General features: G+C 67.4%; 58 protein-coding genes, 2 tRNA genes and 1 pseudogene (2 of these 61 cut by a window edge). 43 read left to right on the top strand and 18 right to left on the bottom strand.

Annotated elements, in window-relative coordinates; translation table 11 throughout:
- The 4 genes in view from GCU42_RS03780 to GCU42_RS03765 are tightly spaced (at most 53 nt apart) and all read left to right on the top strand, a layout consistent with a single transcriptional unit that may run on beyond the window.
- On the top strand, positions 1–290 hold the final stretch of the coding sequence (locus GCU42_RS03780) for a Tim44/TimA family putative adaptor protein (RefSeq protein WP_114228965.1). It extends 367 nt beyond the left edge of the window; only the last 290 of its 657 coding nucleotides appear in the window; the start codon falls outside the window, past its left edge; it ends in the stop codon at positions 288–290.
- Positions 290–1,516, top strand: coding sequence for a murein transglycosylase A (mltA, locus tag GCU42_RS03775; protein WP_425505005.1), 1,227 nt, complete (start codon positions 290–292; stop codon positions 1,514–1,516). The genes GCU42_RS03780 and mltA overlap by 1 nt, the downstream gene beginning before the upstream one ends.
- Positions 1,497–2,039: a Smr/MutS family protein gene (locus GCU42_RS03770; protein WP_114228967.1), complete on the top strand. Its 543-nt coding sequence runs from the start codon at positions 1,497–1,499 to the stop codon at positions 2,037–2,039. The genes mltA and GCU42_RS03770 overlap by 20 nt, the downstream gene beginning before the upstream one ends.
- Before the next feature lie 53 nt (positions 2,040–2,092).
- The gene (locus GCU42_RS03765; RefSeq protein WP_114228968.1) at positions 2,093–3,781 is read left to right on the top strand and encodes a putative bifunctional diguanylate cyclase/phosphodiesterase; all 1,689 of its coding nucleotides are present in this window, start codon (positions 2,093–2,095) and stop codon (positions 3,779–3,781) included.
- On the opposite strand, the gene dapE is transcribed toward GCU42_RS03765, so the two are convergent.
- Positions 3,778–4,908, bottom strand: a complete 1,131-nt coding sequence (gene dapE / locus GCU42_RS03760) for a succinyl-diaminopimelate desuccinylase (protein WP_114228969.1) — start codon at positions 4,906–4,908, stop codon at positions 3,778–3,780. The genes GCU42_RS03765 and dapE overlap by 4 nt on opposite strands.
- Before the next feature lie 28 nt (positions 4,909–4,936).
- On the opposite strand from dapE, the gene GCU42_RS03755 reads away from it, so the two are divergent.
- The gene (locus tag GCU42_RS03755) at positions 4,937–5,407 is read left to right on the top strand and encodes a cupin domain-containing protein (protein ID WP_114228970.1); all 471 of its coding nucleotides are present in this window, start codon (positions 4,937–4,939) and stop codon (positions 5,405–5,407) included.
- Between the two features lie 3 nt (positions 5,408–5,410).
- Here the strand turns inward: GCU42_RS03755 and GCU42_RS03750 are convergent, their stop codons facing one another.
- The 7 genes from GCU42_RS03750 to GCU42_RS15325 form a co-directional block, all read right to left on the bottom strand.
- The gene (locus GCU42_RS03750; protein ID WP_114228971.1) at positions 5,411–6,079 is read right to left on the bottom strand and encodes a glutathione S-transferase family protein; all 669 of its coding nucleotides are present in this window, start codon (positions 6,077–6,079) and stop codon (positions 5,411–5,413) included.
- A 1-nt stretch (position 6,080) separates the two neighbouring features.
- Positions 6,081–6,719 (bottom strand): ribosome biogenesis GTP-binding protein YihA/YsxC, encoded by a 639-nt coding sequence (gene yihA / locus GCU42_RS03745; RefSeq protein ID WP_114228972.1) that lies wholly within the window; start codon positions 6,717–6,719, stop codon positions 6,081–6,083.
- Positions 6,719–8,446: a membrane protein insertase YidC gene (gene yidC / locus GCU42_RS03740; RefSeq protein ID WP_114228973.1), complete on the bottom strand. Its 1,728-nt coding sequence runs from the start codon at positions 8,444–8,446 to the stop codon at positions 6,719–6,721. The genes yihA and yidC overlap by 1 nt, the downstream gene beginning before the upstream one ends.
- Positions 8,447–8,465: 19 nt before the next feature.
- A complete protein-coding gene (gene yidD / locus GCU42_RS03735; RefSeq protein ID WP_114228974.1) occupies positions 8,466–8,678 on the bottom strand; it encodes a membrane protein insertion efficiency factor YidD in 213 nt (70 codons plus the stop codon).
- Positions 8,675–8,941, bottom strand: coding sequence for a ribonuclease P protein component (gene rnpA, locus GCU42_RS03730; RefSeq protein WP_240309569.1), 267 nt, complete (start codon positions 8,939–8,941; stop codon positions 8,675–8,677). The genes yidD and rnpA overlap by 4 nt, the downstream gene beginning before the upstream one ends.
- 56 nt (positions 8,942–8,997) lie before the next feature.
- Entirely contained in the window at positions 8,998–9,132 is a 135-nt protein-coding gene (rpmH, locus tag GCU42_RS03725; RefSeq protein WP_029942004.1) for a 50S ribosomal protein L34, read from the bottom strand.
- Positions 9,133–9,240: 108 nt separating this feature from the next.
- Positions 9,241–9,675, bottom strand: a complete 435-nt coding sequence (locus GCU42_RS15325; protein ID WP_240309570.1) for a hypothetical protein — start codon at positions 9,673–9,675, stop codon at positions 9,241–9,243.
- Between the two features lie 146 nt (positions 9,676–9,821).
- On the opposite strand from GCU42_RS15325, the gene GCU42_RS03715 reads away from it, so the two are divergent.
- The 4 genes from GCU42_RS03715 to GCU42_RS03700 all read left to right on the top strand — a co-directional run bounded on the left by GCU42_RS03715 (position 9,822) and on the right by GCU42_RS03700 (position 12,397).
- Positions 9,822–11,330: a YifB family Mg chelatase-like AAA ATPase gene (locus tag GCU42_RS03715; protein WP_114228975.1), complete on the top strand. Its 1,509-nt coding sequence runs from the start codon at positions 9,822–9,824 to the stop codon at positions 11,328–11,330.
- Between the two features lie 46 nt (positions 11,331–11,376).
- Positions 11,377–11,460 (top strand) — tRNA-Leu (locus GCU42_RS03710).
- A 103-nt stretch (positions 11,461–11,563) separates the two neighbouring features.
- The gene (locus GCU42_RS03705; RefSeq protein ID WP_114228976.1) at positions 11,564–12,025 is read left to right on the top strand and encodes a DUF805 domain-containing protein; all 462 of its coding nucleotides are present in this window, start codon (positions 11,564–11,566) and stop codon (positions 12,023–12,025) included.
- Positions 12,026–12,061: 36 nt separating this feature from the next.
- The gene (locus GCU42_RS03700; RefSeq protein WP_114228977.1) at positions 12,062–12,397 is read left to right on the top strand and encodes an Mpo1-like protein; all 336 of its coding nucleotides are present in this window, start codon (positions 12,062–12,064) and stop codon (positions 12,395–12,397) included.
- A gap of 5 nt (positions 12,398–12,402) precedes the next feature.
- Here GCU42_RS03700 and GCU42_RS03695 read toward each other — a convergent pair whose 3' ends face one another.
- The gene (locus GCU42_RS03695) at positions 12,403–13,293 is read right to left on the bottom strand and encodes an MBL fold metallo-hydrolase (protein ID WP_114228978.1); all 891 of its coding nucleotides are present in this window, start codon (positions 13,291–13,293) and stop codon (positions 12,403–12,405) included.
- A gap of 124 nt (positions 13,294–13,417) precedes the next feature.
- Between GCU42_RS03695 and GCU42_RS03690 the strand changes: the two genes are divergently transcribed.
- Positions 13,418–14,626 (top strand): AI-2E family transporter, encoded by a 1,209-nt coding sequence (locus GCU42_RS03690; RefSeq protein ID WP_168713095.1) that lies wholly within the window; start codon positions 13,418–13,420, stop codon positions 14,624–14,626.
- A 68-nt stretch (positions 14,627–14,694) separates the two neighbouring features.
- Positions 14,695–14,771 (top strand) — tRNA-Asp (locus tag GCU42_RS03685).
- Between the two features lie 56 nt (positions 14,772–14,827).
- On the opposite strand, the gene GCU42_RS03680 is transcribed toward GCU42_RS03685, so the two are convergent.
- The 5 genes from GCU42_RS03680 to GCU42_RS14965 form a co-directional block, all read right to left on the bottom strand.
- Positions 14,828–16,018 carry a cell wall hydrolase gene (locus tag GCU42_RS03680; protein WP_114228979.1) on the bottom strand — a complete coding sequence of 397 codons (1,191 nt, stop codon included), beginning with the start codon at positions 16,016–16,018 and terminating at the stop codon, positions 14,828–14,830.
- A gap of 36 nt (positions 16,019–16,054) precedes the next feature.
- A complete protein-coding gene (locus tag GCU42_RS03675) occupies positions 16,055–16,291 on the bottom strand; it encodes a DUF2842 domain-containing protein (RefSeq protein WP_114228980.1) in 237 nt (78 codons plus the stop codon).
- Positions 16,288–16,878, bottom strand: a complete 591-nt coding sequence (locus GCU42_RS03670; protein WP_114228981.1) for a 5-formyltetrahydrofolate cyclo-ligase — start codon at positions 16,876–16,878, stop codon at positions 16,288–16,290. The genes GCU42_RS03675 and GCU42_RS03670 overlap by 4 nt, the downstream gene beginning before the upstream one ends.
- Before the next feature lie 154 nt (positions 16,879–17,032).
- Positions 17,033–17,356, bottom strand: a complete 324-nt coding sequence (locus GCU42_RS03665) for a cell division protein ZapA (protein WP_114228982.1) — start codon at positions 17,354–17,356, stop codon at positions 17,033–17,035.
- 3 nt (positions 17,357–17,359) lie between these two features.
- Positions 17,360–17,533 carry a hypothetical protein gene (locus GCU42_RS14965; RefSeq protein WP_162789357.1) on the bottom strand — a complete coding sequence of 58 codons (174 nt, stop codon included), beginning with the start codon at positions 17,531–17,533 and terminating at the stop codon, positions 17,360–17,362.
- 134 nt (positions 17,534–17,667) lie between these two features.
- On the opposite strand from GCU42_RS14965, the gene tkt reads away from it, so the two are divergent.
- The 6 genes from tkt (at position 17,668) to thiE (ending at position 24,015) form a co-directional block, all read left to right on the top strand.
- On the top strand, positions 17,668–19,656 hold the full coding sequence (gene tkt, locus GCU42_RS03660) for a transketolase (protein WP_114229046.1): 1,989 nt from the start codon (positions 17,668–17,670) through the stop codon (positions 19,654–19,656).
- Positions 19,653–20,660, top strand: coding sequence for a type I glyceraldehyde-3-phosphate dehydrogenase (gene gap / locus GCU42_RS03655; protein WP_114228983.1), 1,008 nt, complete (start codon positions 19,653–19,655; stop codon positions 20,658–20,660). Before tkt ends, gap begins: the two co-directional genes overlap by 4 nt.
- A 110-nt stretch (positions 20,661–20,770) precedes the next feature.
- The gene (locus GCU42_RS03650) at positions 20,771–21,973 is read left to right on the top strand and encodes a phosphoglycerate kinase (RefSeq protein ID WP_240309571.1); all 1,203 of its coding nucleotides are present in this window, start codon (positions 20,771–20,773) and stop codon (positions 21,971–21,973) included.
- Between the two features lie 13 nt (positions 21,974–21,986).
- Positions 21,987–22,886, top strand: coding sequence for a fructose bisphosphate aldolase (locus tag GCU42_RS03645; protein ID WP_114228985.1), 900 nt, complete (start codon positions 21,987–21,989; stop codon positions 22,884–22,886).
- Between the two features lie 38 nt (positions 22,887–22,924).
- Positions 22,925–23,338: a hypothetical protein gene (locus tag GCU42_RS03640; RefSeq protein WP_152569437.1), complete on the top strand. Its 414-nt coding sequence runs from the start codon at positions 22,925–22,927 to the stop codon at positions 23,336–23,338.
- Positions 23,335–24,015, top strand: a complete 681-nt coding sequence (thiE, locus tag GCU42_RS03635; RefSeq protein WP_114228987.1) for a thiamine phosphate synthase — start codon at positions 23,335–23,337, stop codon at positions 24,013–24,015. Before GCU42_RS03640 ends, thiE begins: the two co-directional genes overlap by 4 nt.
- Here thiE and GCU42_RS03630 read toward each other — a convergent pair.
- Positions 23,990–24,661 (bottom strand): HAD family hydrolase, encoded by a 672-nt coding sequence (locus GCU42_RS03630; RefSeq protein WP_114228988.1) that lies wholly within the window; start codon positions 24,659–24,661, stop codon positions 23,990–23,992. The genes thiE and GCU42_RS03630 overlap by 26 nt on opposite strands.
- A 120-nt stretch (positions 24,662–24,781) precedes the next feature.
- Here GCU42_RS03630 and GCU42_RS03625 point away from each other — a divergent pair, with 120 nt between their 5' ends.
- The 23 genes and pseudogenes from GCU42_RS03625 (at position 24,782) to GCU42_RS03515 (ending at position 47,438) form a co-directional block, all read left to right on the top strand.
- Positions 24,782–25,921, top strand: coding sequence for a L,D-transpeptidase family protein (locus tag GCU42_RS03625; RefSeq protein WP_240309572.1), 1,140 nt, complete (start codon positions 24,782–24,784; stop codon positions 25,919–25,921).
- 13 nt (positions 25,922–25,934) lie between these two features.
- Positions 25,935–26,618 (top strand): M23 family metallopeptidase, encoded by a 684-nt coding sequence (locus GCU42_RS03620; RefSeq protein WP_240309573.1) that lies wholly within the window; start codon positions 25,935–25,937, stop codon positions 26,616–26,618.
- Positions 26,619–26,664: 46 nt separating this feature from the next.
- Positions 26,665–27,228, top strand: a complete 564-nt coding sequence (gene efp, locus GCU42_RS03615) for an elongation factor P (protein ID WP_114228990.1) — start codon at positions 26,665–26,667, stop codon at positions 27,226–27,228.
- 104 nt (positions 27,229–27,332) lie between these two features.
- The gene (locus tag GCU42_RS03610) at positions 27,333–28,151 is read left to right on the top strand and encodes an inositol monophosphatase family protein (RefSeq protein ID WP_114229048.1); all 819 of its coding nucleotides are present in this window, start codon (positions 27,333–27,335) and stop codon (positions 28,149–28,151) included.
- A 90-nt stretch (positions 28,152–28,241) separates the two neighbouring features.
- Positions 28,242–28,619, top strand: a complete 378-nt coding sequence (ndhC, locus tag GCU42_RS03605) for an NADH-quinone oxidoreductase subunit A (RefSeq protein ID WP_114228991.1) — start codon at positions 28,242–28,244, stop codon at positions 28,617–28,619.
- 98 nt (positions 28,620–28,717) lie between these two features.
- On the top strand, positions 28,718–29,191 hold the full coding sequence (locus tag GCU42_RS03600; RefSeq protein WP_114229049.1) for a NuoB/complex I 20 kDa subunit family protein: 474 nt from the start codon (positions 28,718–28,720) through the stop codon (positions 29,189–29,191).
- A gap of 1 nt (position 29,192) precedes the next feature.
- A complete protein-coding gene (locus tag GCU42_RS03595) occupies positions 29,193–30,074 on the top strand; it encodes an NADH-quinone oxidoreductase subunit C (RefSeq protein ID WP_114228992.1) in 882 nt (293 codons plus the stop codon).
- Positions 30,075–30,151: 77 nt separating this feature from the next.
- Positions 30,152–31,354, top strand: a complete 1,203-nt coding sequence (locus GCU42_RS03590) for an NADH-quinone oxidoreductase subunit D (protein ID WP_114229050.1) — start codon at positions 30,152–30,154, stop codon at positions 31,352–31,354.
- Positions 31,354–32,055, top strand: coding sequence for a complex I 24 kDa subunit family protein (locus tag GCU42_RS03585; protein ID WP_114228993.1), 702 nt, complete (start codon positions 31,354–31,356; stop codon positions 32,053–32,055). Before GCU42_RS03590 ends, GCU42_RS03585 begins: the two co-directional genes overlap by 1 nt.
- A 2-nt stretch (positions 32,056–32,057) precedes the next feature.
- On the top strand, positions 32,058–33,365 hold the full coding sequence (gene nuoF / locus GCU42_RS03580; RefSeq protein ID WP_114228994.1) for an NADH-quinone oxidoreductase subunit NuoF: 1,308 nt from the start codon (positions 32,058–32,060) through the stop codon (positions 33,363–33,365).
- A gap of 20 nt (positions 33,366–33,385) precedes the next feature.
- Entirely contained in the window at positions 33,386–34,057 is a 672-nt protein-coding gene (locus GCU42_RS03575) for a hypothetical protein (protein WP_114228995.1), read from the top strand.
- Positions 34,058–34,066: 9 nt separating this feature from the next.
- Positions 34,067–36,079: an NADH-quinone oxidoreductase subunit NuoG gene (nuoG, locus tag GCU42_RS03570; RefSeq protein WP_114228996.1), complete on the top strand. Its 2,013-nt coding sequence runs from the start codon at positions 34,067–34,069 to the stop codon at positions 36,077–36,079.
- A pseudogene (gene nuoH, locus GCU42_RS03565) lies at positions 36,076–37,119 on the top strand (NADH-quinone oxidoreductase subunit NuoH); the annotation flags it as partial. The gene nuoG and the pseudogene nuoH, both read left to right, overlap by 4 nt.
- 397 nt (positions 37,120–37,516) lie before the next feature.
- A complete protein-coding gene (gene nuoI, locus GCU42_RS03560; protein ID WP_114228997.1) occupies positions 37,517–38,002 on the top strand; it encodes an NADH-quinone oxidoreductase subunit NuoI in 486 nt (161 codons plus the stop codon).
- A gap of 18 nt (positions 38,003–38,020) precedes the next feature.
- Entirely contained in the window at positions 38,021–38,632 is a 612-nt protein-coding gene (locus GCU42_RS03555) for an NADH-quinone oxidoreductase subunit J (protein ID WP_114228998.1), read from the top strand.
- Positions 38,629–38,934 (top strand): NADH-quinone oxidoreductase subunit NuoK, encoded by a 306-nt coding sequence (nuoK, locus tag GCU42_RS03550; protein WP_114228999.1) that lies wholly within the window; start codon positions 38,629–38,631, stop codon positions 38,932–38,934. Before GCU42_RS03555 ends, nuoK begins: the two co-directional genes overlap by 4 nt.
- Before the next feature lie 3 nt (positions 38,935–38,937).
- Positions 38,938–40,989, top strand: coding sequence for an NADH-quinone oxidoreductase subunit L (gene nuoL, locus GCU42_RS03545; RefSeq protein ID WP_114229000.1), 2,052 nt, complete (start codon positions 38,938–38,940; stop codon positions 40,987–40,989).
- Positions 40,986–42,524 carry an NADH-quinone oxidoreductase subunit M gene (locus tag GCU42_RS03540; RefSeq protein ID WP_114229001.1) on the top strand — a complete coding sequence of 513 codons (1,539 nt, stop codon included), beginning with the start codon at positions 40,986–40,988 and terminating at the stop codon, positions 42,522–42,524. The genes nuoL and GCU42_RS03540 overlap by 4 nt, the downstream gene beginning before the upstream one ends.
- On the top strand, positions 42,524–43,951 hold the full coding sequence (nuoN, locus tag GCU42_RS03535) for an NADH-quinone oxidoreductase subunit NuoN (RefSeq protein ID WP_114229002.1): 1,428 nt from the start codon (positions 42,524–42,526) through the stop codon (positions 43,949–43,951). Before GCU42_RS03540 ends, nuoN begins: the two co-directional genes overlap by 1 nt.
- Positions 43,952–43,998: 47 nt before the next feature.
- A complete protein-coding gene (locus GCU42_RS03530) occupies positions 43,999–44,643 on the top strand; it encodes a biotin--[acetyl-CoA-carboxylase] ligase (RefSeq protein WP_240309574.1) in 645 nt (214 codons plus the stop codon).
- A 3-nt stretch (positions 44,644–44,646) separates the two neighbouring features.
- Positions 44,647–45,432, top strand: a complete 786-nt coding sequence (locus tag GCU42_RS03525; RefSeq protein WP_114229003.1) for a type III pantothenate kinase — start codon at positions 44,647–44,649, stop codon at positions 45,430–45,432.
- A gap of 108 nt (positions 45,433–45,540) precedes the next feature.
- Positions 45,541–47,175, top strand: a complete 1,635-nt coding sequence (locus tag GCU42_RS03520; protein WP_114229004.1) for a ribonuclease J — start codon at positions 45,541–45,543, stop codon at positions 47,173–47,175.
- Complete coding sequence (locus GCU42_RS03515) at positions 47,172–47,438, top strand: DUF1467 family protein (protein WP_114229005.1); 267 nt, start codon at positions 47,172–47,174, stop codon at positions 47,436–47,438. The genes GCU42_RS03520 and GCU42_RS03515 overlap by 4 nt, the downstream gene beginning before the upstream one ends.
- Here the strand turns inward: GCU42_RS03515 and GCU42_RS03510 are convergent.
- Positions 47,435–49,645: a hypothetical protein gene (locus GCU42_RS03510; RefSeq protein WP_152569436.1), complete on the bottom strand. Its 2,211-nt coding sequence runs from the start codon at positions 49,643–49,645 to the stop codon at positions 47,435–47,437. The two genes, GCU42_RS03515 and GCU42_RS03510, sit on opposite strands and share 4 nt — an antisense overlap.
- Positions 49,646–49,820: 175 nt before the next feature.
- Here GCU42_RS03510 and GCU42_RS03505 point away from each other — a divergent pair, with 175 nt between their 5' ends.
- The 3 genes from GCU42_RS03505 (at position 49,821) to GCU42_RS03495 (ending at position 53,342) form a co-directional block, all read left to right on the top strand.
- Complete coding sequence (locus tag GCU42_RS03505) at positions 49,821–51,005, top strand: hypothetical protein (protein WP_114229007.1); 1,185 nt, start codon at positions 49,821–49,823, stop codon at positions 51,003–51,005.
- An 89-nt stretch (positions 51,006–51,094) separates the two neighbouring features.
- On the top strand, positions 51,095–52,054 hold the full coding sequence (locus GCU42_RS03500; RefSeq protein ID WP_168713094.1) for a DUF2336 domain-containing protein: 960 nt from the start codon (positions 51,095–51,097) through the stop codon (positions 52,052–52,054).
- On the top strand, positions 52,035–53,342 hold the full coding sequence (locus GCU42_RS03495; RefSeq protein ID WP_114229009.1) for a sensor histidine kinase: 1,308 nt from the start codon (positions 52,035–52,037) through the stop codon (positions 53,340–53,342). The genes GCU42_RS03500 and GCU42_RS03495 overlap by 20 nt, the downstream gene beginning before the upstream one ends.
- On the opposite strand, the gene GCU42_RS03490 is transcribed toward GCU42_RS03495, so the two are convergent.
- Together GCU42_RS03490 and gltX are read right to left on the bottom strand one after the other, a co-directional pair.
- Entirely contained in the window at positions 53,339–54,625 is a 1,287-nt protein-coding gene (locus GCU42_RS03490) for a citrate synthase (RefSeq protein WP_114229010.1), read from the bottom strand. The two genes, GCU42_RS03495 and GCU42_RS03490, sit on opposite strands and share 4 nt — an antisense overlap.
- Positions 54,625–55,207, bottom strand: partial view of a glutamate--tRNA ligase gene (gltX, locus tag GCU42_RS03485; RefSeq protein ID WP_114229011.1) — the end only. The gene runs 836 nt beyond the window's last position; the window shows 583 of its 1,419 coding nt (coding positions 837–1,419); the start codon falls outside the window, past its right edge; it ends in the stop codon at positions 54,625–54,627. Before gltX ends, GCU42_RS03490 begins: the two co-directional genes overlap by 1 nt.

Below are 55,207 nucleotides of genomic sequence, written 5' to 3'. Positions count from 1 at the left end.
CCTTCGCCCATGCCGTCGCCGAGCGCGAGAGCGCGGGCCATCGGCTCGACAACCGGCTGGTGGCGATCGAGCAGTCGGTGATCGCGTCCGCGGCGCTCGACAAGACAGTGGCGACCGTGGCGGTGCGGTTCGAAGCCGACATCGCTGCTGTCACCCGCGACAGCGCGGGCGAGGTGATCGCCGGATCGCTGTCGGATGCGGTGCAGACCCGCGATAAGTGGACCTTCCGCCGCGACCTCGCGAACCGCGATCCGAGCTGGATCCTGGTCGAGACCGACGACGAAGAGTGATCTTCCGTCCCCGACTGCTGGTCGCCCTCGGCGCCGCGCTGCTGAGCGCGGCCTGCGCCACCCGGCCGCCGCTTCCGCCCGTCACCAGCCCGCCGGTCGTGACTCCGGCCCCGCCGCCGGTGGTCGTTCCGCCCAAGCCGGCGCGGGCCGCCGCCGCGACCGTGAGCCTGGCCGACCCGCGCCCGCTCGATCCGGCGCAGACCGAGCGAGCGCTGGCAGCGTTCCGGCTCAGCTGCCCGAAGCTCGTCCGCCGCGTCGACACCTCGGGGCTGACCGCAGGCACGGACTGGCAGCCGCTCTGCGCTGAGGCCGCGCTGGTCGCGCCGGGCGGGGCCAAGGCGTTCTTCGAGGGACGGTTCGAATGGGCGCGGATCGGCGCCGATCCCGCCTTCGCCACCGGCTATTACGAGCCCGAGATCCTCGGCAGCCGAGTGCCGGGTCCCGGCTTTGCGGTGCCGATCTATCGCACTCCGACCGACCTCGTCCGCTGCACCCGTGTGGACGGGCAGACCGGGCGGGGGCGGATCGATCCGCTGACCGGGCAGTGCGTGCTCTATTTCACCCGCGCCGAGGTCGAGGACGGGGCGCTGGCGGGCAAGGGGCTCGAGCTCGCTTATGCCGCTGACCCGATCGAATTGTTCTTTGTCGAGATTCAGGGCTCGGGGCGGTTGCGGCTGCCCGACGGCTCGGTGATGCGGATCGGCTATGACGGCCAGAACGGGCGTGATTATGTGGCGATCGGACGCTTGCTGCGCGAGCGCGGGCTGCTTCCGCCCGGCGGCGCCAACACCGACGCGATCAAGGCGTGGATGCGCAGCCAGCCCGATGGCGGCAAGGCGCTGATGCGCGAGAATACGAGCTACATCTTCTTCAAGGAGCTGACCGGGCCGGGGCCGCTCGGGGCGCTGGGCGTGCCGGTGACCCCGCGGTCGACGGTGGCGGCGGACCCGTTGTTCATCCCGCTCGGCGCGCCGGTCTGGCTCGGCCTCGACCGGCCCGAACCCGGCGGGCTGTGGATCGCGCAGGATACCGGCGGGGCGATCAAGGGCGCCAACCGGGTCGACACCTTCTGGGGCGCCGGCGACGAGGCGCACGCGCTCGCCGGGGGCATGGCCGCCAAGGGCGAGGCGCTGTTGCTGTTGCCGCGCGGAACGGTGGCAAGAGTGCAGGCGGCGCAGGCCGCCGCGGCTGCGGGGGCGGTCGTCAGTGCGCCAGCTCGACCCTGAGGAAGCCGAACTCTGGTCGCGAGTGACCGCGACGATCCGGCCGCTGAGCCGCGAGCCGTTGCCGCCGACCAAACCTGCGGCGGCGACACCTCCGACGCCATTGCCACCCGTCGCTGCCCTGCCGCGCGTAAAGGGTCGTGTTCCACCCGCCCGGCCGACTTCGCCGGTTAGCCGCGGACGGCCGACCGTCCACGGCAACCTCGACGGCCATTGGGAACGGCGCTTGAAGGGCGGGACGGTCGCGGTCGACCGCACGCTCGACCTCCATGGCTATTCGCTCGACGCGGCGTGGGAGGCGATCGACCGGGTGATCGAGCAGGCGATCGCGGCCGGCGACCGGGTGGTCTTGCTGGTGACGGGGCATCATCGGCCGGGCGAGCCGCCGATCCAGCGTGGCAAGATTCGCGCCGCGGTCCACGACTGGCTGGCGGTGTCGCGCCATGCCGAACGAATCTCCGCGGTCAGGAGCGCGCATAGACGCCACGGCGGGGGCGGGAGCCTCTACCTCATCCTTCGCCGCTGAGTCGCCGGGCTCTCACGGTTTCTTAACGCTGCCCGTTTACGCCGCATGGTTCGATGGGCATGCAAGACGGCACCAAGCAAAAACTGAGCAACGTGGTTCTGTCCGCGGGGGCAGGGCTGGCGTCGTTCCTGTTTACGCTGTGCGCCTTCATGTTCCTCGGCCAGGTCAACGAGCAGATCGTCGCCAGCCTGGTCGCCGGCATGTTCTGCCTGCTGGTCAGCTATATCGCCTCCGAACGTCCCAACAGCGAGAGTGCGCGCGCGCTGGCGTCGCTGCGCGACCGATTGCTCGCGGTGGAGGAGGGCGACCTCACCAGCCCGGCGCCGGCGGTGGTCGGGCAGGTCCATCCCAAGCTCGCCTCGGCGGTCGACCGCCTGTTCGCCGAAGTCCGCGCGTCGATCGAGAATGCGCATGCGCTGGGCATGTACGATCCGGTCACCTCGCTGCCGAATCGCCTCAATTTCCGCGCCGAGGCCGAGCGGGTGATGCGCGAGCTGCCCGCGACCGGCACCGCCGCGCTGCTGTTCGTCGACCTCGACCGCTTCAAGATGGTCAACGACAGCCTCGGCCACGCCCGCGGCGATCAGCTGCTGGTGATGGTCGCCAACCGGCTTCGAGTGGTGGTGAACGGCGAATCGAAGACGGGCGCGTCGCGCGCGCTGGTCGCCCGGTTGGCCGGGGACGAATTCACTCTCCTTTTCCCCGACGTCGCCAGTCCCGAGGAGGCCGAACGGCTGGCGCGGCGAGTGGTGCTGGCCATCGGCGAACCGTTCGAGATGCACGGCCACAGCGTCGACATCGGCGCGTCGGTCGGGGTCGCGATGTCGCCCGAGCATGGAGTCGGGATCGAGGCGCTGATGCGTTCGGCCGACATTGCGATGTACCGGGCCAAGCATTTGGGCGGTAATCAGCACTGCTTGTTCAGCGACGAACTAGCGAACGAATACAGCAGCAAGATCGAGACTGAGAAGGCGCTGACCGAAGCGGTTCAGCGCGGTGAGTTCCTCCTCGCGCTGCAGCCGCAATTGAGCCTGATGACCGGCGAGATCACCGGCGCCGAGGCGCTGCTGCGGTGGAATCACCCGCGCGACGGGATGCGCGCGCCCGGCACCTTCATCGACATTGCCGAGCAGACCGGGATCATCGGCGAGATCGGCGACTGGGTGGTCGCCGAAGTGGCGGCGCTGGTCGCCTCGTGGAACGAGAGCGGGGCGCGCAAGAAGCGGCTGGCGTTCAACGTCAGCCCGCGCCAGCTCGACCGGACGGACTTTATCACCCGGCTGCGGCAGACCTTTGCCAATGCCGGCGTGCCGCTGTCGCAAATCGAACTCGAGTTCACCGAGAGCGCCGCGATGGATTGCTCGGACGCGGTGATGAAGGAAATCGCCGCGCTGCGGGCCGATGGCGCAACCATCGCGCTCGACGATTTCGGCACCGGCTATTCGAACATCGCGCGGCTTCGCAATTTGCCGATCGACCGGGTCAAGCTCGACCCGTCGTTGATCGACGAGATCACCACCAGTGAAAAGGCGCGGGTGATCGTCCAGGCGGTGATCCACCTGGTCAAGGGCGTCGGCTGCGAGGTCGTCGCCGAGGCGGTCGAAACGGTCGAGCAGGCCGACATCCTGCGCGCGATGGGCTGCCAGACGGTGCAGGGCTTCGTCTTCGCCCAGCCGATGTTCGAGACCGAATTCGTCGCCTGGGCGCGCGGCGGCGAGCGGGGCCTGCGCGGCGCGGCTTAGCCGACCACGCGCGCGACGATCCGCGCGTAGATGCGGGCCAAGGCCCGGATGTCCTCGACCCCGGCGCTTTCGTCGAGCTTGTGCATGGTCGCATTGGGCAGGCCGAAATCGACCACCGGACAGAGCTGGATGAGGAAACGGCCGTCCGACGTGCCGCCGCTGGTCGAAAGGGTAGGCGTGAGCCCGGTCTCCGCCTCGATTGCGCCGACCACCAATTCGTAGAGTTCGCCCGGCGGGGTGAGAAATGCCTCGCCCGAGATGCGCGCCCTGACCGTCGCCTCGTGAGCGATCTCCTGTGCGATGACGGTGACCTGTTCAACCAGCGCCTGACCGCGCTGGAGGCTATTGAAGCGGATGTTGAGCTGGGCGGTGGCCTCGCCGGGGATGACGTTGCTTGCCTGCGTCGGGGTCGCGAGGCCGGTAAATTCGAGGTTCGAGGGCGGGAACTGGTCGGTGCCGTCGTCGAGGTGGAGCGCGTCGAGCGCGGCGACGATCCGCGCCAGACGCCCGACCGGATTGTCGGCCTTGTGCGGGTAGGCGACATGGCCCTGCGTGCCGGGCACGGTCAGCCACATGTTGGCCGAGCCGCGGCGACCGATCTTGACGGTGTCGCCGAGGCGCTGCTCGCTGGTCGGCTCGCCGATCAGGATCATGTCGGGACGGATACCGCGCTCGTTCAGCCAGTCGATGATCCGCGGGGTGCCGTAGGTGGCGTAGCCTTCCTCGTCGCCGGTGATCAGGAGAGAGAGGGTACCGCGCTGCTGCTCGACCGCGGCGACCGCGGCGACGAAAGCAGCGATCGCGCTCTTCATGTCGTTGGCGCCGCGGCCGATCAGGCGGCTGTCCTCGATCCTTGCGACGAAGGGATCGCCGCTCCAGCCGTCACCGGCGGGGACGACGTCGAGGTGACCGGCGAAGCCAAAGTGCGGGCCAGGTCCGCATTCGCGGATGGCGACCATATTCTCGGTCGGGCCGTCGGGCGCTTCGCCGAGCGTGAAGCGGTGGACGGTGAAGCCCAGCGGCGCGAGCATCGCTTCGAGCGCGTCGAACACTGGGCCGCTGGCGGGCGTCACCGAGGGGATGGAAATCAGCTTGGCGGCGAGGTCGACCGGGTCGATAGTGAGCATGGACGCGAGCGCTAGCACGGAGCCAAGGATGCCGAAACTCGACCTGGAGGCGATCGAGCAGGTCAACCGCACGGGCTACCCGCCACCGCACGACGCGGCGGTGGCCGGGCGGTGGTATCGGCGGCTCGCGCCACCGAGTGGGCTGACAGATTTTGCGGTCAGCCACGTCGTGCTCAAGCCGGGCGCCTGGTCGAGCCAACGGCACTGGCATGACGAGGAGGACGAGTTCCTCGTCATGCTCGAGGGCGAGGCGGTGCTGGTTGAGGACGATGGCACGACCATCATGCGGCCCGGAGATTGCGCGTCTTGGCCGAAGGGCACGGGGGTGGGGCACCATCTGCGCAACGACAGCGACCAGAATTGCGCTTTCGTGGTGATCGGCGGCGGTGGCGGCGGTGGCGGCGGCTACAGCGACATCGACATGCTGTTCACGCCGGATGGACGCTATACCCGCAAGGACGGCACTGCGTTCGAGACTGCGCCGCGGCGCCTCGCCTGACGGTCAGTCCTTCGCGGCCGGCTCGAACTGCTCGATGATCCACGGCTCGTCCTGCGCCTGCTCGATCCAGCTGACGACGTGCGGATGCTCGAGCACCGCTTCCATGTAGCGCGCGGCGAAGGGCGGGACGGGCACCGAGTAGGTAACGAACCGCGTCACCACCGGCGCGTACATCATGTCCACCGCGCTCCAGCGCCCGAACAGGAAGTCGCCCGTGCCGCCGTGGCGGGCGCGTGCTTGTGCCCAGAGGGTGAGGATGCGGTTGATCTCGGTCCGGACGGAGTCGGCGAGTGGCTGGGCGCCGACAATCCGGCGGACGTTCATCGGCAATTCGCGGCGCAGGTTGGCGAAGCCCGAGTGCATTTCGGCGGCCATCGAGCGCGCCATGCCGCGTGCGCCGGCGTCGTCCGGCCAGAATAGGTCGCGGCTTGAGAGGTCGGCGCAATATTCGATGATCGCCAGGCTGTCCCACACAACGGTGTCGCCGTCCCACAGCACCGGCACCTTGCCGAGCGAGGGCGCGAATTCGTCGCCTTCGCGGCGTTGCTCCCAGCTCTGGTCGTAGAGGGGGACGACCAGTTCCTCGAACTCGAGGCCCGACGCCTTGAGCGCCAGCCAGCCGCGCATCGACCAGCTCGAGTAGGCACGGTTGCCGATGATCAGCTTGAGCATGTCAGATCAGCGCCGCGGCGAGGATAGCCGTACGCAGATCGTCGACCCCGCGGCCCGTCTCGCTGCTGGTGGCGATGAGGCCGGGGTGGGCGGCGGGGCGCTTACGCGCGGCCTCGGCGGTGGCGGCGAAGGTCGCCTCGAGGTCGGTCGCCTTGATCTTGTCGATCTTGGTCAGGACGAGCTGGTAGCTGACCGCCGCCGCGTCGAGCATGTCCATGATGTCGTTGTCGACCGGCTTCACCCCGTGGCGGCTGTCGATCAGGACGAAGGTGCGCTTGAGCACCTGCCGCCCGCGCAAATAGTCGTTGATCAGGAAGCGCCAGCGCTTGACCATGTCCTTGGGTGCTTCGGCGAAGCCATAGCCGGGCATGTCGCACAGGCGTAGCCGCAAGGGCTGGCCGACGTCGAAGAAGTTCAGCTCCTGCGTCCGCCCCGGCGTGTTCGAGGTGCGCGCCAGCGCCTTGCGGTTGCACACCGCGTTGATCAGCGAGGACTTGCCGACGTTGGAGCGACCGGCGAGCGCGATTTCGGGCACCGTGGGATCGGGCAGGAACTCGAGCCCCGGGGCCGACTTCAGGAACTCGATCGGGCCCGAGAAAAGCTTGCGCGCATCCTCGGCGAGGGCGGTATCCTCGTCCATCAACCGCCCGCCGCCGCTTTGGCCGCCAGCCGCTCGGTGTCATACTTGCGGTAGAGATACTTCTGCTGCGCGATGCCGAGGATGTTGGAGACGATCCAGTAGAGCTGGAGGCCCACCGCGAAGGGCGCCATCACGAAGGTCATGACGATCGGCATGAAGCCGAACACCTGCTTCTGGACCGGGTCCATCGGCGCCGGGTTGAGGCGGAACTGGAGCCACATGGTAAGCCCGAGGACGATCGGGAAAATGCCGAGATGGAGCGGCCCGGGTGGGTCGAACGGCAGCAGGCCGAACAGGTTGACCGGGGTCAGCGGATCGGGCGCGGAAAGGTCCTTGATCCAGCCGATGAAGGGCTGGTGCCGCATCTCCACGCTGACGGTCAGCACCTTGTAGAGCGCGTAGAACACCGGGATCTGGAGGAACATCGGCAGGCAGCCGGCGGCGGGATTGATCTTCTCGCGCTTGTAGAGGTCCATCATCTCCTGTTGGAGACGGGGCTTATCGTCCTTGTGACGCTCCTGCAGCTCCTTCAGCTTGGGCTGGATCGAGCGCATGCTCGCCATCGAGCGGAACTGCTTGTCGAAGATCGGGTACATGATCGCGCGGACGATCAGCACCAGCGCGATGATCGCGAGGCCGAAGTTGCCGAGCTGGTGGAACAGCCACAGCAGCAGGTTGAAGATCGGCCGCATGAACCATTCGAACCAGCCCCAGTCGATCGACTTGGAGAGCTTGGTGAAGCCGGCATTCTCGTAGCGGTCGAGCCAGGCCTTTTCCTTGGCGCCGGCGAACAGGCGCGTCTCGTTGCTCATCACCTGGCCCGGCGCGAGCGTCGTCGGATTGAGCGCGTAATCGGCCTGATAGGCGCCGGTCGGAGCCTTGCGCAGGCTGGCGTTCAAGGGGCTGTCGCCGATCGGGGCGAGCGCGGTCAGCCAATATTTATCGGTGAAGCCGAGCCAGCCGCCATTCGAGCTGTACGATTCGCCCGCCGCGCCGGCTTCGTCGAGCGTCTTGTAGTTGACCGAATAATTGGCCGCGCCGTTGAGGAAGGACATCGGCCCGACATGGTGGGTCCAGGCGTCGGGATCAGCCGACTTGTCGGCGCGGCTGATGAGGCCATAGGGGCGCAGCGCGACCGGCGCGCCGCCGCCGTTGGCGACCTTCTGCGCGACGGTGAACAGATAACCGTCGTCGACCGCGACCACGAGTTCGAAGCGCTGGCCGGTCGGGTTGCTCCAGCTCAGCGTCACCGGCTTGCCGGGCGTGACGGCGGGGGCGCTGGCCTGCCAGACGGTGTTGCCGTCGGGGAGCTGGATGCCTTGGCCGAGCCAGCCGAAGCTGGCGAAATAGGCGCCCGGCGCGCCGGCCGGCGAGAGCAGGCGGGTCGCGCTCGAATCGCGGGTCTGCGTGCCGGCGTGGCGGACCAGCCGGAGATCGTCAAAGCGCGCGCCCTTCAGGCTGATCGAGCCCTCGAGGCTGGGGGTGGCGATGCGGACGCGCGGGGTCGCGGCGAGCGCCTGCGCCGCACTCATCGCCGGAGCAGCGGTGGCGGCGGGCGCGGCGCCGGTGGGCGCGGCCGGCGTGCCCGGTGCGGAAGCGGTTTTGGGCGCGGTCTGGGTCGCGGCCGGCTTGGGCTGCGGGAAGAAGCGCTCGCTGAGCGTCGTCCAGCCGATCAGCACCAGGGCCGACAGCACGACGGCGAGGATCATGTTCTTGGAATCGTTCACGGGTGTAGTGATCCTCTCGTCAGGGCACGGGGTCGTGGCCCTGCCCTCCCCAGGGGTGACAGCGCAGGATGCGCCTCAGCGCCAGCCAGCTGCCCTTGGCGGCGCCATAGCGCGTCCAGGCGGTGATGGCATAGGCCGAACAGCTCGGTTGATAGCGGCACGACGGCGGCAGGATCGCCGAGGGACCCTTCTGCCAGCCGCGGGCAATCAAGATCAGCGCCCGGGCGATCACCGCGCGACTTTCGCCAGTGCCCGGCCGAATTCCTCGCGGAGCTGGGCGAACGGCCGTTCGATCCCGCTGGGACGGCCGATCAGCACATGGTCGGCGCCGACGATGCCCGCTTGCGGCAGGATTTCGCGGGCGAGCGCGCGCAGCCGGCGTTTCATCCGGTTGCGGACGACCGAATTGCCGACCTTCTTGCTGACGGTGTAGCCGACCCGCTTGGTGGCCGAGCCATCGGCGCGGTCGCGGACCAGGAGGACGAAGCCGGGCATGGGCGCGCGACGGCCGGAGTTGGCCGCGAGGAAATCGGCGCGCTTGGCTAAGGTGACTAGGCGCTCAGCTTCTTGCGGCCGCGCGCCCGGCGCGCCGCGAGGACCTTGCGCCCGCCGACCGTCGCCGACCGCGACCGGAACCCGTGACGCCGCTTGCGAACCAGGTTGCTCGGTTGAAAGGTGCGCTTCATCGCTCATTGCCCTAGACTTGCAGATATTCTGCGTACTGAAATGAAAAGGGCCGCCGGTAAGGGCAGCCGCTTGGGTTGCCGGGCCGTTACGGCAAGCGGGGGCCCAAGTCAACGCTGCGGCTCGCCGCCGGCCGGGGTCGCGGGGGTGAGTTCGCCCGGCGTCGGATCGACCGGGGCGAGGTCGAAACCCGCCGAGGGGAGCGGGTCGTCGGTCCGTTCGACCTCATGCGGCGGTGGCAGCTCGGCACGCTCGGCGGCCTTGCGGCGCGCTTCGCGCCGCAAGTGCGAGCCGCGGCGGAGGCCCCAGTCGGCCCAGTGGCCGGCGCGCGGCTGCCAGCGCTTGAACTGGACGTAACGCCGCTTGGCCCATTCGCTGTTGCGCAGGGTGAGCGCGAGGCCGGCGGCGAAGACGAAGATCCCGCCCGGCCCGGGCAGGACCGCGACGAACGGGGTCAGGGCCATCAGCAGAAGGCCGAACACGAATAGGGCCATCCGCGCCGGGCGGCTGGCGAAGAAGTCGCGCATGGCGTCGCGGCGGATCATCGAGGGTGATGTAGGCGGGTAAGACAGCCGCGCAAGGTCCTTCATCGCAGACGGGGTTGAGCAAGCCGTTGCGGGCGCGTAACCTCGCCTGGCCGAGCTAGGGGGATTGTGCGTTCTTGCAAGTCTGGCCGTCAGGGCCGCCGCTGATGGTCGCGGTGGTGTCCACGGTCGCTTATCTCGGGCTCGAGGCGCGCGCCGTTGAGGTCCAGGTCCAGCTGTCGACCAATGTGCCGGCGTTCATCATCGTCGGCCTGCCCGACAAGGCGGTCGCCGAAAGTCGTGAGCGGGTTCGCGCGGCGTTGTCGGCGATCGGGCTGGCGCTGCCGCCCAAGCGGATCACGGTCAATCTGTCGCCCGCGGACCTGCCCAAGGAGGGCAGTCATTTCGATCTGCCGATCGCGCTCGGGCTGCTGGCGGCGCTGGGCGCGGCCGATGCCGAGAGCTTGTCGCATTATGTCGCGGTCGGCGAGCTCGGCCTCGACGGGCGAATCGCGCCCAGCCCAGGAGTGCTCCTCGCCGCGCTTCATGCCAGCGCGGAGGGGAGGGGGCTGATTTGCCCGGCCGCGCAGGGGCCCGAGGCAGCCTGGGCCGGACAGGTCGAAGTGGTTTCGGCCCCTGACTTGCTAGCGCTGCTGGCGCATCTCAAGGGCACCAGCCTGATCGCGCCGCCGCAGCCGGGGCTCGCCGAAATCGTCGGCGGCGGGCCCGATCTCAAGCAGGTCAAAGGGCAGGAAACCGCCAAGCGCGCACTCGAGATCGCGGCGGCGGGCGGTCACAACCTGCTGATGAGTGGGCCGCCGGGTGCGGGCAAGTCGCTGCTGGCCGCTTGCCTGCCGGGCATCCTGCCACCGCTGACGCCGGCCGAGGCGCTCGAAGTGTCGATGGTCCAGTCGGTCGCGGGCGAGCTCGACGGCGGCAAGATGACGCGCAGCCGGCCGTTCCGCGCCCCGCACCATAGCGCCTCAATGCCGGCGCTGGTCGGCGGCGGGCTCAAGGTGCGACCGGGCGAAATCAGCCTGGCGCACCTCGGCGTGCTCTTCCTCGACGAACTGCCCGAGTTCCAGCGCACCGTGCTCGACAGCCTGCGCCAGCCGCTCGAGACCGGCAGCGTCAGCGTGGCGCGGGCCAATACCCACGTCACCTTTCCAGCGCGGGTGCAGCTGGTGGCGGCGATGAACCCCTGCCGCTGCGGTCATCTTGGCGAGCCGGGGCTGGCCTGCGCCCGCGCGCCGCGCTGCGCCGCCGACTATCAGACGCGGGTGTCGGGGCCGTTGCTCGATCGCATCGACCTCCATGTCGACGTCCAGGCGGTCAGCGCCGCCGACCTGACGTTGCCGCCGCCATGCGAGGGCAGCGCCGAGGTCGCGGTGCGGATTGCGCGGGCGCGGGCTTTGCAAACCGAGCGCTTCAACGGCAGCGGACCGCGCACCAACGCCGAGGCCGACGGCGAACTGCTCGACGCGGTGGCCACGCCCGACGAGCCCGGCCGCAAGCTGCTCGCCGACGCGGCGGCGGCGATGCGGCTGTCGGCGCGCGGCTATCATCGCGTGCTGCGGGTGGCGCGGACGGTCGCGGACCTTGCCGGCTGCGCGACGGTTGGGCGGATCCACGTCGCCGAAGCGCTGAGCTATCGGCGGCGCCCGCCGGTCAACTAAGCGGGCGACTTGTCCCCGCCGCCGGCTGCGGCTAGCAGGGCGCCGGGCCCCCGTGGCGGAATGGTAGACGCGATCGACTCAAAATCGATTGCCGAGAGGCGTGTCCGTTCGAGTCGGACCGGGGGCACCATCCTTCATCAGCGAAGACCAGTCCGGCTTTGCGGATGCTATTGAACTATTTACTTTGTGCAGGTTAATCTGCGTCCCGCCGATTGTTACGGAGGGGGCGGCACATGCAGTATTTCGCGTCGGTCAAACATACGCTTGGCCGTTATGCCGACTTTTCCGGGCGGGCCTCGCGCGCCGAGTTCTGGACCTTCTTCGGCTTCGTCCTGCTGGCAGGTGCCGTCGCGCGGCTGATAGACGCGATCTTCTTTCGCTGGAGCCCGTTCGGCGGACCGTGCTCCGGTCTCACGTCGCTGCTGCTGTTCCTGCCGCAAGTGGCGGTCGCCGTTCGGCGACTGCACGATGTCGGACGTAGCGGGCGCGACCTGGTGGCGCCGATCGTCATGCTCTTCGTCTCGCCGCTGGTGCTGGTCTTCGGGCGTGGGTTCCTGCCGCAGATCGTCGCATTGGGGCTGGCAGGAATGACGCTGCTGCTGTTCGCCAATCTGCTCCGCTACCTGACGCGTCGTGGCGGGACCGTCCCCAACCGCTATGGGGCAAGCCCGAGCGCGTTCAGCTTCGCCGGCTGACTTGCCGCACCGCGGGCGCGGTGACATGTTTCGCCGATGGCTCGTGAATACCGCACCTTCGCCGAATTCTGGCCGCACTATCTGCGTGAGCACAGCAGTTCGCGGACGCGCGCGCTGCATTATGTCGGGACCTCGCTGGTCATCCTGATCGCGCTGGCCCTGCTGTGGACTGGCGACTGGCGGTGGTGGGTGGCGCTGCCGCTGGCCGGCTATGGCTTCGCCTGGGCGGCGCATTTCCTGGTCGAGAAGAACCGGCCGGCGACCTTCACTTATCCCATGTGGTCGCTGTTTAGCGATTTCCGCATGTTCTTCCTCGCGCTCACCGGCCGGCTCGGCCCGCACCTCGCGGCGGCGGGAGTCAGGCGCGGCTGACCCAGCTACCGCGTGGCTGGCACCCAGGCATAGCCGGACCCACGCGGGACCACCCGGCCGAACCCTGAGTAGGGAAAATGCGGTGCGAAGATCAGCTGGCGGCTGGCGGCGAGCTGCCGCAACTCGCGGATGCGGGTCTGCCTCCCGGCGGTCTTGTCGTTGTCGAATTGGATATTCCAATCGGGCCGGGCGAGCGAGACGACCGAGCTGTGGGAGATGTCGCCGACGTCGAGCAGGCTGACGCCCCGCGACACGATCCGATAACCCGAATGGCCGGGCGTGTGTCCTGGCAGCGCGACCGCGGTGATCCCCGGGATGACCGCGGCACCCGGTGCGAAGGTCTTCAACTGACCCTGCACCGCCGCGGCAATCGGCTTGGTCTGCGCCTGCGATTGCATGAAGGCCCATTCGGGCGCGCTCATGCGAATCGTGGCGTTGGGGAAAGCGGGCTTGCCGTCGGCGCCGACCAATCCGCCGACATGGTCACCGTGGCTGTGGGTGATGAGGACATCGGTCACCTGCGCTGGTTTCACGCCGGCCGCTGCGAGGCTGCCGGCGAGGACGCCCCCCTTCTTGGCGCCATTGCCGGTGTCGATCAGCACGATGTGGCCGGGCAGGCCGCGGACGAGCAGTCCGTCGACGCTGAGCGGGATGCTGCCAGTGGGCAGGCCGCGCGACTTGAGCAGGCTGGCGATCGCGGCCGGGCCGCCCGGCGCCTGGAATACCGAACCGTCATTGGGTGCCTGGAAGGCGGCGTCGCGGAGGCCGCTCAACCGCAACGCGCCGAGGCGCAGATCGCTCGCGGCGGGCGCAACTGGCGGTCCTTTCTGCGCGGCGACAACGGTTCCGGTGGCGAGGGCGGCGACGGCAACAACGGCGAAGAGCGTGGGGCGCATGCGATCTGGTCCTGTGCAGGGGCGGCTCTGGCCAAGACGCACGATGACCGCGGTTGTTGCGTGCGTTCCTGCAAGTGGCCGGCAGCGCTAGGCGGCGCTGGCGGGTTCGGTTAACGACGAGGGCATGGAAGTCCCCGAGCCCGTCGTCGAGCCGACCCCGCCACCGCCGCCGCAACCGATGGTGCCGCCCAATCCCGACGCGGTCGAGCTGGTCGAGGGGCTGACGATCAAGCGCGACCGGTTGCTCGCCTCGCTAACGTTGGTCGCCAGCATTGGGCTGATCGTCGCGCTGCCCTTCGCGTTGCGCGAGGGCGCCGAATTCTTCCTGCCGACGACGGCGGCGCTGGTGATCGCGATCGCGCTGGTGCCGCTGCTCGAATGGTTCGAGCGGCGCGGGCTGCCGTCGGCGCTATCCGCGTTGCTGTGCGTGCTGATGTTCCTGGCGGCGGCGGCCTTCGCCGTCCTCTCGATCGTCATCCCGGCGATCGACTGGGTGGCGATGGTGCCCGAGCGGATCGGACGCGTGCGCGACGCGCTGGCGCCGCTGCTCAACCTCTACAAGAGCCTCAACCACTTCATCGACCGGATCTTCAAGCAGCTTCCGACCGCGACCCCGGCGAACAGCGGCCGTGTGGTCAGGCTGGAGACGCCCAATTCGATGCTCGACCTGTTCACCCAGTCGGCACCGCACGCGCTCATCCAGCTCTTCTTCGCGCTGCTGGTGATCTATTTCTTCCTTTCGTCATGGACGGGCATGCGCAAGCAGACGATTACCGGCCGCTCGAGCTTCGAAGGCGCGCTGACGACCGCGCGGGTGATCCAGCAGACGGTCGACGCGACCTCCACCTACATCGGCACGATCACCGCCATCAACGTGACGCTGGGGACGCTGACCGCCCTCATCCTGTGGTGGATCGGGATGGATTCGCCGCTGATGTGGGGCGGCATCGTCGCGGTGCTCAACTACATCCCCTATCTGGGGCCGATCGCCGCCGCGGTGCTGTTGGGCATCGGCGGGCTGATGACACTGCCCGACCCGTGGACGGCGATTTTGCCGCCGGCGATCTTCATCGGGATGCACTTGGTCGAGGCCAATGCGATCACCCCGCTGATCGTCGGCAAGCGGGTCAAGATCAATCCGCTGCTGATCCTCATCTCGCTGTCCTTCTGGGCGTGGGTGTGGGGGACGACGGGGGCGTTGCTGGCAATCCCGCTGCTGATCATCCTCAAGACCATCTTCGCGGCGGCGGGCACGCCCGACATCGCCGGCTTCCTGTTCGAGCAGGGGACGCTGACCCATGCCGGGGAGGAAGACGAGGACGAGGACGAGTGAACCAAGTTTTCTCGTCGTCCGGCGGTTGACGTGTCGGGGAGCCTCCCCTAGTTGGCCGCCCACACCACGCGGGTGTAGCTCAGTTGGTTAGAGCGCCGGCCTGTCACGCCGGAGGTCGCGGGTTCGAGCCCCGTCACTCGCGCCATTTCCCTTTCATCGCTGGAAATGCGCGCCGCCGGTCCACCGCGGGACCGCGCGCGCTTATTCGCTCGCGCCGCCCGACGGTTTGGCGGGGACGCTTTGCGCCGTGGCCGAGGCCGGCGGCGAAGCAGGCGCGCGACCCAGCGGCTTCTGCGCCACGCTCTCGTCGCCCGACATGCTCCAGCGCATGCTGTCGCTGTTATCGAGCTTGATCTCGGCCTGAGCGGTGCGCTCGCGGGCGGCGATCTCGGCCGCGCGACCGGTCGGGATGCGCATCTTGATGCGTGCCTTGCCGCCCGCCGCGCCAGCCGTGCTGACCAGCGCCGCCAATTCAGGCGGAAGTTCCTGCTTGGCCGCGGCGACCTGGGAGTCGACACCAAGCGGCGCGCCCGTCGCACGATCGCGCGCTTCGGCCGCGAGCGCGAGGCTGCGGAGGACCTGCGGATCGCTCTCGCGCGTGCCGTAGCGCTGGCTGAAGGCGGCGGGCTGACCCCAGTCGCCCTTCCAGCGATAAAAGATGTGGGTGGCGATTTCGGCGTTCTTGCTCAGCGTCGGTGACCAGTAAGGTACGACGTAATTGGCGTGGTAGTGCGTCGCGACCCCGACGGGGGCGAAAACATAGCCCTGCAGCGCGGCGCGCGCGATCGCGCTGGCGCGGTCCCAATAGCTGCGCATCGGCTGGCGGTAGAGCGACCCGTCGCAAGTGAAGCTGAACTGGCAGCCGGTCGGGCGGTCGGCGCCCTGATAGACGACCCCGCAGACCGAATTGGGGAAGGCCGGGTGGCGGACGCGGTTCAGCACGACCTGCGCGACGGCGCGCTGGCCGTCATCGGGCTCGCGCGCGGCCTCGTAATAGACGGCCTCGGTCAGGCACTCGAGCGAGCGCGCGAAGGCGGTGCTGTTGGCCGCGGCGCCGCGGAACGGCTGGGCAGCCGGGTTGGGCCCGTCGACGATCGGCATCGCGGCGTTGAGCGCGACGGCCTTGTCGGGCGCGATGTCACGGACCTGAAAAGGGGTGAAGGCCTGCGCTTCCTTGGCGACTGCCGCGGCGGGAGCAGTGCGTTCTTCCGCAGTGGGGGTTCGAGGGATGCCGCCCGCGGTCTGCGAGATCAGCCCGAATCCGCCAAGCACCGCTGCCGCCATGGCAAGGCTGCCATAGGTTTCGAGGCGCCGCGGACGCACCCAGTCGCGGGCGCGCTGCAACGCCAGATGCACCGTCGCCGGTGTGGAAGGAGAGGCAAGGCTGGTCATGGGATGTGTATTACTTAGGCAATTCACCCCGATTTTTCAAGGCCGTGGCTTGTCCGCCCGCCAGCGCCCGGTCTCACTCCAGCGCATGATGGGCCGCAATGGTAACACCCAGATGAATCCGGTGACGATGTAGAACAACAGCTGGACGAGCACCGGCCAGCGTCCGACGACATCGGCGAGGCTGGCGACGAGCAGCGCCCAGACCGCGATCACGGCCATGATCATGAACACGCCGATGGTCGGGCGAGGGCGCGGCTCGAGTTCGTGGTTCATGCCGCAAACTCCACCAATCCGGCAGGCGAGGCAAATCCGTCGAGAGGGATGTCCCACGGCTCGACGGGCAGCAGTGTCTCGACGAGCTGCATGGTCCAGCCGACCCCGATGATCCGGGCACCTTCGGCGCGCAGAGCGGGCAGAGCGCGATCGTAATGGCCGCCGCCTTGCCCGAGCCGGGTGCCGCGACGATCGGCGGCGAGGAGGGGGACGAGGATGAGATCAGGGGTGACCACGCGTGCCTGGTGCGGCGGCTGGACCCCGCCAACCGGACAATCCTCGGCGCACTGGCCCGAGCGGAAGACCATCGGCGAGGCCGCGGTCGTGAAGGCGGGGTAAGCGGCGCTGATCCCGCGGTTCATCGCGTGGCGGAGGACGGCGTCGACCGGCAGCTCGCTGCCCCGTGCGGCATAGCCCGCGACGACGCTGACGCCCTCGAGGAGCGGGTCGATGCAGGGGATGAGGGCTTCCGCCAGCGCAAGGCGCTCGGTTTCAGGCAGTCCGGCGAAATAGTCGCGGCGCGCGCGGCGCAGGGTGGTGCGCAGGGTCGCCTTGGTATCGGGGATGGAGGGTGACGGGACCACCATGAGGTCGTTGCTCAGAAATCCTCTGACGCCAGTAGCATCAGGTGGGGACCATATATTCCGGACCAGGGTCCAGACAGGGACAGCCCCCTCGGATCGGGAATAGCCTCAGGGATATCGGAGAGCTCGTGCCTGGCAGTACCCGTCATCGCCCTATTTAGGGTGTTGCGGCGGTCAGCTCAAGGCTGCCGGCGAGGCGTTCGAGCCGTTCGGCGAGCGCATCGACCCGTCGGACGAACTGGGGCTCGGGCTGGGCGCTCGGCGCGGCCGGCTGCTCGCCCTTCTTTTCGATTAGTTGGTCGGCGACCAGCAGCGCGGCGAGCAGCAGCTGCTTCGCCTCGCTCATCGCGCCCATGCCGGCGAGGGCTTCGCGGCTTTTGGCATCGACCAGGCTGGCGGCGGCGCGCAGATTGTCCTCCTCGCCATCGCGGCAGGCGAGCCGGTAGGGGCGACCGGCGATCTCGAAATTGATCTCCGCCATCGCTCAGGCCTCCGCCTTCTGGATCAGCTGGTCGAGTTCGGCGATCGCCTCGCGCACCCGAACCCGCAACTGTTCCTCGCGCCGGCCGCTGCGGGCGATGGCGTCGCTGGCGCGCTCGGCCCGGGCGAGGGCGCGCTCGGCGCGGGTAAGCGCCGCTTCCAATGCTTGTTCGGTCATGAGGCGGAGCTAGGCCTCCGCAGGCGGCGCGGCAAGGTTGACGCAACACCGCTCACCGCCCAAAGGAGCCGGGCCATCGGTCCGGTCGAATCCACGACCGCGCCAAGCCCGGTCCGATACCCACTGGAGTGTTGATGCAGCCGACCCAGCGCCGTCTTGCCAATGCCATTCGGGCACTGGCCATGGACGCGGTCGAGGCCGCCAATTCAGGCCATCCCGGGATGCCGATGGGGATGGCCGACGCGGCCACCGCGCTCTTCACACGCCATCTCAAGTTCGACCCGCAAGACCCGAAATGGGCTGACCGCGATCGCTTCGTGCTGTCGGCTGGCCATGGCTCGATGCTGATCTATGCGTTGCTCTACCTGACCGGTTACGAGCATCCGACGCTCGACGAGATCAAGCGTTTTCGCCAGCTCGGGTCCCCGTGCGCTGGCCACCCCGAGAATTTCGAGCTGGCGGGGGTCGAGACGACCACTGGCCCGCTCGGGCAGGGTCTGGCGACCGCGGTCGGCATGGCGATCGCCGAGCGACATTTGAACGCCGTCTATGGCGACGCGCTGGTCGATCACCGGACCTACGTCATCGCCGGCGATGGCTGCCTGATGGAAGGCATCAACCATGAGGCGGTGGGGCTGGCCGGCCACCTCAAGCTCGGCCGGCTGATCGTCCTGTGGGACGACAATCGCATCACCATCGATGGCTCGACCGAGCTCAGCCGCAACGAGGACATCTGCGCGCGGCACGTCGCCTGCGGCTGGCACGTGGTCGAATGCGACGGGATGGACGCGGCCAAGGTGTCGGCGGCTATCGAGAAGGCGAAGGCGGACCACCGGCCGAGCCTGATCCGCTGCAAGACGATCATTGGTTATGGCGCGCCCAACAAACAGGGCACGGCGGCGACGCACGGCTCGGCGCTGGGCGCTGCCGAAGTCACGGCGGCGCGCGCCGAACTGGGGCTCGAGCCGACCGAATTCACCGTCCCCGACGACGTGCTCAAGGCGTGGCGCGAGGTCGGCGGCCGTGGGTCTACCGAGCGTGCGGCGTGGCAGCAGCGGCTGGCAGCGAGCGGCCGGGCCGACGAATTTACGACCCGCATGGCCGCCCAAGTGCCCGACGGGTGGCTCAAGGCCTATCTCGACGGACTGCTCGCCGACCAAAAGCCGGTTGCCACACGCAAGGCGTCGGAGATGGCGCTCGAGGCGATCAACGCCGCGACCGAGCTGACCATCGGCGGGTCGGCTGACCTCACCGGCTCGAACAACACCAAGACCAAGGGGCAGCAGCCGCTCACCGCCGAGGATTATGCCGGGCGTTACATCTACTACGGCATCCGCGAATTCGGGATGGCGGCGGCGATGAACGGCATGGCGCTGCACGGTGGGGTCGTGCCTTACGGCGGCACCTTCCTAGTTTTTTCCGATTATTGCCGGCCGGCGATCCGCCTGTCGGCCTTGCAGCGCGCGCGGGTCGTCTATGTGATGACCCATGACAGCATCGGGCTGGGCGAGGACGGGCCGACCCACCAGCCGGTCGAGCATCTGCAGAGCCTGCGGATGATCCCGGGGCTGCACGTTTACCGCCCGGCCGATGCGGTCGAGACCGCCGAATGCTGGGCGCTGTCGCTGGCGGAGGAGGGGCCTTCGCTGCTCGCCCTGTCGCGGCAGAATTTGCGGCCGGTGCGGACCGAGGCCGTTGCGGAGAATCGCTGTGCACGAGGTGCGTATCGGCTGCGGGCCGCTGAGGGTGACCGCAAGGTCATTCTCCTCGCGACCGGTTCGGAGGTCGAGATCGCGCTCGATGTCGCCGACAAGCTGGCAGGGGAGGGCATCGGCGCCGATGTGGTCTCGATGCCGTCGACCACCCGGTTCGACGCGCAGGACGCCGCTTACCGCGAAGACATCCTGCCCGACGTTTCGAACCGCCAGATCCTGCGAGTTTCGATCGAGGCGGGGACGACAATCGGCTGGGAGCGATACACTGGGTTGCACGGGCTGCGCTGTGGGCTCGACGGCTTCGGCGCCTCGGCGCCCGCGCCTGAGCTCTACCAACATTTCGGACTGACGTCGGACGCGATCACCTCGCGCATTCTGGCCTTCATGGATCAAAGGGAGATGAGATGACCAAGGTTGCCATCAACGGGTTCGGCCGGATCGGCCGGCTGGTCGCGCGGGCGATCCTCGAGCGGCCCGACTGCGGGCTCGAACTGGTTGCGATCAACGACCTCGCCGACGCCAAATCGAATGCCTGGCTGTTCAAGCGTGACAGCGTCCATGGCCTCTTTCCGGGCGAAGTCACCGCCGAGGGCAACGACCTCGTCATCAACGGCAAGCGCATCCATGTGACTGCCGAGCGCGACCCGGCCAACTTGCCCCATGCCGCCAACGGCGTGGAGATTGCGCTCGAGTGCACGGGCTTCTTCACCGACAAGGCGGGCGGCGAGAAGCACCTCCAAGCCGGCGCCAAGCGCGTGCTCATCTCGGCCCCGGCCAAGGGCGCGGACTTGACGGTGGTTTACGGCGTCAACCACGACAAGCTGACCGCCGAGCACAAGATCGTCTCGAACGCGAGCTGCACCACCAACTGTCTCGCGCCGGTCGCCAAGGTCTTGAACGATGCGATCGGGATCGAGCGCGGACTGATGACCACAGTCCACGCCTACACCAACGACCAGAAGATCCTCGATCAGATCCATTCCGACCTGCGGCGCGCTCGGGCGGCGGCGATGAACATCATCCCGACCACGACCGGCGCCGCCCGCGCGGTCGGCGAGGTGCTGCCCGAGCTTAAGGGTAAGCTCGACGGCTCGGCGGTGCGAGTGCCCGTGCCGGATGGCAGCCTCATCGACCTCACTTTCACGCCGAAGCGCCCGACCAGTGTCGAAGAAGTGAATGGCGCGCTCAAGGCGGCGAGCGAGAGCGGGCCGCTCAAGGGCGTGCTGGTCTATTCGGACGAGCCGTTGGTCTCGATCGACATCGTCCACACGCCGCAGAGCTCGACCGTCGACAGCCTCGAGACCGCCGTGCTCGAGGGCACGCTGGTGCGGGTGGTCAGCTGGTACGACAATGAATGGGGCTTCTCGAACCGCATGGTCGACACGGCCGCGGCGATGGCCAAGCTGGGATAATCCCACGAGGGGTGTGGCCAGGTCGTTCGTCCCGAGCAAAGTCGAGGGGCGTTCTTGAGCCTGGATTTGCGCCCCTCGACTTCGCTCGGGACGAGCGGGAAAAGGTAGCAGTGAGCAGCTTCAAGACCCTCGACGATCTGCCGGCCGAGCTGACCGGCAAGCGCGTGCTCGTCCGCGTCGACCTTAACGTTCCGATGCAGGACGGGGCGGTGTCCGATGCGACGCGGCTGCAGGCGCTGCTGCCGACGGTGCTCGAGCTGGCCGACCGCGGAGCGATCGTGCTCCTGCTGAGCCATTTCGGGCGGCCCAAGGGGCAGAATCGGCCCGACATGTCGACCGCCTTGTTGGTGAAGCCGCTCGCCGACCTGACCGGGCGGTCGGTCCGCTTCATCGAGGATTGCGCGGGCCCCAACGCCGAGCGCGCGGTGAGCACCATGACCGCTGGCTCGATCGGGGTGCTCGAAAACACCCGCTTCCACGCCGGTGAAGAAAAGAACGATCCCGAACTGGCCAAGGGCATGGCGGCGCTCGGCGACTATTATGTCGCCGATGCCTTCTCCGCCGCGCACCGCGCGCATGCCTCGACCGAGGGCGTCGCGCATCTGCTGCCGGCGTTTGCTGGACGGGCGATGGAGGCGGAGCTCAAGGCGCTTGAGAAGGCCCTCGGAAATCCGGAGCGGCCGGTCGCGGCGGTGGTCGGAGGTGCCAAGGTCTCTTCCAAGCTGGCGGTGCTCGGGCATCTGGTCGACAAGGTCGATCACCTCATTATCGGCGGCGGCATGGCCAACACCTTTCTTGCTGCGCGCGGGATCGATGTGGGCAAGTCGCTGTGCGAGCATGACCTGACCAGCGAGGCCGAGGCGATCCTCGCCCGCGCCGATGCCGCCAATTGCACCGTGCACCTGCCCTATGACGTGGTGGTGGCGAAGGAGTTCGCCGCCAATCCGCCGAGCTTGCGGACCTGCAACGTCCACGAGGTCGCCGCTGACGAGATGATCCTCGACATCGGCCCGGCGGCAGGCGAGGCGCTCGCCGATGCGCTCAAGACTTGCCGGACGCTGGTGTGGAACGGGCCGCTGGGCGCATTCGAGACGCCGCCGTTCGATGCGGCCACCGTGGCGCTGGCGCGGACCGCGGCGGCGCTGACTCAAGACGGCAGCCTGGTCTCGGTCGCCGGGGGCGGCGACACGGTCGCGGCGCTCAACCAGGCCGGCGTGACCAAGGACTTCACCTTCGTCTCGACCGCGGGCGGGGCGTTTCTGGAATGGATGGAAGGGCGCACGCTGCCAGGCGTCGCGGCGCTTCAGCAGTAAGCAGGGAAGAGCGATGAATCAGTCCGAGATGCGTGAGAAGATCAAGGCGGGGAACGGCTTCATCGCCGCGCTCGACCAGTCGGGCGGTTCGACCCCCAAGGCGCTCGCCGGCTATGGCGTCGAAGAGGACTCCTGGTCGACCGACGAGGAGATGTTCGGCCTTATCCACGCGATGCGGGCGCGGATCATCACCTCGCCCTGCTTTTCGGGCGAGAAGGTGATCGGCGCGATTCTGTTCGAGCGGACGATGGACGGCGAGGTCGATGGCAAGCCGACCCCGGCCGCGCTGGCCGAGAAGGGGATCGTCCCCTTCATCAAGATCGACAAGGGCCTCGAGGACGAGCGCGACGGCGTCCAGCTGATGAAGCCGATGCCGGAGCTCGACGACTTGCTCAGCCGAGCCAAGGGGCTCGGCGTGTTCGGAACCAAGGAGCGGTCGGTCATCAATCAGGCGAACGAGGCGGGGATCGCCGCCGTCGTCGGCCAGCAGTTCGAGGTCGCCTTCCAGGTGCTGCGCCACGGGCTGGTGCCGATCATCGAGCCCGAGGTGAACATCAAGAGCGCCGACCGGGCGGCGTCGGACGCCTGCCTGCGCGACGAGATCCTCCGTCACCTCGATCGCCTGCCCGAGGGCGAGGAGGTGATGCTCAAGCTGTCGATCCCGGCCGAAGCGGGGACGTTCGCGGCGCTGGTCGACCATCCACGCGTGCTGCGGGTGGTGGCGCTGTCGGGCGGCTTCAGCCGCACCGATGCCTGCGCCGAACTCGCCAAGAACCCGGGCATGATCGCCAGCTTCAGCCGCGCGCTGCTGTCGGACCTGCGCCACGGGCAGGACGATGCCGAGTTCAATCGCACGCTCGGCACCGCGATTGACGAAATCTACACCGCCAGCACCACCAAGGTTCCCGCCTGACCTTTCGCTATGATCGCACGCTTGGCCCGCCCTTGTGGGTGTTCACCAGCCTGGCGGTGACCGAGCTGCTGGTGGTGCATCTGTTCCTCGCGCTCAAATGGCCGTGGCTCGCCTGGCCGTTGAGCGCGACGAGCGTGCTGGGGATCGCCTGGCTGATCGGGACGATTCGCTCGTTCCGGCGGATGCCGCATGAACTGACCGACGGTGAGCTGCGACTGCATGTCGGCCGACTCCGTTCGCTTACCGTGCCGCTGGGGCAGGTGGCGGCCGTCCGCGGGGTGATCGACGGTGCCGAGGTCAAGGCGAGCGACACTGCCAACCTCGGCCTGATCAGCTATCCCAACCGAATGGTGGACCTGATTGCGCCGCTGCGGTTCCGGCGACGGACGGTGCTGCGGATCGCGCTGGCACTTGACGATCCGGCCGCCTTCGACTTGGCCTTGCAGCGATGACTGACGACGACCTGCCCGACCTCGCCGATTTCGCCGAGCGCTTCGCCGATGCGCCGCGCGGCGACGCCAAGCTCTACTTGATCAGCCCACAAGACGTCGGCGGCGATTTTCCCGAGCGGCTGCGCGCCGCGCTCGGGGCCGGACCGGTCGCGGCGTTCCAGTTGCGGGTGAAGGACGTCGACCAGCATGAGCTCACTCGGCTGGCCGAGCCGCTGCAGCGGATCTGCGCCGAAGCCGAGGTGGCCTTCATCGTCAACGACGACATGAGCCTCGCCAAAAGGATCGGTGCCGACGGGGTCCATCTGGGGCAGAGCGACGGCGACATCCGCGAGGCGCGGGCGCTGCTGGGCCCGAGCGCGCAGATCGGGGTCACCTGCCACGACAGCCGCCACCTCGCGATGGAAGCGGGCGAGGCGGGGGCCGACTATGTTGCTTTCGGCGCCTTCTTCCCGAGCACCACCAAGGACAGCGAGCACCGGGCCGAAGTCGCCTTGCTCGGCTGGTGGTCGGCGGTGTTCGAGCTGCCGTGCGTTGCGATCGGAGGGATTACGCCGGAAAATGGCGCCGCGCTGGTCGCGGCGGGCGCCGACTTCCTCGCGGTCAGCGGCGCGGTGTGGAACGCGGCCGACCCGGCGGCGGCGGTGGCCGCCTTTACGCCCGTGCTGAAACGCGGCTGAGCGGACTGTCGTCGAAGCGGGCGAGCACGTCGCTCGGATCGTCGTAGATCGCCATCGCGCCGGCGAGCTGCTCGTCGGTGAAGAGCCCCGAGCGGAGCGCGATCGTTCGCAGGCCCGCGGCGTTGGCCGCCTCGATGTCGAACGGCGAATCGCCGACGACCAGCGCGTCGTCGACTGCCACGCCAATCTTGCGCAACGCAACTTCGAATACATCGGGGGCGGGCTTGCTGCGCGCGACCTCATCGCCGCTGACGACTGCGTCGACGAGGTCGGCGGCGTCGAGCACATGGTCGAGATTGTACCCGACCTCTTCCGCCGAGGCCGACGAGGCGAGCACCACCGCATAACCGGCTTCCCGGCATCGCCGAAGCAGGTCGCGCGCCCCCGGAAACGGCCTCACCCGCCGGGCGTAATGGCGCTGGAACAGGTCATGGTGCGCGCGTTCGAGTTGCTTCACTTGCGCTGGTGACGCGTCGGACCACAGCGCGGGAATGAGATTGTCGCCGCCTTGACCAACCTGATCGTGGATGGTCGCCAGCCGCAATTCGTGCCCGGCCTGCTTGAACGCCTCGGCCCAGGCGAGGACGTGGAAGTCGTTGCTGTCGACGAGGGTGCCGTCGATGTCGAACAGGATGGCTTGAAGCATGAAGCGGTCAACGAGCCGGCTGCCGCGCGGTTGCCAGGGTAAGCTTGACCGGGAGGGAAACCTGCCCGGCCTGCATCGTTACGCTCTCAATACATCGTCTGGTTGGAGAGTGTGTCTGTGTTGAGGTCCCGCGTAGCCCCCATCGGTCTGGCCCTGTCTCTGGCCGGAACCCTCGCCCTCGTCGCCGCCAAGGCGCCGTCTCCGACCCCGGGCACTCCCACTGTCGCGACGGCCAAGTCGGGCAAGCCGTGGGTGCCGCCCGGAACGGCGGGCTCGCCGATCGACGGCACCATTTTTCACGCCCAAGTGCTGCTCGATGCGGCCGGCTTTCCCACCGGGGTAATCGACGGCAAGAGAGGGATAGTGTTCGAGCAGGCACTGCGCGGCTTTCAGCAAGCGCATGGACTGACGGTCAGCGGCAATCTCGACAATGCCACTCGGCAGGCGCTGCTGCAGGACCAGCGGCCCTCGCTGAAGTCGTTCACGCTCAGCGCCGACGACGTCGCCGGACCGTTCCTCTACCCGTTCCCGAAGAAGCCCGAGGACCAGGCCAAGGCGCCGGGCCTCTACTATCGCAACATGCTCGAGAAACTGGCCGAGCGATTTCACACCACGCCCGACACGATCGTCGCGCTGAACGGGCCTGACAAGCTGATTGGGGCGGGTCAGGTGCTGCGTTTGCCCAACGTGCTGCCGCATTCGCGCGATTACGGGAAGGTGGTCGACGCCAAGCAGGGCGCATTGTTCGGGCTGTTCCAGGTCGATGCGCAGCAGCCGCAGGGCGACTTCGTGGTCGTCGACAAGTCGGAGGGCGTCCTCAAGGTCTTCAAGGGGCCGGTGCCCGAGGGCGCCTACAGCACCGAGAAGAGCCGCGGCGCGCCGCCGGTGCTGGGTGACAATCCGGGCACGCTGGTCGCGCAATTCCCGGTGACGATGGGGTCCAGCCACGATCCGCTGCCGCTCGGCAAATGGAAGGTGACGACCTACGCTTTCATGCCGCCCTTCCACTATCAGCCCAACCTGTTCTGGGACGCCAAGGATAAGGGCGCCCCCGACCAGACCCTGCCGCCGGGGCCGAACGGTCCGGTCGGGGTGGCGTGGCTCGACCTCACTAAGGAGCATTACGGGATCCACGGGACGCCGAGCCCCGAGACGATCGGCCGCGCCGAGAGCCACGGCTGCATCCGCATGGCGAATTGGGACGTCATTCGCCTGTCGCGGATGATGAAGCCGGGCTTCACCGCGATCTTCCAATCGTAGGGAGTGGAACAGGGTGGCAAGCGCACACAGGGGCAGCAGGGTCGGGCTGATCGGCAATCTGGTCGTGCTGGCGATCGTCGTGATCGGCGGCTGGATGCTTTGGAGCAATATCCGCGGCGGCGGCCCTGGAACCCCGGCCGACGACGGCGCGGTCGGGACGGTGGTGCGCGATGCCGGGAGCGCGCTCGCCAGGCCCGGGTTTGCGCCGCGCTCCACCACGACCTCGAACGCCCCGCTGGTAGTCAGCCCGAGCGGACTCGCGCTGCCGGTGGTGGGCGTGAAGACGAGCGAGTTGACCGATACGTACACCGCCTCTCGCGGAGGAGGGTCGCGGGTCCACAATGCAATCGACATCATGGCGCCCGAGGGTCGGCCGGTCGTCGCCGCCGCCGCCGGCACGGTCGAAAAGCTATTCAACTCGGTCGGCAAGGGCGGGCTGACGGTATACGTCCGCTCGGCCGACAACCAGTGGATGTATTATTACGCGCACCTGTCGGCTTATGATTCTCGACTTCGGGAAGGTTTGCAGGTCAGGCCCGGCGATCCGATCGGGCTGGTCGGCCATACCGGCGACGCCAGCCCCGACGGGCCCCATCTCCATTTCGCGATCAACCGGATGGGGCCGGGCGAGCGCTGGTGGCAGGGCGAGCCGATCAATCCCTACCCGCTGCTTGCCGGAAAGCCGTCGCACGGCTAGAGGCCGCGCCGGCTCTTTCCACTTCGTTCACACAGGCAGGCGATCCATGAAGATCAGCGGCGTCGACATTCGTCCCGGCAATATCATCGAATATGAAGGCGGCATTTGGCGTGCGGTGAAGATCCAGCACACCCAGCCGGGCAAGGGTGGCGCCTACATGCAGGTCGAGATGAAGAACCTCATCGACGGCCGCAAGACCAACGTCCGCTTCCGCTCCGCCGAGACGGTCGAACGCGTCCGCCTCGACACTAAGGACTTCCAGTTCCTGTTCGCCGACGGCGACATGCTGACCTTCATGGACAAGGAAACCTATGAGCAGATCAGCCTGCCCAAGGACCTGCTCGGCGACGCCGCGGCCTTCCTGCAGGACGGCATGGACGTGGTGATGGAATTGCACGAGGAGCGGCCGATCAGCGTCCAGCTGCCCGACCAGATCGAAGCCACGATCGTCGAGGCCGACGCCGTGGTGAAGGGGCAGACCGCTTCGTCGAGCTACAAGCCGGCGATCCTCGACAATGGCGTTCGCGTGATGGTCCCGCCGCACATCTCGGCGGGAACGAAGATCGTGGTCGACGTCTACGAGCAGACCTACGTCCGCCGCGCCGACTAAAATTAAGCGGCAGCGAGCCGCTCGTCCCGAGCGAAGTCGAGGGGCGTCTTTGAAAACCATCGTCCAGCGCCCCTCGACTGCGCTCGGGACGAGCGGAGGAAATGTTGGTTAGCCATTCGGGATTGATCACCGTCATGCAGCGCGCGGTCCGCAAGGCCGCGCCGCGGCTGCGCCGCGACTTTGGCGAGGTCGAGCAGCTGCAGGTCAGCCGCAAGGGGCCGGGCGATTTCGTCACCATGGCCGATAAGCGCGCCGAGCAGACGCTTGTCGAGGAACTAAAGCAGGCGCGGCCTGACTGGGGCATGGTGCTGGAAGAGGGCGGCACGATCGAGGGTAACCCCGACAAGCCGCGGTGGATCGTCGATCCGCTCGATGGCACGACCAACTTCCTCCACGGCATTCCGCACTTCGCGATTTCGATCGCGGTGGAAGACCCTAATGGCGCTCAGGGCAAGCCTGAGATCACCCACGGGATCGTCTATCAGCCGCTCACCGACGAGACTTTCTGGGCCGAAAAGGGGCGGGGCGCGTGGTTGCACGACCGTCGCCTGCGCGTGTCGGCCCGCCGCCATCTCGACGAGGCGGTGATCGGGACCGGCATTCCGCACCTAGGGCGGTCGGATGCGGCGCGCTGGTCGAGCATCTATGCCCGGCTCGCACCCGAAGTGGCGGGCATCCGGCGGCTCGGTTCGGCGACGCTCGATTTCGCCTGGCTCGCGGCCGGGCGTTTCGACGGTTTCTGGGAAGACGATCTCGACGTGTGGGACGCAGCGGCTGGCATCCTGCTGGTGCGCGAGGCTGGCGGCTTCGTCAGCGATTTCCGCGGGCAGGACCGGATGGCCGAGCGGCGCGAATATCTCGCCGCCAATGGCGAGCTCCACAGCAAGCTGCACAAGCTGGTCGGCGGGGCGCTGCGGGGCTGATCGCCAAGGGCCGAACTGCCCTTTCTGCCGTTGTGTCCGTGCCGGGGCTGCTCTAGAGCGCCGCCAAGTCTTGTAACCGGAGAGTCCACCGTGGCTGCAGTTGCCACCCAATACCTCCCGATCCTGTTCTTCCTGGCAGTTGCGCTGGGGCTGTCGACGGCATTCGTGGTGCTGCCGATGATCGTCTCGCGCCTGACTGGCGCGGCGCGGCCCTACCCCGAGAAGTTGAGCGAATATGAGTGCGGCTTTCCCGCGTTCGAGGATTCGCGCAGCCAGTTCGACGTCCGCTTCTACCTGGTCGCGATCCTGTTCATCGTGTTCGACCTCGAGGCGGCCTTTCTGTTTCCGTGGGCGGTGACGCTCAAGACCACCGGCTGGCTGGGCTGGGGCGCGATGATGGTGTTCCTCGCCGAACTGGCGCTGGGCCTTGCCTATGCGTGGAAGAAGGGAGCGCTCGAATGGGAGTGATCCTGGACCCCGCGCACGACCGCTATCCCAGCGAAGAAGAGATCGCGCGCGCGGCCGGGCTGGTCCCGGGCTCGCCGCAGCATCAGGCGCTCGAGCGGATGCGCCACGATCTCGACAGCAAGGGCTTCGTGGTCACCGCGACCGAGGACCTGTTCAACTGGGCGCGGACCGGCTCCCTATGGTGGATGACCTTCGGGCTCGCCTGCTGCGCGGTGGAGATGATCCACGTCAACATGCCGCGCTACGACCTCGAGCGGTTCGGTGCGGCGCCGCGTGCGTCCCCGCGCCAGTCGGACGTGATGATCGTCGCCGGCACGCTGTGCAACAAGATGGCCCCGGCGCTGCGCAAGGTCTACGACCAGATGGCAGAACCGCGCTACGTCATCTCGATGGGCAGCTGCGCCAATGGCGGCGGCTATTATCACTTCAGCTATTCGGTGGTGCGCGGCTGCGACCGGATCGTGCCCGTGGACATCTACGTGCCCGGCTGCCCACCGACTGCGGAAGCGTTGCTCTACGGGATCATGCAATTGCAGCGGAAGATCCGCCGCGAAGGGACGATCGAGCGCTAGCATGGCCAGTTCCGCCCCCCGGACCGCCTCGAACGAAGGCCTGATCGCGGCTGCGCAGGCTGCGCTCGGCACGCTGATCGTCGAGACCAGGGACCAAGCCGACGAGATCACGCTGACCGTCCAGCGCGAGGGCGTGGTCGACGCTTGCCGCCTGCTGCGCGATACGCCCGGCCTTGAGTTCCAGTCGCTGATGGAGATTGCCGGGGTCGACTATCCTGAGCGTCCCGAGCGGTTCCAGGTCAATTACCACCTGCTCAGCTACACCAAGAACCGCCGGGTGCGGGTCAAGGTACTGACCGACGAGCGCACGCCGGTGCCGAGCGTAACCGCGCTGTGGCCGGTCGCCGGCTGGCTCGAGCGCGAAGTGTTCGACCTTTATGGCGTGACTTTCGCCGGAAATGCCGACCTGCGCCGGATCCTCACCGATTACGGATTCGAGGGGCATCCGCTGCGCAAGGATTTTCCGCTGACGGGCTTCGTCGAGATGCGCTACTCGGAGACCGAAAAGCGCGTGGTCTACGAGCCGGTCGAGCTGGCGCAGGACTTCCGCTCGTTCGACTTCCTGACGCCGTGGAACGGGCCCGAATATCGCTTGCCGGGCGACGAAAAGGCCGAGGCGCAGGCGCCGGGCGCGCCGTCGCCGGCGCCGGGCAAAGACGAGGCGCCCAAGGTCGCTCCGGCGGCCGGGGCGGGCGAGCGCGCCGGCGACAAGGCCTACAAGACCGATAACGAGGACCGCGGCACCGCGGGGGCCAAGGAAGCCGCCGCTGAAGCGCGCAAGCCGGCCGCGGCGAAAGCGGCGCGGGCGGGCGGCAAGGCGACCGGCACCGATGAGCCCAAGCCCGGCGCCAAGGCTTCGCGTGAAACTCCGGAGGCGCAGTGATGGCGACCTTGCCCGACGACAGCCGCGACACCGTCGCCGAGCCCGCGCGCAACCCGCGCAAGGTCGAGGTGAGCGTGATGCCCGAAGCTGGCGACCAGAATGCCGGCGACGAGGTCATCCAGAACTATACGATCAACTTCGGGCCGCAGCACCCTGCGGCGCACGGCGTGCTCCGGCTGATCATGGAATTGGACGGCGAGATCGTCGAGCGGGTCGACCCGCACGTTGGCCTTCTCCACCGCGGCACCGAGAAGCTGATCGAATATAAGACCTACGCCCAGGCGATCCCCTATTTCGATCGGCTCGATTACTGTTCGCCGATGTGCATGGAGCACAGCTTCGTGCTTGCGGCCGAGAAGCTGATGGGGCTCGAGATCCCGCTGCGTGCCCAGTACATCCGGGTGCTGATGGCGGAGCTGACCCGCGTTAAGAACCACATGCTGAACCTGGGTTCGCACATCATGGACGTGGGCGCGATGACGCCCAACCTGTGGCTGTTCGAACTGCGCGAAGATCTGATGCAGATCTACGAGATGGTTTCGGGCGCGCGGATGCACGCCAATTACTTCCGCGTCGGTGGCGTTCACCAGGACATTCCGCCCAAGGTTCTCAATCACATCGGCGAGTTCCTTGATAACCGGCTACAGCTGTTCGAGGACGCGATCAGCCTCGTCGCCGACAACCGCATCTTCAAGCAGCGCAACGTCGACATCGGCATCGTCTCGAAGGAAGATGCGATGGCCTGGGGCTTTTCAGGCCCGATGATCCGCGCCACCGGCATCCCGTGGGACATCCGCAAGTCGCAGCCTTACGAGGTCTACGACCGGATGGATTTCGACATTCCGGTCGGCACGCAGAGCGACTGCTACGACCGCTTTATGGTCCGGGTCGAGGAAGTGCGGCAGAGCTGGCGGATCGCCCGCCAGTGCCTCAAGGAAATGCCCGAAGGCCCGATCGGCACCGCCGACCGCAAGGTCTTCCCGCCCAAACGCGCCGAGATGAAGCAGTCGATGGAAGCGCTGATCCATCACTTCAAGCTCTACACCGAGGGCTATCACGTGCCCGCGGGCGAAGTGTATGTCGCCACCGAAAGCCCCAAGGGCGAGTTCGGCGTCTATCTGGTCGCCGACGGCACCAACAAGCCCTACCGCTGCAAGATCCGCCCGACGGCGTTCAGCCACCTGCAGGCGATGGATTTCATGATGAAGGGGCACATGCTGGCCGATACGACCGCGGTCTTGGGCGCGATGGACATCGTGTTCGGGGAGTGTGATCGCTAATGGCCGAGCGTCATTTCGCCCCTGACGTGCCCGAGCTGCGTGAGCGCTGGGGCCAGTTCGCCTGGGACAAGGCGCATGCGCCCGAGGCCGCGCGTGCGCTCGAAAAATATCCTGACGGCCGCAAGATGTCGGCGGTGATCCCGTTGCTCGACCTCGCCCAGCGGCAGGTTGGGGCGGAGACCGGTACGCAGGGCTGGCTGCCGATCCCGGTGATCGAGTTCGTCGCCGCCGAATGCGACATGCCGCCGATGCGGGCGATGGAGGTCGCCAGCTTCTATACGATGTTCAACCTGGTGCCGGTGGGCAAATATCACGTCCAGCTGTGCGGGACGACGCCGTGCATGCTGCGCGGATCGGACGACGTCATGCGGGCGTGCGAGAAGAAGGGCCTTAAGAAGGGCTATACCACCGCTGACGGCATGTTCACGCTGACCGAGGTCGAGTGTCTCGGCGCCTGCGCCAACGCGCCGATGGTTCAGATCAACGACGACAATTACGAGGATCTGACCGAGGTAAGCATGACCGCGGTGCTCGATGCGCTGGCAGCCGGGCAGCCGGTCAAGCCGGGCTCGCAGATCGGTCGCCAAACCAGCGCGGCCGAGGGCGGCCCGACCAATCTCAAGAAGATGACCGAGCGTAATTACGATTACCGCCCGATGTGGGCCGAGCCGGCGGCCGCGCCGGCGGGAGAGGGTGCCTGACGATGGGCTACACCGGACCGCTCAGCGACAAGGATCGCATCTTCACCAACGTCTATGGCTTTCAGTCGCCCGACCTCAAGGCGGCGCAGGCGCGGGGCGATTGGGACAACACCAAGGCGCTGATGGCGGTCGGCCAGGACGCGATCATCGATGCGGTGAAGGCGAGCGGGCTGCGCGGGCGCGGCGGCGCAGGCTTCCCGACCGGCATGAAGTGGAGCTTCATGCCCAAGGAGCCCAAGCCGGGTAAGCCCAACTTCCTGGTGATCAACGCTGATGAGTCCGAACCGGGTTCGTGCAAGGACCGCGAGATCATCCGGCATGATCCGCACAAGCTGCTCGAGGGCGCGCTGATCGCCAGCTTCGCGATGCGCGCGCGGGCCTGCTACATCTACATCCGCGGCGAATATATTCGTGAGGCCGAGGCGCTCGAGAAGGCGGTGGCCGAGGCCTATGCCGCCGGGTTGCTGGGCAAGAATGCCGCCGGCTCGGGCTTCGACTTCGACTGCTTCGTGCACCGCGGCGCGGGCGCCTACATCTGCGGCGAAGAGACCGCGATGCTCGAGAGCCTCGAGGGCAAGATGGGGCGGCCGCGCCTAAAGCCGCCATTCCCGGCTGGCGCGGGGCTCTACGGCTGCCCGACCACGGTCAACAATGTCGAAAGCATCGCGGTCGTCCCGACCATCCTGCGCCGCGGCGCCAGCTGGTTCGCGGGCTTCGGACGCGAGAAGAACGAGGGCACCAAGCTTTTCCAGATCAGCGGCCATGTGAACAAGCCGTGCGTCGTCGAGGAAAGCATGAGCATTTCCTTCCGCGAGCTGATCGACCGCCATTGCGGCGGTATCCGCGGCGGGTGGGACAATCTGCTGGCGGTGATTCCGGGCGGTAGCTCGGTCCCGCTGGTACCCGCGGCCGAGATCGCCGACGCGCCGATGGATTTCGACGGGCTGAAGGCGCTCGGTTCGGGCCTCGGCACCGCGGCGGTCATCGTCATGGACAAGTCGACCGACATCGTTCGCGCGATCAGCCGGATCAGCTACTTCTACAAGCATGAGAGCTGCGGCCAGTGCACCCCGTGCCGCGAGGGCACCGGTTGGATGTGGCGGATCATGGAGCGGCTGCGCGAGGGCGACGCCACGGTCGACATGATCGACCGGCTGCAGGACGTCACCAAGCAGGTCGAAGGCCACACCATCTGCGCGCTCGGCGACGCCGCGGCGTGGCCGATCCAGGGCCTCATCCGCCATTTCCGCCCCGAGCTCGAGCGCCGCATCGCGGAGCGCGGCGGCAACATGCTGGAGGCGGCGGAGTGAGTGTCGTTACGCTTCGCGCGATGACGTTCGCGGCGATTGCCCTGCTGGCGACAGCGGCGATGGCCGAGCCTGAGATCGGTAGCAGGATCGATAATTCGAAGGGATCGGTCGATTACTCCGACCTGACTGGCAAGGATGCGAGCAGTCGTTCGATGGACCGATTTGCGCGGTGCCGCGCCGCGCAACGGCCGAAGGTTGCCTCGACGATCTTGGACCTGCCCTACCTGAGCCCCGAACAGCAGCAGGCGCTGTTCAAGTTCGCCGATGGGGGCGTGGTCGATGCCTGTCTTGGAAACGACGAACGCCGCCTGACCTTCGCCCCGCCGGCGATGCTCGGCGGGATGGCCGAAGCGCTGATCCTGATGCCCGAGCGCAAGGACGCGCGGAGGGCGCTTCATCCGACCGCCGAAAGCCTGGTCGCCAAGGCCGGCTACGCGCCGCGCAACCTTGCCGAGGATTTCGCCCAATGCGTGGTCGAACAGGACCCGGTGACCGTTCTCGCGCTCGTGAACAGCGTCGTTGGCGGCGATATCGAGGCCAGGCTCCTGCAGCAGCTGACGCCGAATCTCGGCCCGTGTCTTTCGAGCGGCCAGAAGATCAGCCTCAACAAATATTCCATCCGCTCGACGCTTGCCTACGGACTGTATCGCCTGATGCCGGTCCTTTCCGCTCCGAGCGTGCCCCAGCAATGAGCCACTATCATGCCTAAAGTCACCGTCGACGGTCAGGAACTCGAAGTTCCCGCAGGGGCAACCGTGCTGCAGGCCTGCGAGCTGGCGGGGAAGGAAATTCCGCGCTTTTGCTATCACGAGCGGCTGAGCATCGCCGGCAATTGCCGGATGTGCCTGGTCGAGGTCGCGCCGGGGCCGCCCAAGCCTCAGGCGTCGTGCGCGCTGCCGGCCGCCGACAATCAGGTGATCCGCACCGACACACCGATGGTGAAGAAGGCGCGCGAGGGGGTGATGGAGTTTCTCCTCATCAACCATCCGCTCGACTGCCCGATCTGCGACCAGGGCGGCGAGTGCGATCTGCAGGATCAGGCGATGGCCTATGGCCGCTCGTCGACGCGGTTCGACGAGAACAAGCGCTCGGTCGACGACAAGTACATGGGCCCGGTCATCAAGACCTCGATGACTCGCTGCATCCAGTGCACGCGCTGCGTCCGTTTCGCCGAGGAAGTGGCGGGGACGCCCGAGCTTGGCATGCTCTATCGCGGCGAGGACGCGCAGATCAGCGCCTATCTCGAGCGGGCGCTGACCAGCGAGCTGTCGGGCAATCTCGCCGACCTCTGTCCGGTCGGCGCCCTGCTGCAGGCGCCGCAGAGCTTCGAGGCTCGGCCGTGGGAGCTGCGCAAGGTGCCCGGCATCGACGTGATGGACGCGGTCGGCTCCAACATCCGCTTCGACCTTCGCGGCATGCAGGTGATGCGCATCCTGCCGCGCATCAACGAGGACGTGAACGAGGAGTGGATCAGCGACAAGACGCGGCATCATGCCGACGCGCTGGTCCGCAACCGGCTCGACCGGCCGTGGGTGCGGGTCGAGGGCAAGCTCCAGGCGACCGACTGGGCCGGTGCGCTGCAGGTCTTCGCTGACCGGCTCGAGGATGCGGGCGACAAGATCGCGGCGGTGGCCGGCGACCTGCTCGATGCCGAGACGATGTACGCGGCCAAGAAGCTGCTCGAAGGACAGGGGTCGGCCCTGCTCGAAGGGCGCCAGGGCGGGATGGACTATGACGTTAGCTCGCTGTCGGCGGTGGCGTTCAACTCGACCGTCGCTGGCATCGAGAATGCCGACGTCGTCCTGCTGATCGGCTCCAACCCGCGCTGGGAAGCGCCGCTGGTCAACACCCGCATCCGCAAGGCGGTCCGCCGTCAGGGCGCGCAGGTGTTCGTGGTTGGGCCCGAAGCAGACCTGGCTTACCCGGCGACCAACATTGGCGACGATCTCTCGTTGCTCGGCAAGCTGCCCAAGGCCGTTACCGACGTCTTCGCCAAGGCTGAACGGCCCGCCGTGATCGTCGGTCCCGGCGCGCTGGCTGCAGGCGCGTTCGGCGCCGCGCTCAAGCTGGTGGATGGCCTTGGCCTGATCAAGGGCGAGTGGAACGGCTTCAACGTGCTCCACACGGCCGCCAGTCGGATGGCCGGGATCATGCTCGGTTTCGCTCAGAAGGGCGGGTTGAAGGACCTCGAAGACGCCGCGCCCAAGCTGGTGCTGCTGCTCGGCGCGGACGAGGTCGCGGCGGAGCGCTTCGCGGGCACGTTCAAGGTCTATATCGGCCACCACGGCGATGCCGGTGCGCGCCATGCGGACTTGGTGCTTCCGGCCGCCGCCTACACCGAGAAGCACGGTACCTACGTCAATCTGGAGGGCCGGGTGCAGCGCGGCGAAAAGGCGAGCTTCCCGCCGGGCGAGGCGCGCGAAGACTGGACCATCTTCCGCGCCGTGTCGGACCTCATCGGCAAGCCCTTGCCGTTCGACCGCTTCGACCAGCTGCGCGCGGCGATGGTCGCCGAGGTGCCCGAGCTCGGCCGTGATGGCCTCGTCGACCTGCCGTGGGCGCCGCCGTCTCTTGCCGCTGACGCGAGCGGTTCGGTGAAGCTGCCAGTCAAGGACTTCTACCTGACCAACGCCATCTGCCGGGCGAGCCCGACCATGCACCGCTGCAGCGAGGAGCTGATCCACGGCCGCACCTTTGCGGAGGCTGCGGAATGACCGCGCTCTTCCAATCGTGGGGCGCGAGCTTCGAGCTGGCGTGGTTCTTCTCGATGCTGATCGGCATCCTGGTAATCGCGCTGCCGCTGATGCTGGCGGTGGCGATGATCATCTATGCCGAGCGCAAGATCTGGGCCGCCATCGCGCTGCGCCGCGGGCCCAACGTGGTCGGACCGTTCGGCCTGATGCAGAGCTTCGCCGACGGCCTCAAGGTCTTCCTCAAAGAGACGATCGTCCCGACCAGCGCCAACAAGGGCCTGTTCCTGCTAGCGCCGATCATCAGTTTCACCACCGCGCTGATCGTCTGGGCGGTGATCCCGTTCCAGGTCGGCGTGGTGCTGGCCGACGTCAACGTCGGGCTGCTCTACATCCTCGCGGCGAGCTCGCTTGGCGTCTACGGCGTGATCATCGCCGGCTGGTCGTCGAACTCGAAATATCCTTTCTATTCCGCCCTCCGCGCCGCCGCGCAGATGGTCAGCTACGAAGTCTCGATCGGCTTCGTGCTGATCTGCGTGGTGCTCTACGCGGGCACCTTCAACCTGGGCGGGATCGTCGCCGCGCAGCAGGGCAACATCCTGTTCGGCTTGCTCAACGGCTTCGGGTTCAACCCGCTGCTGTTCCCGATGGCGGTGGTGTTCCTGATCAGCTCGATGGCCGAGACCTTCCGCACGCCGTTCGACCTGACCGAGGCCGAGAGCGAGCTCGTCGCGGGTTTCCAGACCGAATATAGCTCGATGAGCTTCGCGCTCTTCTGGCTCGGTGAATATGGCAACGTCATCCTGATGACGGCGCTGAACGCGATCCTGTTCTGGGGCGGGTTCTTGCCGCCGCTGAACTGGGCGCCACTTTACCTTGTGCCGGGCATCATCTGGCTGCTGCTGAAGATGCTGCTGTTCTTCTTCATCTTCGGCTGGGTCCGCGCGACCGTGCCGAGGTATCGCTACGACCAGTTGATGCGCCTGGGCTGGAAGATCTTCTTGCCCCTCAGCCTCACCTTCGTCGTCGTTATTTCGGGCTGGCTGATGCTGACCCGGTACGGAAACCAGCAAGAGCCTGTATCGGGCGCGCCTAGTTACGCTCGCATGGTCGCACTCGGCGCGAGCGACGCGTGCCAGCTCGGAAACGCGCAAGACTACTTCGCTGAAAAGAAGCGCCCGCTGCGCACAGTCTATTTAGATCGATCGAGAACGTCGGACGAAATAAGGGTTTTGGCCCCGACCGAATTTGCAGGTAATTACAGTTTTCGCGTCGAGCATGGAAATGGGTTTGGCGGCAACGGCGCGCTGAAGCCCATCGAAGCTGCCGGGAACCGCGGGCTATCGCTCACAGTGACCGATGTGGTGCGGAACGGCCTTCCAGCCGCGACCCTCTTCCTTGATCGAGGCAGCAAGTCCTTGATGGGTGACTGCGTCAATCTTGAAGATATGAAGGCTTAACATGAGCGTCGCTCACTTCATCAAGTCGTTCACGCTGTGGGAGCTGGTGAAGGGTCATGCCCTCACTCTGAAGTATTTCTTCAAGCCCAAGGCGACGATCAACTACCCGTACGAGAAGACGCCGATGAGCCCGCGCTTTCGCGGGGAGCATGCGCTGCGGCGCTACCCGAACGGGGAAGAGCGCTGCATCGCGTGCAAGCTGTGCGAGGCGGTCTGTCCGGCGCTGGCGATCACCATCGAGGCTGAGCCGCGCGAGGACGGCAGTCGCCGGACGACGCGCTACGACATCGACATGGTGAAATGCATCTATTGCGGGTTATGCGCCGAGGCCTGTCCGGTGGATGCCATCGTCGAAGGGCCCAATCTCGAGTTTTCCACAGAAACCCGCGAGGAGCTGCTCTACGATAAGGCGAAGCTGCTTGCGAACGGCGACATGTGGGAACAGGCGATTGCCGCCAACCTTGCCGCTGACGCGGCCTACCGTTAAGCGGCCCGCCAACCCGACATGATCGCTCTCCTTGCCTTTTACCTGTTCGCGACGCTGACCATCGCGTCCGCCGTGCTGGTAATCTTCGCGCGCAACCCGGTGCACAGCGTGCTGTGGTTGATCCTCGGCTTCTTCAACGCCGCGGGCCTGATGCTGCTGACCGGCGCCGAGTTCATCGCGATGCTGCTGGTGATTGTATACGTCGGTGCGGTCGCGGTGCTGTTCCTGTTCGTGGTGATGATGCTCGACATCGATTTCGCGTCGCTGCGCTCGGGCTTCAACCGCAACCTGCCGTTCGGGCTGCTGATCGCGCTGGTGCTGCTCTCCGAGATCGTGATCGCGATCGGAGCGCGCCAGGCTGGCCCGGCCTTTGCGCGTTCGGCGAGCGCGCCGCCGGCCAACGCTGTGCCGAATATCGAGGCGCTCGGGACCTTGCTCTATACGCGCTATCTGCCGGTGTTCGAACTGGCCGGGCTGGTCCTGCTGGTCGCGATGATCGGGGCAATCGTGCTGACCCACCGCAGCCGCGGCGACAGTCGCGGGCAGAATGCCAACCGCCAGATCCGGCGGCGGCCGGAGGACGCGGTCAAGCTGGCCAAGCCGGCGGTGGGCGAGGGGATGTCGCTGTGATTGGCTTGTCGCATTACCTCACCGTTGCCGCGATCCTGTTCGTGATCGGCGTGCTCGGCATCTTCCTCAATCGTCGCAATGTCATCCTGATGCTGATGTGCATCGAGCTGCTGCTGCTGGCGGTGAACATCAACCTGGTTGCGTTCAGCGCCTTCCTTGGTGACCTCCAGGGACAGGTGTTCGCGATGTTCGTGCTGACCGTGGCTGCGGCCGAGGCGGCGATCGGGCTGGCGATCATGGTCATTTTCTTCCGCCGCCGCGGCACGATCGCGATCGACGCCGCCGACCAGATGCGCGGATAAGCCATGCACGCCATCGTTCCCCTTGTTTTCCTGCCCTTGCTGGCGGCCATCGTCGCCGGCCTGCTCGGCCCGTGGATCGGCCGCACCGCCGCCAAGGCCGTCACCACGGGGGCGCTGTTCATCTCGGCGGCGCTGGCGTGGCCGATTTTCATCGCCTTCCTGAATGGCAGCGCGCAGGCGCAGGTCGTCCCGGTGCTGCACTGGATCCAGTCGGGCGCGCTCGACGTCAGCTGGTCGCTCAGGGTGGATGCGCTGACGGCGGTGATGCTGGTGGTGATCACCACCGTCTCCAGCCTCGTCCACCTCTACAGCTGGGGCTACATGGCCGAAGACCCCAGCCAGCCGCGCTTCTTCGCGTATTTGTCGCTGTTCACCTTCGCCATGCTGATGCTGGTGACGGCCGACAGCCTCATTCAGATGTTCTTCGGCTGGGAAGGGGTCGGTCTCGCTTCCTACCTGCTGATCGGCTTCTGGTATTACAAGCCGTCGGCCAATGCCGCGGCGATCAAGGCGTTCGTGGTCAACCGCGTCGGCGACTTTGGCTTCAGCCTCGGCATCTTCGGGACCTTCCTCGTGTTCGGGACCGTGTCGATCCCGGCGATTCTCGCCGCGGCGCCGTCGATGGCCGGCTCGACCATCGGCTTTGCCGGGATGCACGTCGACACGATGACCTTGCTCTGCCTGCTGCTATTCGTCGGCGCGATGGGCAAGTCGGCGCAGCTCGGCCTTCACACATGGTTGCCCGACGCGATGGAAGGCCCGACTCCGGTGAGCGCGTTGATCCACGCCGCGACCATGGTGACCGCGGGCGTGTTCATGGTCTGCCGCCTGTCACCGATGTTCGAGCAGTCGGCGACCGCGATGCACGTGGTCACCTACGTCGGCGCGGCGACCTGCATCTTCGCCGCCACGGTCGGCACGGTGCAGAACGATATCAAGCGGGTGATTGCTTATTCGACCTGCAGCCAGCTGGGCTACATGTTCTTCGCCGCGGGCGTCGGCGCTTATGGCGCGGCGATGTTCCACCTGTTCACCCACGCTTTCTTCAAGGCTTTGCTGTTCCTTGGCGCGGGCTCGGTCATCCACGCGATGCACCATGAGCAGGACATGCGCTATTACGGCGGGCTGTGGCGCAAGATCCCGTTCACCTTCTGGACGATGATCGCCGGCACCCTGGCGATCACCGGTGTTGGCATCTTCGGCGTCGGCTTCGCCGGCTATCACAGCAAGGACGCCATCCTCGAAAGCGCCTTCGCGAGCGGCACTGTCCCCGGCAACGTGGCTTTCTGGCTGGGTGCCTTCGCGGCGCTGCTGACCAGCTTCTACAGCTGGCGGCTCATTTTCCTGACCTTCTTCGGCAAGGCGCGCTGGGCGGGCTCCGAGCACATCCAGCACGCGGTGCACGGCGACCACCACGACCATCCGGACGAGGAGCATGGCGACAGCAGCCATGACGCGCACGCCGTCCCGGCCACCGGCGACGCGGGCTATCACCCACACGAGAGCCCGTTGTCGATGCTGATCCCGCTCGGCGTGCTGGCGCTCGGCGCGGTCGCGGCCGGCTTCACCTTCTCCCACTTCTTCATCGATCCGGAAGGAGCCCCCGGCTTCTGGAAGGGCAGCCTCGCCTTCAACGAGCATCTTGCGCACGCCATGCACGCGGTGCCGGCCTGGGTGAAGTGGACGCCCTTCGTCGTGATGCTGATCGGACTGGCGATCGCCTGGAACAACTACATCCGCGACACGGGTGCGCCCGCCCGCTTCATCGCGGCCACCGGGGCGCTGCACACTTTCCTGATGCACAAGTGGTATTTCGACGAGATCTACCATTTCATCTTCGTCCGCCCGGCGCTGTGGCTCGGCCGCCAGTTCTGGCATCGCGGGGATGAGCAGACGATCGACCGCTTCGGGCCGCATGGCGCCGCCTATGCTGTCGGGGTCGGCAACCGCATCACCGCCCGCATTCAGTCGGGCTATCTTAACAGCTATGCCCTGGTGATGCTGCTCGGCCTCGTCGCCGTCGCCACCTGGGCCATCATGCAGGTCGCCCGGTGAGCGGTTTTCCCTTTCTTTCGACGATGATCCTGCTGCCGCTGCTGGCGGCAATCGCATGCCTGTTCGTGCAGGCCAACGCTGCCCGCTGGGCGGCGCTGATCACCACGCTGGTGCTGTTCGGGCTCGGACTGCTGATGTGGGCAGGCTACGATCCCGCCGGCGCGCAATGGCAGTTTGTCGAGAAGCACCCGATCGGCGGTGCCTATCTCAACTGGAACCTTGGCATCGACGGCATCGCGCTGATGCTGATCATGCTCAGCGTGTTCCTGATGCCGATCTGCATCGGCGCGAGCTGGCGCAGCATCGAGCGGCGGGTGCCCGAATATATGGCCGCCTTCCTGCTGATGGAGGCGCTGATGATCGGCGTCTTCGCGGCCCAGGACCTGCTGCTGTTCTACATTTTCTTCGAGGGCGGCCTCATCCCGATGTACTTGATCATCGGCATCTGGGGCGGCGCCGAGCGGATCAAGGCGAGCTACAAGTTCTTCCTCTACACGCTGCTCGGCTCGGTACTGATGCTGGTGGCGATGCTGGTGATGATCTTCACCAGCGGGACAGGCGATATCCCGACGCTGATGGCGTATAATTTCGCGCCGGGGCTGCAGACCTGGCTGTGGCTGGCCTTTTTCGCCAGCTTCGCGGTCAAGATGCCGATGTGGCCGGTCCACACCTGGCTGCCCGATGCGCACGTCCAGGCGCCGACCGCGGGCTCGGTCATCCTGGCCGGCGTGCTCTTGAAGATGGGCGGGTACGGGTTCATCCGCTTCTCGCTGCCGATGTTCCCGGATGCGAGCGCGCAGCTATGGCCGCTGATCTTCCTCCTGAGCTCGATTGCGGTCGTCTACACCAGCCTGGTCGCGCTGGTGCAGCGCGACATGAAGAAGCTGATCGCTTATTCGTCGGTCGCGCACATGGCGTTCGTCACCTTCGGCCTGTTCGCCTTCAACCGTCAGGGGCTCGAGGGCGCGCTGATCGTGATGCTCAGCCACGGGCTGGTGTCGGGAGCGCTCTTCCTGTGCGTCGGCGTGATCTACGACCGGATGCACACCCGCGAAATCGCCAAGTACGGCGGGCTGGCCGACAATATGCCGGGCTATGCGCTGCTGTTCCTGCTGTTCACCATGGCGGCGGTCGGCCTGCCCGGGACCAGCGGCTTCGTCGGTGAGTTCCTGTCGATGATGGGCACCTACCAGGTGTCGACCTGGGGCGCGATCTTCGCCACCACCGGGATCATCCTCGGCGCGGCCTACATGCTCTACCTCTACTGGCGGATCAGCTATGGCGCCGCGCGCACTGCCGAGGCCAAGGCGATGAACGACCTCGACGCGCGCGAATGGTGGCTGCTCGCCCCGATCGCGGTGATCGTATTGTGGATGGGGGTCTATCCCGACAGCTTCATGGCGCCGATGCGCGCCGACGTTGGCCGCGTGCTGTCCCGGCTCGAGCGGGTCCGGCCCGCGGGCGATAGTCGCCCGACCCCGGGCCATCCCGCGCCCGCCGCCGCCCACCATGCCGCAGCCGAGGGCGCGCACTGATGCATAGTCTCGCACCCATCCTGCCCGAGGTCATCCTTGGGCTCGCGGCCATCGCGCTGATGCTGGTCGCCGCCTTCGCCCGCCGCGGGTCGTCCGCGACCCACTGGCTTGCGGTCGCCGCGCTGGTCGGCGCTTGCTTCGCTCTGATCGGGGCGCCGCAGCAGACGGGACCGATGTTTGGCGGCATGTTCGCGGCCGACGGCTTCGCCGCCTTCGGCAAGGTCATCATCTACCTGTCCGCGGCGGTGGCCGTGATCATGGCGCACGGCTGGTTCGACCGCCATTTCGAGCATAGCGGCGAATATCCGGTGCTGATTCTCTTATCGGCGATCGGCGCCTCGGTGATGGTCTCGGCGACCGACCTGATGATGCTCTACGTCGGGCTCGAGCTGCAGTCGTTGAGCGCATACGTCCTCGCCTCCTACCGCCGCCACGACGCGCGCTCGGCCGAGGCGGGCCTCAAGTACTTCGTGCTCGGCGGGCTCGCCTCCGGCATCCTGCTCTACGGCATCTCGCTGCTCTACGGCTTCACCGGGACCACGCTGTTCAGCGGGATCAGCGTCGGCTTCGCGGGCGGCAACGTTGGCTTCGGGCTCATCGTCGGACTGGCGCTAACCCTTGCCGGGATTGCCTTCAAGATCGCCGCCGTGCCGTTCCACATGTGGACGCCCGACGTCTACGAAGGCGCGCCGACCCCGGTCACCGCCTTTTTCGCCTCCGGACCCAAGATCGCCGCCGTGCTGCTTGGCACCCGGGTCTGCCTCGACGCGCTGGGGCCGGCGACCGACGCGTGGCGGCAGATCGTGATCTTCGCCGCGCTGGCCTCGATCGTGATCGGCGCCGTCGCCGCCTACGGCCAGACCAACATCAAGCGCCTGCTCGCTTATTCTTCCATCAACAACGTCGGCTTCGCGCTGGTCGGCCTGGCCGCCGGCGGTCGCGCCGGGGCGCAGGCAGTGCTATTCTATTCGGCGGTTTACGTCGTGATGACCCTCGGCGCCTTCCTCTGCGTGCTGCGGATGCGCGATGCGGAAGGCCGCCCGGTCGAGAGCCTCGCCAGCCTGTCGGGCCTGTCGCAGACCCAGCCGCTGCTGGCGCTCGCCATCGCCATGTTCATGTTCAGCCTGGCGGGCATTCCGCCGCTGTTCGGCTTCTGGCCCAAGCTGATGGTCTTCCAGGCCGCGGTGAACGCCGGGCTGCTTCCGCTCGCGATCGCCGCGGCGGTGCTGACCGTCGTGGGCGCCTATTATTACCTCAAGATCGTCAAGATCATGTACTTCGACGAGCCGGCCGAGCCGTTCGCGCGTACTCGCGAGCCGCTGCAAAGCGCGCTCATCGCCGCCTGCGCGCTGTTCGTCAGTCCGCTCGGTTACCTGCTGATCATCCCCCTCTCGCGCCTGGCCGCGAACGCGGCGAGCGTGTTCTGAGCCGGCTCCGGTTCGTCGATCGGACCGGGTCGACCAACAGTGACCTGTTGGCCGATCCGGCCGCCGGTGACGGTGACTGGCTGATCGCCAAAGTCCAGACGGAGGGGCGAGGACGTCAGGGCCGAACCTGGGTCAGCCCGGCCGGCAATTTCTACGGCTCCACCATGATCAGGTTGCGCGACAGCGATCCGCCGGCCCCAAGCCTTGCCCTAGTCGCCGGGCTCGCGCTGATCCGCGCGGTCGAGGTCGCGGCCCCGGCCACCGGCCTGATGCTGAAGTGGCCCAACGACCTGTTACTGGGAAGCGGCAAGCTCGCCGGGATCCTGCTCGAGCGGGGCGGCGACCGGGTGGTCGCCGGTTTCGGCGTCAACCTCGCCAGCGCGCCCGATTTGCCCGACCGGGCCAGCGCAGCGCTGTCGTCGATCGCGCTGGTCAGTCCGGAGGCGTTCGCGCCCCTGCTCGCCGCCGCCTTCGCACGCGAGCTGCAGCGCTGGCGTGAAGACTTGCCAGCCCTCACCGGCCTGTGGCTTGAAAGCGCGCATCCGGTGGGCACCTCGCTTAGCGTCCACAGCGGGCCCGGCGAACTGGTGAGCGGGACCTTCGACGGACTCGACGGCAGTGGCGCGCTGCGGCTGCGCTTGGAAAGCGGCGAGGTGCGTGTCATCCATGCCGCCGACGTCACGCTCGGATAAGCCATGCTGCTTGCAATCGACGCCGGTAACACCAACCTTGTCTTCGCGCTGGTCGACGACGAGCGGCAGATCAAGACGCGCTGGCGGATCGCGACCGACCCGCGGCGGACCGCCGACGAATATGCGGTCTGGCTGCATCAGTTGCTTGCGCTTGAGGGGTACGCCAAGGGGGATGTCAGCGGCGTCATCATCGGCACCGTCGTGCCGCGTGCGCTCCACAATCTGCAGGTCCTCAGCGAGAAGTATTTCCACCAGAAGGCGCTGGTGGCCGGGGAGGGGCCAGCGGGCTGGGGCATCGCGCTCGACGTCGATGAACCGCACAATGTCGGGGCCGACCGGGCGCTGAACGCGATCGCCGCCCACGACAAGCACGCCGGCGACCTAGTGGTGATCGACTTCGGCACGGCGACGACCTTCGACGTGGTCGACTTCAGCGGCGCCTACAAGGGCGGGATCATCGCGCCTGGCATCAACCTCAGCCTCGATGCACTGGTCGCGGCGGCGGCCAAGCTGCCGCGGATCGCGATCGAGGCGCCGGAGGGTAACAGCGTGATCGGTCGCACCACGCAGAGCCAGATGCTGAGCGGTATCTATTGGGGCTATGTGGCGATGATCGAAGGGCTGCTGGCGCGGGTGAAAGCCGAGATCGGCTGTCCCGTGACGACCATCGCGACCGGCGGCCTCGCTACCCTGTTCCAGCGCCATACCGCCGTGTTCGACGCCATCGAGCCCGACCTCACCATCCAGGGGTTGGCCTTGCTCTGGCAGCGGGCGCGTCCGGCGACCTGACACGAGATGAAGAGCGCTGGCGGCATGCCGATGCCCGCCCGCGCCGACAAAATCGCATCGGCTTGAAGACCGGCAGCACCATGCTCGTCGGCTCGTATAGGATATGAAGTGACACCTGCTAACGAACTGATTTTTCTCGCGCTTGGCGGCTCGGGCGAGATTGGCATGAACGTCAATCTCTACGGCAGCCAGGGCAAATGGCTGATGGTCGACTGTGGCCTGAGTTTCGGCGATCCGGAACTGCCCGGCATCGAGCTGACGCTGCCCGACCTCGAATTCATCGAGGATCGCCGCAAGGACCTCGTCGGGATCGTCATCACCCATGGTCATGAGGACCATATCGGTGCGATCCCCTACCTCGCCGCCGACCTCAAGGTGCCGATCTACGCCACGCCGTTCACCGCGGGGCTGATCGCCAGTAAGCTCGAGGAAGAGGGCCTCTCGGGACAGGTCCCGCTCAAGATCGTCGAACGCGGCGAGCGCATTGCGCTCGACCCGTTCGCGGTCACCTACGTCCCGCTCGCCCACTCGATTCCCGAAGGAAACGGCCTGCTGATCGAGACGCCGCACGGCAAGGTCTTCCACACCGGTGACTGGAAGATCGACCGCACCCCGGTGCTCGCCCAGCCCGCCAGCGCCGAGACGATGCAGGCGATCGGGGACCAGGGCATCCTCGCCTTGGTGTCGGATTCGACCAACGCGTTCAGCCTGGAGGAATCGGGTTCGGAGAGCGACGTCATCGAGGGCCTGACCAAGGCCATCGGCGAGGCACCCGGACGCGTGCTCATTACTACCTTCGCGTCGAACGTCGCGCGGCTCGACACCATCGCACGGGTCGCGGAGGCGACCGGACGCCGCCTGGCGCTGGCGGGCCGGTCGATTGAGCGCAACGTCAAGGTTGCCAAGGCGGCGGGCTACCTCAAGGATTTTCCTGAAACGGTGCGTTATGACGAGGCCATGCGCCTGCCCAAGCGCGACCTGTTGATCCTTGCGACCGGCGGCCAGGGCGAGCCGCGCGCGGCGCTCGGCCGGATCGCGTCGGGCCAGCATGAGCTCAAGCTTGGTGAGGGCGACACGGTTATTTTCTCCTCGCGCCAGATCCCCGGCAACGAGGTCGCGGTTGGGCGGATCATGAACCAGCTCAGCGACCTGGGTGTCGTTACCGTGACCGACCGGCAGGTCCACGTCCACGTCTCGGGGCACCCGGGTCGGCCCGAACTGCAGCAGATGTACAGCTGGATTCGGCCGCAAGTTCTGGTTCCGGTGCACGGCGAGGCGCGCCACCTCCGCGCGCAGGCGCGCTTTGGCCTAGAATGCGGCATTCCGCAGGCCTTCTTCCAGAAGGACGGCGACATCGTCCGCCTGGCGCCGGGCGAACCCAAGAAGATCGGTGACGCGCGGATCGGCAAGCTGGTGCTCGACGGCGACGTCATCCTGTCTGCGGGCGGAGCGACCATGAATGAGCGGCGCAAGCTCGCCTATCAGGGGATCGTCGCGGTCAGCATCGCGCTGGGCAAGAATAATGCGCTGCTCGGCAAGCCGGTTGTCCGCGCGGTCGGGCTGCCGGTCGAAGCCGATCGCGACGATTTTCTCAGCGACGCGGTCGACAGCGCGGCTCGCGCAGTCGATCGCGGCGCGGAAGAGGAGCGGGTGCGCGAGAACGTCCGGCTTGCCGTGCGCCGTTGCGCGACCGCCTGGACCGGCAAGAAGCCGGTCGTCGAAGTGCTGGTGGTGCGCCCATGAAGTGGCAGTCGGCGCTGGCGATCTATTTTCTGTTCTTCTGCTTCGCCGGTTTTGCCCTGCTGCCGTTCGGCGTGAAGACCGATGAGGAAGTCGGCGCTGGCAAGGTGCGCGGGCAGGCCGACAGCGCACCCCACAAATTCGATCTCAAGCGGCACCTCGTGCGCAGCGCGATCGTCGGCGCGATCCTGTTCGGTCTGTTCTACGCCAATTACGTCTTCGGCTGGATCAGCACCGACGACCTCGACGTGACGGCGCCGCGCTAGCGCCGGCCGGCGACGATCTGCGAGAGGGCGGCGTAGAGCTTGCCCATGTCGCTGCTCATCAGCGTCACCGCAAGCGGACCGCCGTCGCGTTCGCCGAGCACGCGCCGAAGCATCGTCTCGAAGTCGGCGACGAAGCGGTTGGCGCCAGCCTGGAACTCGCGATCGGCGTCGTAGTGGCTGGCGAGCGAGCGCTGCTCGGAGCTGTTGAGCAGTCGCACGGCGCGGCGGGTGAAGACCCCGCGGTCGCCCTTGAGATATTCCTGCCAGTTACGGTCATCGACATCGGTCGAGAGGATCTTGCCGACGTCGATCGCGGCCGAATGCATCGAATCGATCAGCATTGCGGTGCGGCGGCCGAACGCCTCGCTCTCGGCGGCGCGGACGGCTTCCTGGCTCTGGTCGATATGCTGTTCGAGCGCGGCAGCGGTCTGGCCGATGGTGAGCAATTGGCCGGTCAGGCGCTCGGATGCACTGCGGGCAGCGGCAACGGCACGGGCGGCGACCTGTTCGACCTCGGCGATTTGCGCCGTCACCGTTTCGGCGATCACGCGCTCGATCGCGGCGCGGCTTTCGGTCGACAGGCGTTCAGCGCCATCGGGAATAGCGCGCGCCAGCGCCTCGCGGGCGCGCTCGGCGGCATGGGTTGCAGCCTCGCGAACCTGGACCATGGCCAGGACCAGCGCGGGCGCGGTCTCGGCCTGCAGCTTGCCGGCCTCCTCGCCAGCCTCGGCCATCGCCGTCCGCAGCGCCGTCAGCCGCTCCTCGGCCGATCCGACCCCGTCGTTCATCGTCGATAGGAGAGTGTTGAGGCGGTCCTGGTGATCGCCAAGGCCCTGACCGGTGGCAGCCATCCGCTCGGCGGCTTCGATCGCCGCCTGGTGCATCCATTCAATCTCGGGCCGCGCGCCCTGGACTGAGGAGAGCAGTCGCTCGGCGCCGCCTTCGGCATCGGTCAGCGCGCTGCCGAGGCGGTCGGTCAAGTCGGCGTGGAGGGTCGACACGCTTTCGCGCAACGCGTCGGTGCGCGCGGTCAGGCCCTCGAGCGAACCGTCGCTCGACTTGGACTGGAGCGCCAGCGAATCGAGTTCGTTCCGCACGCGCTGGATGCTTGCCGCGATCGCGCTGGCGCGCAGATCACCCTCGGCGGCAAGATCGACGAAGCGGTGATCAAGGTCGGCGAGGCTGCGCTCGATGGTCGCAACCAGCCCCTGGCTGGCGCGGTCCTGCTCGGCGATGCGCGACGACAGGGCGTCGAGCGATGCGCCCGCAGCCGTTAGCCGTTGACCGACGGCCTCGGCCGCGTCGGCGCCGGCGCGGCCCATGGTCGCGGCGCTATGGTCGAGCAAGGCATGGACCGCGGCCGACTGACCGTCGATGCCGCTGCGAATGTCCGACAGGGCCTGGGTAGCGCGGTCGAGGAGCGCGTCGACCTGGCTGCTCGCGCTGGTGGCGACCGCATCGAGGCGGCTCCCGGCGGTGGCGCCGGCAGCCTCGATCGCGCCAAGCTGGGTGGTCAGCCGCTCGGCCGCACCGGCGACGCTGTGGTCGGCCTCGGCGGCCTTGGCAGTGATGCCCGCAAGGCGCTCCTCGAGCAGGCGGGCCTGTTCGCCCGCATCCTTGCCCGCGCCGCGCAATTGTTCGGCCATGGTTCGCGCCGATTGCTCGGCCTGCGGGAGGTCGCTGAGGAGAACGCCGATGTCGGTGCGCGCGCTTTCCGCGGCGCGATCAAGGGCGGCGCTGTGCCGGGCGAGCGTTTCGGATCCCTGGGTAAGGTCGCGCGTGACCTGCCCGAGTCGGCTGCCGGTCTCGTCGCCGAGGCTCATCAGCCGGTCGGCCATACCGGTGAGCGCGGCCTGCTCCTCGTCGATGCGCTGGCGAAGCACGCCGAGCAGCGTTTCGAGGCTGCCCGCCTCGGTCCGCATCTGCTGGACCGACTGGATGAAGCGTTCCGCTTCACGGCGGCGGGTGCGTCCGAAGATCAACCAGGTGAGGCCGAGTAGGGCCAGCGGCCCGGCGGCGATCGCCAGCCATTGCGCGACCAGCGGCGCACTGAGCGCCTGGCCCGCCAGCGCGCTGCCAGCGCCCAGCGCGACGAAGGCGATCCATCCGACCGCCAGCAGGGTCAGCGTAATACCCAGCACGCGGCGCCCGCCGAGCCCCGTCTCCTGAGGCGATCGCGCCCATTGATCGGGCTCGAATTCGGGCATGGGCTCGTTCGTGAAATCGGGCGGCGACGCGTCCTCGCGAGGAAGCGGATCGATCAGCTCGAGCGGTTCGGCTCGATGCGCGGCGCGTAAAGGATGCCCCATCATGGGGTGAGTTTACCATCTTTGAGCCCGAGCGGAAGCGTGCAAGAGAGCCCGTCCGGGGAGGGAATGACGAATGGCGCTCGGCGCGCTCATCGGGGCCTATCAGGAAGACGATGCGGGCGGGCTCTACGCACTCCAGCCGCTCGCCGGCCGCACGCTGATCGAATATCAGGCGCGCTGCGCCGCGGCGGCGGGCTGCGCGCCGATCGTGGTGGTGGTCGAGACCGTGCCGGTGGCACTCGCGGCGGCGTTCGACCGGTTGCGAGCCGAGGGAATCCAAGTGGTGCCGGTCAGCGACGGGCAGGATGCCGCCGCGCGCTTCGAGCCCCATGCCCGGGTGCTCCAGGTCGCCGACGGGATCGCCCCGGCAATGGCGCTGGTCGAGCGAGTCGCTGCGGCCGACGAGCGAACGGTCGTCACGGTGCCCGACGACGAGGCGCACGCACTATTCGAACGGATCGACAACCAGCATCGCTGGGCCGGGCTGGCGCTGGTCGACGGGCAGACGCTGGCGTCGACCGCGGCGATGCTCGGCAACTGGGACCTGCTCTCGACCCTACTGCGCCGGACGATCCAGGCCGGGGCGCACCAGATCCAGACCAGCGACGGGGTGATGCCTTATCATGCGCAGAGCGGGGGCGGGGCGGCAGCCTTCGATCGCAGCCTGCTGGTCGCCTCGCGCCAATCGCGAACCGACTGGGTGGCGCGCTACGTGCTGCCGATTCCCGAGGAGGTCGCGACCGAGCAGCTGATGCGCTCGCCGGTCCAGCCGGGCTGGCTGATGACCACGGCACTCGTCCTCACGCTGGCGGGTGTTCTCGCTATCGGATTGGGATGGCGCTGGAGTGGGCTTGTCCTGCTGCTATTGACGTTGCCGCTCGATCTCATCGCCGACCGGCTCGCGCAGTTGCGGCTGCAGCCGTTGCCCGCGCGCTCGTGGATCAGGCGCGGGCTGTGGCCGGCCGCCGGGGCGGCATTGCTCGCGCTGGGCTGGACGCTGCTGAGAGAGGGTGGGGGCTGGGGGCCCTTGGCGGCATCGCTGACGGCGTTAGCATTCGGCGAGGCGCTCAAGGTCGAGCGGAGCGGGCACGACTTGCCCTTTGGCCACTGGCTGTTCGACCGTCGCCCGGCCATCGTGCTGGCGCTGCTGCTCGCCGCGGTCGGGGTTTGGGCCGCCATTCCGGTGGTCCTCGCTTTCTACGCCGGCGCCAGTTTTTTCCTCGTCCAACATCTCGTCCACCGGTCGCCTTACGATTGAGGCGCCGTTAACTTCGCCTTGGTAAGACGCTTGGGATGGCAGAGCCAAGATCGCCAGCGGCCCGCAAGGAGGACCGTTCAGCCGAACCCGTGCGCGCGGCACGCGGGGTCGATCGGCTCGGCGCGGCCATGACCGATCTCTCGCTCGATCCGCTCTCTCGACCCTCGGAGCAGGAGCGGGCGCTGATGCTCAGCCTGCTGTCGGGGCTGGTCGGTCAGATCGCCGAGGAGTTGCTGCTGCGCGTGCCCGATGCTGACCAGGCCGAGGTGGACGCCGAGGAAGTGGTTGCGGACCTTCGCGCTGCCGGCCTGCTCGGGCAACGCGATCTCGTCGGCCTGTTGGTGCGCCGTGCCGACGTGCTCGCCTTCCGCAGCACAGCACGCCAGCGACCGGGCGGAGGCCTGCTCGAGACCTGGGGCGCCGATTCGAACCACACGGTGGTCAGCGCGACGATGGCAGTGGTAATCGCCCGTGCGTCCGCTCGCGACCGGTTCGGTCGGCCCGGGCTGACTCTCGCCGACTGCGATGCCGAGACCGCGGTGACGTTGACCTACGCCGTGGCAGCGGCGCTGCGCGGGCCCGCCGATGCGCTGGTGGCAGCGGCGGTCGACATGCTGGCGCGGCACGACGAGGGCGAGCGGCTCGACGCGCGCGAGGCGCGGTTGATGCTTGCGCTCGAGCAGGCCGGCAAGCTCGACGCAGGCCTGCTCATGGCGCTGGCGCTGGAGGGCGAGGCCGTACTGCTGGCCGAAGGGCTCGCGCGGCTCGCGCGGATCCCCGCGGCCGAAGCTTGGCAGATGCTCACCGGGCGGAACGAGCGCGCGGTCGGCCGGCTGCTGCGGCTCGCCGAGCTCGACCGGACGGCGGCCGCCGGGTTGATCGCCGCGCTGGGCGAAGCGCGCAGCCTGGGCGATCCGGGCGAGGCGATGGTCGGCTTCGACGCCATGACGTCATTAGAGATCAGCACTCAACGCGCGGCAATGCGTCTGCCGCCCGCCTTCCTTGCGGCACGCGCCGCCTTCGAGCGACATGGCCAGCGCCGCGTTTGAGCCTGTCCGCGGGCAGCTCGACCAGAGCGGTCGGCTGACGGCGGCCGACCCGCGCCTGATCCGCTTGCAGGAGGAGGCCGGCGGTGGCCTTGGCGCTGCGCTCGCGGTGCCCCAGCTCGCCGCTATTGCCCGGCTCTGCAGCCAGCTGGGTGTGAGCCTTTCGCGCCAGGCGCTGGCGGCGACCGGCGAGGCCGACCTCGACCTGTGGGTGCGGGCCGATCCGTCGCCTAATGGGGTGGCGTTGAGCATCGAAAGCTGGATCGAGCGACCGCCCCGGCCACGCCGCTTCCGGGTCATCGAAGGGACCGGGGCCGACGAGAGCGAGCGCGACGCCGACCTGCTGATCGACGGCGATCTCAAGATCCAGACGGTCGGCAAGGCGCTGGCGGCGCTGCTCGGCGAGACGGCGCGTGGTGCGCCTGGCCAGCCGCTGACCCGCCTGTTCGAACTGCTGCCGTCCGCCGAAGGCGACCTGCCGATGCTTTCCGCGGTCGCCGCCCGTCGCGCGTTCGAGCGGCAGGGGGTGCGGGTTCGCGCCAGTGGACGCGAGCTAAGCTTGAGCGGCTCGCCGCGGCTGACCGCGAGCGAGGACTTCCTTGGCTTCAGCCTGCATGTCGAACAGCCGGAGGTGCGCGCCGAACGGCCGCCCGCCGATTTCGATCAGGGTTTCGACAACCTTCTCCGCCAGCCGCTTGACGTCATCATGGGCGAGGCGGCCCGGATCGCCGAGAAGGGCGAGGGGCCGCTGCGGAGCGATTATGCGGGTTATGCCGCCGACATCGCCTCGGCCGCCCGCCACCTGTTGCTCGTGCTCCAGGGGATGAGCGCGGAGCGCCCGGCGCCGGCGCCCGAGCGCATCGATCTGGCCGAGCTCGCGCTAGAAGCCGCCGGGCTGGTCCAGGTCCAGGCGACCGAGGCCGGCATCGTGTTCGACGTCGATGGACCGCCGTCGCTGCCGACGCTCGGCGACGCACGGTCGGTCACGCAAATCCTCGTCAACTTGCTGAGCAACGCCGTTCGCCACTCGCCCAAGGGCAAGATCGTCCGCGTGACCTGCGCGGGTGGCAGCGATGTCAGCGTGACGGTCTCCGACGAGGGGACGGGCGTCGCACCCGCCGACCAACAGCGGATCTTCGAGCGGTTCGAGCAGGCCGAGCCGCGCACAGACGGGGCGGGACTCGGGCTTGCGATTTCCCGCCGCTACGCGCGGCAGATGGGAGGCGACATTACTCTCGACAGCAAGCCGGGCGAAGGCGCCAACTTCACCCTGCGCTTGCCGGCCGCCTAGCGGCTCGCAACCGGCGTATAGTCGCGCTGGGTTTCGCCGACGTAGAGTTGGCGCGGACGACCGATCTTCTGCTCGGGATCTGAGATCATCTCGTTCCACTGCGCGACCCAGCCGACGGTGCGGGCGAGCGCAAAGAGCGCGGTGAACATCTCGGTCGGGAAGCCGATCGCGTTCAGGATCACGCCCGAATAGAAATCGACGTTCGGGTAGAGCTTCTTCTCGATGAAATAGCTGTCGTTAAGCGCGATATGCTCGAGTTCCTTGGCGACGTCGAGGACCGGGTCGGAGATGTTGAGTTCCTTCAGCACCTCGTCGGCGGTCGCCTTCATCACCTTCGCGCGCGGGTCGAAATTCTTGTAGACCCGGTGGCCAAAGCCCATCAGGCGGAAGGGATCGTCCTTGTCCTTGGCGCGGGCGATGTATTCGGGGATGCGCTTCACGTCGCCGATCTCGCGCAGCATGTTGAGCGCCGCCTCATTGGCCCCGCCGTGCGCTGGACCCCACAGGCAGGCGATCCCCGCCGCCATGCAGGCGAACGGGTTGGCGCCCGACGAGCCGGCGAGGCGCACGGTCGAGGTCGAGGCGTTCTGCTCGTGGTCGGCATGGAGGATGAAGATCCGGTCCATTGCCTTCTCGATGATCGGATTGACAACATAGTCCTCGGCCGGGACGCCGAAAGTCATCCGCAGGAAGTTGCCGGTGTAGCTCAGCGAATTGTCGGGATAGAGGAACGGCTGCCCGATGCTGTATTTATGTGCCATCGCGGCGATGGTCGGCATCTTCGCGATCAGGCGGTGCGAGGCGATCTCGCGCTGCTTGGGATCGGTGATGTCGGTGCTGTCGTGGTAGAAGGAGGACAGCGCGCCAACCACGCCGCACATGATCGCCATCGGGTGCGCGTCGCGGCGGAAGCCGCGGAAGAAGGTTGCCAGCTGCTCATGGACCATGGTGTGGCGGCTGATCGTGTAGGTGAAGCTGTCGAGCTCGGCCTGAGTTGGCAGTTCGCCGTGAAGCAGGAGGTAAGAGACCTCCATAAAGCTCGACTGCTCGGCGAGCTGATCGATCGGATAGCCGCGGTGAAGCAGGATGCCCGCCTCGCCGTCGATGTAGGTGATCGCGCTGCGGCAGCTGGCGGTCGAGGTGAAGCCGGGATCGTAGGTGAAGGCGCCGGTCGCGCCGTAGAGCTTGCGGATGTCGACCACGTCGGGCCCGACCGTGCCGCTCAGCACCTCCATCGAGAGATCCTTGCCCTCGAGGTTCAGGGTGGCGTTCTTGTCCGACATCAGTCGCGCTCCATCACAGCGGTGGTTGGTTGTATCTGGTCTTGGATCCGGGCCAGGCTTTCGCCCTGCCCCAACAGCACCAGCACGTCAAAGATGCCCGGGCTGGTCGTTCGCCCGGTGAGCGCAGCGCGCAGCGGCTGGGCAACCTTGCCGAGCTTGAGCCCGGCTTCTTCGGCCACCGCTTTCACCGCGGCTTCGGTCGTCTCATGGGTCCACTCGCCGACGTCGGCGAGCGCGGCATGGACCTGCGCGAGCACGCCGCGGGTGTCGTCGGTCAGCAGCTCGGCCGCCTTGTCCTCGATCGCCAACGGGCGCTGGGCGAAGAGGAAGTCGGCGCCGCTGGCGAGTTCGTTCAAATCCTTGGCGCGCACCTTGAGCTCGGGCAGCGCTCGCTCGAGCAAGGCGAGGTCGTCGGCGCTCATCCCTTCGCGGCGGGCGGCGACCAGCACGGCCAGCCGCGCATCGTCGCTGCTACGAAGATAATGGCCGTTCAGATTCTCGAGCTTCTTCAGGTCGAAGCGTGACGGCGACTTGCCGACATGGTCGAGGCCGAACCACTCGATCGCCTGTTCCCGGCTGATG

The organism is Sphingomonas ginsengisoli An et al. 2013 (assembly GCF_009363895.1).
In the GTDB taxonomy this organism is placed as follows: Bacteria; Pseudomonadota; Alphaproteobacteria; order Sphingomonadales; family Sphingomonadaceae; genus Sphingomicrobium; species Sphingomicrobium ginsengisoli.
This window is presented reverse-complemented; position numbering and strand designations above follow the sequence as displayed.

Excerpts from the sequence above, each read along its gene's own strand:
- GCU42_RS03765 (WP_114228968.1), top strand. The coding sequence starts at position 2,093 with ATGGGCATGCAAGACGGCACCAAGCAAAAACTGAGCAACGTGGTTCTG.
- dapE (WP_114228969.1), bottom strand. The coding sequence starts at position 4,908 with ATGCTCACTATCGACCCGGTCGACCTCGCCGCCAAGCTGATTTCCATC.
- GCU42_RS03755 (WP_114228970.1), top strand. The coding sequence starts at position 4,937 with ATGCCGAAACTCGACCTGGAGGCGATCGAGCAGGTCAACCGCACGGGC.
- GCU42_RS03750 (WP_114228971.1), bottom strand. The coding sequence starts at position 6,079 with ATGCTCAAGCTGATCATCGGCAACCGTGCCTACTCGAGCTGGTCGATG.
- yihA (WP_114228972.1), bottom strand. The coding sequence starts at position 6,719 with ATGGACGAGGATACCGCCCTCGCCGAGGATGCGCGCAAGCTTTTCTCG.
- rnpA (WP_240309569.1), bottom strand. The coding sequence starts at position 8,941 with ATGCCCGGCTTCGTCCTCCTGGTCCGCGACCGCGCCGATGGCTCGGCC.
- rpmH (WP_029942004.1), bottom strand. The coding sequence starts at position 9,132 with ATGAAGCGCACCTTTCAACCGAGCAACCTGGTTCGCAAGCGGCGTCAC.
- GCU42_RS15325 (WP_240309570.1), bottom strand. The coding sequence starts at position 9,675 with ATGATCCGCCGCGACGCCATGCGCGACTTCTTCGCCAGCCGCCCGGCG.
- GCU42_RS03715 (WP_114228975.1), top strand. The coding sequence starts at position 9,822 with ATGGTCGCGGTGGTGTCCACGGTCGCTTATCTCGGGCTCGAGGCGCGC.
- GCU42_RS03705 (WP_114228976.1), top strand. The coding sequence starts at position 11,564 with ATGCAGTATTTCGCGTCGGTCAAACATACGCTTGGCCGTTATGCCGAC.
- GCU42_RS03700 (WP_114228977.1), top strand. The coding sequence starts at position 12,062 with ATGGCTCGTGAATACCGCACCTTCGCCGAATTCTGGCCGCACTATCTG.
- GCU42_RS03695 (WP_114228978.1), bottom strand. The coding sequence starts at position 13,293 with ATGCGCCCCACGCTCTTCGCCGTTGTTGCCGTCGCCGCCCTCGCCACC.
- GCU42_RS03690 (WP_168713095.1), top strand. The coding sequence starts at position 13,418 with ATGGAAGTCCCCGAGCCCGTCGTCGAGCCGACCCCGCCACCGCCGCCG.
- GCU42_RS03680 (WP_114228979.1), bottom strand. The coding sequence starts at position 16,018 with ATGACCAGCCTTGCCTCTCCTTCCACACCGGCGACGGTGCATCTGGCG.
- GCU42_RS03675 (WP_114228980.1), bottom strand. The coding sequence starts at position 16,291 with ATGAACCACGAACTCGAGCCGCGCCCTCGCCCGACCATCGGCGTGTTC.
- GCU42_RS03670 (WP_114228981.1), bottom strand. The coding sequence starts at position 16,878 with ATGGTGGTCCCGTCACCCTCCATCCCCGATACCAAGGCGACCCTGCGC.
- GCU42_RS03665 (WP_114228982.1), bottom strand. The coding sequence starts at position 17,356 with ATGGCGGAGATCAATTTCGAGATCGCCGGTCGCCCCTACCGGCTCGCC.
- GCU42_RS14965 (WP_162789357.1), bottom strand. The coding sequence starts at position 17,533 with ATGACCGAACAAGCATTGGAAGCGGCGCTTACCCGCGCCGAGCGCGCC.
- tkt (WP_114229046.1), top strand. The coding sequence starts at position 17,668 with ATGCAGCCGACCCAGCGCCGTCTTGCCAATGCCATTCGGGCACTGGCC.
- gap (WP_114228983.1), top strand. The coding sequence starts at position 19,653 with ATGACCAAGGTTGCCATCAACGGGTTCGGCCGGATCGGCCGGCTGGTC.
- GCU42_RS03645 (WP_114228985.1), top strand. The coding sequence starts at position 21,987 with ATGAATCAGTCCGAGATGCGTGAGAAGATCAAGGCGGGGAACGGCTTC.
- thiE (WP_114228987.1), top strand. The coding sequence starts at position 23,335 with ATGACTGACGACGACCTGCCCGACCTCGCCGATTTCGCCGAGCGCTTC.
- GCU42_RS03630 (WP_114228988.1), bottom strand. The coding sequence starts at position 24,661 with ATGCTTCAAGCCATCCTGTTCGACATCGACGGCACCCTCGTCGACAGC.
- efp (WP_114228990.1), top strand. The coding sequence starts at position 26,665 with ATGAAGATCAGCGGCGTCGACATTCGTCCCGGCAATATCATCGAATAT.
- GCU42_RS03600 (WP_114229049.1), top strand. The coding sequence starts at position 28,718 with ATGCGCCACGATCTCGACAGCAAGGGCTTCGTGGTCACCGCGACCGAG.
- GCU42_RS03595 (WP_114228992.1), top strand. The coding sequence starts at position 29,193 with ATGGCCAGTTCCGCCCCCCGGACCGCCTCGAACGAAGGCCTGATCGCG.
- GCU42_RS03590 (WP_114229050.1), top strand. The coding sequence starts at position 30,152 with ATGCCCGAAGCTGGCGACCAGAATGCCGGCGACGAGGTCATCCAGAAC.
- GCU42_RS03585 (WP_114228993.1), top strand. The coding sequence starts at position 31,354 with ATGGCCGAGCGTCATTTCGCCCCTGACGTGCCCGAGCTGCGTGAGCGC.
- nuoF (WP_114228994.1), top strand. The coding sequence starts at position 32,058 with ATGGGCTACACCGGACCGCTCAGCGACAAGGATCGCATCTTCACCAAC.
- GCU42_RS03575 (WP_114228995.1), top strand. The coding sequence starts at position 33,386 with ATGACGTTCGCGGCGATTGCCCTGCTGGCGACAGCGGCGATGGCCGAG.
- nuoG (WP_114228996.1), top strand. The coding sequence starts at position 34,067 with ATGCCTAAAGTCACCGTCGACGGTCAGGAACTCGAAGTTCCCGCAGGG.
- nuoI (WP_114228997.1), top strand. The coding sequence starts at position 37,517 with ATGAGCGTCGCTCACTTCATCAAGTCGTTCACGCTGTGGGAGCTGGTG.
- GCU42_RS03555 (WP_114228998.1), top strand. The coding sequence starts at position 38,021 with ATGATCGCTCTCCTTGCCTTTTACCTGTTCGCGACGCTGACCATCGCG.
- nuoL (WP_114229000.1), top strand. The coding sequence starts at position 38,938 with ATGCACGCCATCGTTCCCCTTGTTTTCCTGCCCTTGCTGGCGGCCATC.
- nuoN (WP_114229002.1), top strand. The coding sequence starts at position 42,524 with ATGCATAGTCTCGCACCCATCCTGCCCGAGGTCATCCTTGGGCTCGCG.
- GCU42_RS03525 (WP_114229003.1), top strand. The coding sequence starts at position 44,647 with ATGCTGCTTGCAATCGACGCCGGTAACACCAACCTTGTCTTCGCGCTG.
- GCU42_RS03515 (WP_114229005.1), top strand. The coding sequence starts at position 47,172 with ATGAAGTGGCAGTCGGCGCTGGCGATCTATTTTCTGTTCTTCTGCTTC.
- GCU42_RS03510 (WP_152569436.1), bottom strand. The coding sequence starts at position 49,645 with ATGCCCGAATTCGAGCCCGATCAATGGGCGCGATCGCCTCAGGAGACG.
- GCU42_RS03505 (WP_114229007.1), top strand. The coding sequence starts at position 49,821 with ATGGCGCTCGGCGCGCTCATCGGGGCCTATCAGGAAGACGATGCGGGC.
- GCU42_RS03495 (WP_114229009.1), top strand. The coding sequence starts at position 52,035 with ATGGCCAGCGCCGCGTTTGAGCCTGTCCGCGGGCAGCTCGACCAGAGC.
- GCU42_RS03490 (WP_114229010.1), bottom strand. The coding sequence starts at position 54,625 with ATGTCGGACAAGAACGCCACCCTGAACCTCGAGGGCAAGGATCTCTCG.